Here is a 57364-nt window from a genome sequence, read left to right as displayed (position 1 = left end):
CCGAAGTGGCGCTTGCAGCCACTGTGCTACCTAACAAAATGGTCGTGAGCAAAAATCGATTCAGCATAGTCCCTTCCTCTGGGTCAATGAGTACGTTTTAGTTCACAGGTATTAACAACCTGTCCAGTTTGCACTTTGGCAATAATGGTGGGCTCAGCGACATGACCGGCGGGCAGATGTCGCAAAACCAGAAAGCCGATAAAAAATCCCAGCCCGGCACCGAGCAAGGTCGCCAATTCATCGTGCTGGTAGCAGTAGCTGGCCATGCTCGCCCCCAATAACAGCAGCAACATCGGCAGGCCATAAGCCCACAGCGCTGTTTTAAGCAAAGCGTCTTCGGCGATAGCAACCATGACCAGGTCATTGTTTTGTGCCGCAATCGGGTTACTGACACGGTAGCTGTCCTGCGCCTGCCCGAACATGCGGGTGATCGCAACCGATTTGCAACCGGTTTCAGGATCGCAATTGCCGCACGGGCTATGCGGACGGATCCGGATCCAAGCATGTGCGCCTTCGGTACGTATCACTTGGGCTTGCGTTTCAATCATGAGAAATCATTTACGGTCATTAATCAGCGCGCATTATACGCATTGGCGAACGCTTCAACCGTTACGCCCGGCACCTCGCCCAGCGCCATGACCAGATGAGTGCCACTCTGGCGCACATACATATGCATCGCCCCTTGATGAGCCAGCCCCAGCGGCAGGCGCTGATGGAATGGCTCAATAAACACCGACACAGTAGCCGCCCCATCACTGTAGAGGTGATGGATCACCGAGCGGTGTTTGCCCGGCAGCGTTTTGCTGGTTTGTTTGAGTAGCTTGAAACCAGCTGGCAAGACTTTGATGTCCCAATTCGCCTCTTGCGGCATCTGGGTTAGGCCGTTACCCGCTTCAATCTCTACGGCCTGCAACTGACGTGTGGGTTTAAGTAATTTGCGATCTACATTACCCCCCAGCTGTATATTCGTGAAGGCAAATATTTGCGTTGCCTCCTTACGCATACCCATAACAACCCACTTCAGCAGCAGACTGGACGCTTCATCAACCCAGAAGCGGTGCGGGTAGCGGTATTGGTCAAGCGGCTGCAATTGGTACACCGTCGCATCGCGTCCGGCAACGCGCTCGTGGCCTAGTCTGACTACACCGTAGGCGCTGAGCAGTTTACTGGCCGGATCGGGCAATTGCCGGGGAAATAGCTTGGCGGTGTAACGGCGATCAAGGGCTTTTTGCTGCGGATCGGCTGGATAGATGCTGACCTGATTGCCATGCCGGTAGTATTCACGCGGCGGGCCATCCAGTGTTTCACGTCGTTCGGCGTCATTGCTGCCATCGAGCACATGAATCATGCGGTAGCTCGATATTTCCTCGCCATACTGGTAAACATAAGTACCCGCGTAAGTTGCTGTTTTTGCCACTGCCGCAGTGCGCTCCAGCAATCTGCCAGCATCATCCTTGTCGAGCATTTCAGCGGCATGGCTGGCGGGCAGTGCCAGCAATAGTGCCGCGCAGGCACTCATCCAATACGAGGCGGAACATCCCTTCAACATCTAGCGCTGCTCTCCCACTTCAAACGAAACCCGTGCCAGGTGATCTGCACCCATCGGATTGGCCACTCCATCACGATGCGCCGCCAGATAAGCCCTCACTTCCGCAGCATCCACCTGCTTATGCTGTGCAGCCGGGGTGATTACCGCAGCGAGCTGCTGAGGCTGCGTTGAGCTGGCTGGTACAAAATTAAATTGCCAGACAGCCAGCCCCACAAAAGCGACCGAAGCTGCCGCCGTCATCGGCACTAGCCAGCGTTTGGCGCCAAAAGCCTGCTTGCGCTGCGGCGCAATCACGACAGGCTCGGTCGCCAAGCGGGCTGAGAATTTGCGCATAAAATCGGCCGAGCAGCCAGTTTGCCCCTGCAAGGCGTCGCGGCTAACATGCCAGTCATTCCATTGCTGCTGCAGCAATGGCTCGCGCTTTAAGGCATCAAGCACTTCAGGCCACTGCTCGGCAGGCAGCTCATTGTCCATCAAAGCTGATAATTTTTCGTTCATTGTCTTTCCTCACTCGACACCGCGGCATTGGCTACCATCGTTTGTCCTTACCCACTTCGCTGAGTAAAGGCCGCAAGCGGTTGGCAATGGCCTCGCGCGCCCGGAAAATCCGGCTGCGTACCGTGCCAATCGGGCAGTCCATCGCCAGTGCGATGTCTTCATAACTGAGGCCTTCCATCTCCCGCAAGGTAATTGCCTCGCGTAAATCAGGTGGAAGCGCCTCAACGGCCTCATTTACCGTAGAGACAATTTGCCGATTTGATAGTTCAGTTTCAGGCGTGTGAAAATCCGGCACTTGGGCTACAGCGTCCAGCGTTTCACCATCTTCATCCTCGTATTCGGTCGCCATCATTGGGCGACGACCGAGCGATGACAGGTAGTTTTTGGCCGTATTGATGGCAATCCGGTAGAGCCATGTATAGAAAGCGCTTTCACCCCGGAACGAAGGCAAGGCCCGATAAGCTTTGATAAAAGCCTCCTGGCTCACATCTTCCAGCTCGGCCGGATCACGAATCATGCGCGAGAGCAGGCGTGCTATCCGGCGCTGGTATTTCACCACCAGCAACTCGAACGCACGCTGATCACCAGCTTGGGCTCGCCGCACTAACTCCTGGTCTAAATCACGCTCAGTGACCTGTGTCAAACCTGTCTTCCTATCAAGTCGTTGAATGGCATTTTACGAACATCAAATCGGGGCATTCGGTAAAAATACAAGTCCCTTCGTCCACCCTGCCAAATCCGCTACAGGCAACCAGCGAGCGCCAGCTCTGATAATATGGCATCTGGGCGAAACACGGCGGTAATTAAAGGACTAACTCGCATGCGCAAATTCGATGTGCTGATTTTAGGTAGTGGGCTCGGCGGCATGACCATCGCCTTGCAATTGGCAGAAAAATTAAAAGTTGGCCTGATCACCAAGCGCGAGCTGCGCGATGGCGGCAGCGGCTGGGCGCAAGGTGGCATTGCCGCCGTACTGGATGACTCGGACAGCATCGAGCTGCATATCAAAGACACGCACGTTGCAGGTGCCGGTTTATGCGACACTGAAGCCACCCGCTTTATCATCGAAAACTCCAAAGACGCCATCGACTGGCTGATCAAGATGGGCGTGCCCTTCACCAAAGACGAATCAGGCGACACCAGCTATCAGGGCTATCACCTCACCCGTGAGGGCGGGCACAGCCATCGGCGAATTATTCATGCGGCCGATGCGACCGGCGCGGCGGTGATTGATACTTTAGCGATCAAGGTTGCGGCGCACCCGAATATCACCTTATTGGAAGAACACATCGCCGTTGATCTGATCACCGAGCGCAGCGGCGAGAGCAGCCGTTGTGTTGGCGCTTATGTGTATGACAAAACCGCTGATCGCGTTGAAACCATTCTGGCTCCGTTTACCGTACTGGCTACTGGTGGCGCGGGCAAAGTGTATCTCTACACCACGAATCCCGACGTCGCGACCGGCGATGGGATTGCGATGGGCTGGCGCGCGGGTTGCCGTGTGTCGAATATGGAATTTATCCAGTTCCACCCGACTTGCCTGTATCACCCGCACGCCAAGTCTTTCCTGATTACCGAAGCGGTGCGCGGCGAAGGCGGCATTTTGCGCCTGCCTGACGGCACTCGCTTTATGCCCAGCCATGACGAACGAGCTGAACTGGCACCGCGCGATGTCGTTGCCCGCGCGATCGACTTTGAAATGAAACGTGGCGGTTACGATTGTGTCTACCTCGATATTTCGTACAAACCCGCCGCTTTTGTCAAAGAGCATTTCCCGAATATCTACCAACGCTGCTTGGAACTCGGCATCGACATCACCAAAGAGCCTATTCCGGTGGTGCCCGCAGCGCACTACACCTGCGGCGGCCTGGTCACCGATCTGGATGGACGCACTGAACTGGCCAATCTCTACGCGGTGGGCGAAGTAGCGTGTACCGGTTTGCATGGCGCAAATCGCCTCGCGTCCAACTCGCTGCTTGAATGCATGGTACTGGGCAAAGCCGCCGCGCACGATATTCTGCAGCAAACACCACAAACCCTACCTGATATTGCCGAATGGGACGAAAGCCGTGTGACTGATCCGGATGAGGAAGTGGTGATTTCGCACAACTGGGATGAGCTGCGCCGCTTTATGTGGGATTACGTCGGGATTGTGCGCACCAATAAACGGCTGGAGCGTGCACTGCACCGCATTGAATTGCTCAAAAGCGAAATCCATGAGTTTTACCGTAATTTCCGGGTTTCCAACGATTTGCTGGAGCTGCGCAATCTGGTGATTACCGCCGAACTCATCGTGCGCTGCGCGATGGCGCGCAAGGAAAGCCGCGGCCTGCATTACAGCCGCGATTACCCCGGCATTGATCTGGAATCCAAACCCACTTTGCTGAAGCCGGAAAGTAAAAAATAAAGGTATATGCCTGCAGGCCAATTTAAACAAGCCCTGCGGGCGCATACCCTTATGCTTATTTGCGCTGCAAATTTGGCCAGATCCAGCGCAGATACACGCGCCATTGCCGCAACACCTCGGCTGGCGCGCTGTCTGGCCAAATCACCAGCTGAAATTTCTGCCCATCGCCGCGCAAATGCAGCACCAGCACATGCGCGGTCAGCACGCTGGAAGCCAGTAGCTGCATGCTGTAGCGCTGCCCTGCTCCAGTGTGAACATCCAGCAGCCCATCCGGCAAACACTGGATCTGGCTAACCACTTGAGCTTTACGCCAATAAACACGCAAAGACAGCAAGAGCAGCGCGCTCAGCACCAAGGCCCATGGCCAGGCCAGCCACCAGGCATTGAGTAGCGCCAGAGCGTGCGTCAGACACAAAAAACCCCGCTGCCATGTCGACGCGGGGTTGATCTGCAAAACTGCAGGCAGCATTAATTGCCGACCTGAATGCTGCCATTCACATTGACCACCAGGCGGCTCTCTCCAGCATCGACCGGAGCAGGCGCAGCCTCGGCAGCCATCATGGCGGCCTTATACATGCGTGGCTGCGGATAATTGGCTTGTGTCTGCACATTCATCTGCATGGTTTTCCACGCGGCGCCACCCATGCTGCGCTGGATAATATTGGCCCGCGCACGGAAAGCCTTGATACCCTCTTCAATCAACACATCTTCAGCAGCCTTGCGGCTTTGCTCGGACACTTCATAGCGAATATCGGCCAATTGCAGCGCAATGCCATTGCTTTGTGGCTTTTGCAGCTGGGCAATCAATTGGGACAAAGCGGCAAAATCTTTTGAATTAACCCGCAACTCGCCACGACTGCGCCAGGCTTGCAACTGATTGTTTTTATTACTGTAAACCGGATAGCTACTATAGCCCGTGCCAGCCGATTGCACAGTTGGAAACTGCTTTAATGTTTTTTGAGCCGCAGCAATGGTCTGGTTGATTTTTTCGGCCAGCTTGCTCGAATCACTATCGCTTAGCTCTACAAACAACGTCGCCTGCGCCATATCATTGTCAATTTGCCGACTCACGCTGGCATCCAGATTCACCACATTGTATTGCGGTACAGTATCGGCCAGTGCCAGACACGGCATCGCCAGCAGCGCAGCCAAGATTGCTTTTCTTTTCATCAAATGATTCCTTGAGTTACGCCCGACATCAGGCTGAATGAGGCTCATTTAAGCACAGCAACACGACAGATGCAGCGTAAAAAAGTCGCCATCAAAAATGGCGACTATTCAGCTTGTATTCAGCGTGGATGACTCGTGATCAGTGATAGTTGTGATCGGTCGGCGTATTGTGAATGTCATCCGAAACCGCATCCATCACGCCCAGATGCACTTCGACATCAAACCATTCCCAGAACAGTTTTAACGATCGTTTCGCCGGCCACAAAGCATCATCGGCCACCCAGGAAGCCAATTCCTGATCAAACAATTTATCGGCAATATCGTCAATAAAAGCGATCGAATCTTCCGGCTCAGCCGCCTCTGGCACCAGAATCACCGTGCAATCCGAGCGGATTTCCGCCAGCGTGAGCGTGACATCATTACCGGGCAAGGCATTGAGCCAATCCAGAAAAGGCTGCTTGGGGCGAATAATGGCAGCAGAACGATCAACAATAAACATCCGGTTTCCTTCAGGTTTCATTTTTTCAATTAATTGCAAACAGAACAGATTTGAAATGGGGGCGATCACACAAAGCGCAACCGCCCTCACCTTGCTTAGCGACGGCGACGACGGCGTGTTCCCGTTGCCGATGCACCCTCGTCATTTTGCGCAGCTTGTGCACGGCGGCGTTGCGTGGCTGTGCCGGGCTTTTTGCGCACGAGCTTGGGCTCGTCGCTTAATACCCCAGCAGGCTTGGCACTAGTGGTACGAGTGCTGGCACCTGCTGCTTTGGCTGTCGTCCCTGCCGCTGGTCTGGCCTCACTGGCCCGACTTGTGCGGCCGGAACGGGCTGCCGGGGCGGTTTTAGTCTCGTTTTTGTCCGCGGCGGTGCTTTTCACGCCAAGTAGCCGACCAAAATCATCGATCAGCGCAAAGTCGATTTTGCTGGTTTCCAGATCAACCCGAACGACTCGCACCTTCACGCGATCGGTAATCCGGTACACCTGACCACTGCGCTCGCCCTTGAGCTCTTTGCGCTTTTCGTCGTAATGGAAATAGTCTGTGCCCAGCTCGGAGACATGCACCAAGCCTTCCACATACAGATCGTCTAGTAGTACAAACATGCCAAAGCCGGTGACAGCTGACACCGAGCCCATAAACTCTTCGCCGATTTTATCCTGCATGTAGTAACACTTGAGCCAGTTCTGCACATCGCGACTGGCTTCATCGGCGCGGCGCTCAGTCATCGAGCATTGCACGCCGAGCTGCTCCCACTTGGTCGCCGGTTTATACGTTTTACCGGCCAGAATCGCTTTGATCGAACGATGAACCAGCAAATCGGGGTAACGGCGAATCGGCGAAGTAAAGTGCGCGTACGCTTCGTAACTCAAGCCAAAATGGCCCTCGTTATCGGGCGAATACACCGCTTGCGACAAGCTACGCAACAACATCGTTTGCAGCAAGGGGGCGTCGGGGCGATCTTTGATGCTGGCGAGCAATTGCGCGTAGTCTTTTGCCGACGGATCTTCTGCGCCACCCAAAGTCAGCGCCATCGTGCGCAAGTAATCGCGCAGATTTTTCAGCTTTTCTGGCGTCGGGCCTTCGTGCACGCGATACAGGCCGACGTGTTCGTTTTTGATCAAATAGTCGGCGGCGCACACATTAGCCGCCAGCATGCATTCCTCGATCAATTTATGGGCGTCATTGCGTACCACCGGAACAATCGCTTTGATTTTGCCAAAATCGTCAAAACGCATTTCGGTTTCCTGCGTTTCAAAATCAATCGCGCCGCGCTCATGGCGCGCAGTCACAAAGGTCTGGAATAACTCATACAAAGTATTCAAATGCGGCAACAGGTGGGTATTGGCCTGTGCGTCAGACCCCTTGGGGTTTTGCAGCATATCCCACACCCGGGTATATGTCAGACGCGCTTTGGATAACATCACCGCAGGGTAAAATTTGTATTTCTTAATTTCGCCGCTTTGCGTCACGCGCATATCGCAAACCATGCATAGACGCTCAACGTCGGGATTCAGCGAGCAAACGCCGTTTGACAGAGCCTCAGGCAGCATCGGAATCACGCGACGCGGGAAATACACCGAATTACCGCGTTCAATCGCCGTTAAATCCAGCGCATCATTCGGCGTCACATAATGGCTCACATCGGCAATCGCAACGACCAGGCGCCAGCCCTTCCCTTTGCGCTCGGCAAAAACCGCATCGTCAAAATCGCGCGCAGTTTCGCCGTCAATGGTCACCAGCGGCAAATCGCGCAAATCAACGCGTTCAACGCCTTGCACTGGTTTCCAGTCTTTCTTTTTCACTTTTTGCGGTGTGGCATCAGCTTGCGCTTGCGCCTCGGGCGAGAACACATGCGGCAGATTATGTTTACGCAGCGCAATCTCGATTTCCATGCCCGGATCATCGTAATTACCGAGCAATTCGATCACATGGCCAACGGGCTGCGAATAGCGTGAAGGCTGAACGAGCAGCTCAACCATCACCACCTGCCCCGCTTTGGCACCACCGGTATTTTTCGCTTCAAGCAAAATATCGCGGCTAATGCGCTTATCTTCCGCAGTCACAAAGAATACGCCGCGCTCATTATGCAGACGCCCCACCAGGCGCTGATTCACATGCTCGAGCACCTCGGCAATCGCGCCTTCAGGGCGGCCACGACGATCAACGCCGATCAGCCTCGCCAGCACACGGTCACCGTGCAGAACCTTGTCCATTTCCTTGGGGCCAAGGAATAAATCATCGCCACCATCATCGCGCAGCAAAAAGCCAAAACCATCCGGATGGCCTTGCACCTTACCGGGAATCAGATCGAGCTTTTCCGGCAAACACAATGCACCTTTGCGATTGAGCAACAATTGCCCCTCGCGACCCATCGCCTGCATGCGGCGCTCGAACGCCACCATTTCATCTTCACGGATATCAAGTAATTGAGCCAATTCCTCAGCCATCATCGGCGCACCGCGCTCGGCAAGGATTTGCAGCATGAATTCACGCGAGGGCAAAGGGAACTCATAGCGCCCTTTCTCACGCTCTAAATTAGGGTCCTGGGCACGCAAGCCGGTGATTTTGCGAGTCGGTTTTTTCTTTGGTACGGGATCTTTTTCCAGTTTTTTTTCCATTGGGCCAGTTTTTTTCATTTTAAGGATTGACGGTGTTCGTCTGATTGCATATTATAGCGCCTCTCTGATGCGACGGCGCTGCGAAATAGTAGCAAGGTTGCAAAAGTGGTGATTGAAAGAGCCCAGGTGGCGGAATTGGTAGACGCACTAGGTTCAGGTCCTAGCGCCCGCAAGGGTGTGGAAGTTCGAGTCTTCTCTTGGGCACCAACTCTTCAATCAGCATCATAGCATCAGACGTGCCCAGGTGGCGGAATTGGTAGACGCACTAGGTTCAGGTCCTAGCGCCCGCAAGGGTGTGGAAGTTCGAGTCTTCTCTTGGGCACCATTTTGTTATACAAAGCAGTACAAAGAAGTCCAATTAACCCCGTAAAACAAAGGTTTTCGGGGTTTTTTGTGTCCAACGCCATCCAAACCAATCCAAGCAGATCCTATATCCATTGTTGGTATCATTGTTGGTATATTTTCGCCAAAAACGCAAAAAATCACCACCACCCACTTCACCCAACTAAAACCAAACTGACAAACGGCGGATTCCCATCCACCGTATAATTCGAGTTTTTATTGTTGGTATGATTGTTGGTATCAGCCCTATTTCCAATACCAACAATCTCCTCCAAAACCAATACAACACCTAGAAATCATCGTTTTTTCACAAAACAACTTCGAGTCCGCGGAGCGGACACTTAAAGTGTAAGTTACACGGTAATCCCCTGTTTTTTATTGAGTATGAAATTTAATTTTTGGCTAATGGAAACAGGTTTGTACCTTGCTGCTGCTCTAACACCATTAAATACATGCTGTTTAGGGTGCTGGTGCCTGATCCTTTAATAGCAAGGTTTGGCTGTAAATCAAAAAATCTTCCAGATGCTGGGTGATCACTGCGATGGTGATCGGCAATTGCAAAGTTTGATAATCATGCACCGCGATATTGCGAAACCCCACCATCTTTTGCAGGCTCGTTGCTAGGTCGGTTTCAATCCATTGCGCGGTCGCGAGTAGGGCAAATACATCGCGCGCACTTTGCGGAACACCTAGTTTTTCACGGCGGATCAAATGCTGCCCCATATCCAGCGCAGCTTCACAGGCACGCTGAATATTCAGAATGGCCGCATCCTGGCGTGTGAAATCAGTATTAAAAGTTGCTACCTCTTTGTGGTATTCCTCGCGGGCGCGCAGCACGCAACGTTCAATCGTTGCGGCTTTATTGATCAACACATCATCGGCCATATACGCGTCCCCGTTGCTCAATATCTTTGAGAATACCGGCACGTGCGGTATCCAGATTCGTTTTTTCAGTCAAAATAAAGCTTTCGAAAATGGCGGCTTGTGAATCACAAGCCCATAGCCTTTGTCCTTGAGTGATGATTTGATACTGCATCACAGTTGAGGCTAGTCGCAAGTCGATTAGATCGACATCCCGATTAATCATTGCCGCAATATCCTGCCCAATTTGCCACAAAGTAATTGGCTCGCCGCGACCTGCCAATAGTACAGCTAAATCAACATCGCTTTGTGCATCGTTTTCGCGCTTGGCAAAGCTGCCAAATAAATACACCGCAAGCAAATTGGGAAAGGCGTTTTGCAGCTGCGCCAATATAGCTGCAAGCGGCAGCGATGTGTTTTGCCCTATCATACTCTGCACTTTAATTTTTCCCCATCGCCAACAAATCAAACACCACCCGCGCAAACTTATTCGCTTTGCTTGGATCCGATACTGCGGCGGGGCTCAGATCGGTAAGGCGCACTTTCTGCACGATTTTGTACAGCAGATTGGCGTCGTTCAACAGGCCAATAAATTCGGCAAATTTAAAGTGATCAAAAATCTCGCGCGCATCGCGGCTAAACGACTGGATGTATTTTTCCAGATTGGCCTTGATGTTGGATTCACCAAGCTTGGATAAATCCATCGGCGAGGTGTTGTAAAAGCTCAGGCCACCCGTGGCGCGCAGCAGCAGTTTTTCTTGGCCCTCTTCCGGCAGATTCATCAGCTCGACGATTTCGACTTGCTTAAGGACCGCGTCTTTGGTGTCAGCCAGTACACATTCCAAGCGCCGCAGCAGCGTAAACGGCAAAATAATCCGCCCATACTGGCTCTGCTTAAAATCCCCGCGCAGCAGGTCAGCGAGTGACCAGATGTAGGCGGCAAGATTGTTGGTGGACTGAGACATACGCTTTCAACCAAATTAAGAATACTGATGAGCGGTATTGTAACGGGTTTGGGTGGGGTGGGGGCTGCGGCAGAGGGGGATTTGGCGAGAAAAACGAAAGTAAAAAAGCCAGGCGAACCCGGCTTGTGCTCATAGCCATTGACAGTCAGTGGGCTACACTCTTAACCCCGATCCGCATACACATCCCGGCTGGTGTTGTTGCGATCAAGTACCGCGTCAAAATGCTGGCTGTCATGCACCGAGGCGGTGTCGGTTTTGATCTTGCGGATCAATGCGTTGCAGGCGGGTCACCCAGAGTGTCAATCTTTTCGCGATGGCGGTCAGCGGCAAACAGGTCAGTTTTGATGGCAGTACGGCGTTTCATAGTAGATTCTTACGAACTTGGTACGGATGTTAGTTTACAGGATTCGGATTGGCGGGTTTTTCGAGGTGTCCTTCCGATTGTGGCTTTTGTTATTTTCCATCTGAAAAGTCCAATCCTGTTGAATTTAAATTCTTATTGAACCAGCTGCAACTGCAGGCGGTTCAGCTCGCGATAGGCGCTGCTTTGTTCGTGATCAAGCTGGTTAAGCTGGCGTAGTAGTTTTCGGCGCTCTTCTGTTGATTCGGCCTTGGCAATGTGCTCTTCGAGTTTTTTGCGTTCACGCTTGGCCGCTGCAATTTTATTTTCCTGAGTCTGAATATCGCGCTCCAGGCTATAGCGTTGATAGCCACGTTCGTACTCGCGCAAAAATGCTCTTTGCAACTCGGGTGCACAGACATTGCCATAGCTGGCACCGCGACGACCCAGCCGGTAGGCGTTTTCCGGCTGGCAATAACTACGCAAACCTTGCTGACGACCAGCCTGATAGTCGGCCAGTATCGGCGCAATGCCCAGCTTGCCGCAGGCATCGGCGTATTCGGCAATCCGGCTTTGCTCGCCCTGCTGACCATCACGCAAACCGGCACCATACCAATCGCCCACGCGGCATTCAGATTCATTCATTGCCGCACAACCGGCTAAGACTGCACTGGCAATCAGCATGAGTAAACTTCGGATGATTTTCATAATATGGCTCGCCGCAATGAATAGGGATTGATGCTGATTATAGTGCGGCCATCCTGACTTGCAGCTGAACAGCGTCATATCATCGTTCCAGCATCAATTTGGCTATATTTGTCCTTCATATTGTCTTAACCCAGTCTTAAATCAATACTTAATAAGGCAGATACTGGCTATACATTTTCACAGGATACAGCCAAAAATGTCCTCAGCACTATTAGTCATTGATGTACAGCAATCATTTGAACATGCCCCGTATTGGGATACGCGTGATCTACCGCAGTTTCAGCGCCAGCTCAATCGCCTGATTGCCATTTGTGAGGCCAGCGCGATGCCGGTGGTGAATATTCTTCACGTCGATCAGGATGATGCATTTCGCAAAGACAGCGGCTGGGTCAGGCCGATGGATTTTTTGCAGCACACACCCAGCGCGACGTTTGAAAAACACGTCCACAATGCGCTCACCGAATCGGGCTTGCTACACTGGCTGCGTGAACGGCAGATTAGCCGGCTTATCATCAGCGGCATCCGCACCGAGCAATGTTGCGAGACCACGGCGCGCGTGGCGTCCGATCTGGGTTTCGAGGTTGATTTTGTGCCGGAGGCAACGCTTACCTTTGCGATAACCCACACCAATGGCCAAGTGTACAGCGCCACCGAAATCAAAGCGCGTACCGAGCTGGTGCTCGCCGGGCGCTTTGCCCGTATCGTGACGGTTGCCGAGCTGGAGGGCGAATTGTCGGCCCAATTTGCACAAAAGGAGCGCCAACATGCTTGAAATGAAAACCCGCTGTGAACGCTGCGGCACCGCGCTGGCAGCTGGTGCGCAGGCCTATATCTGCTCGTTTGAGTGCACCTTCTGCCCCGCTTGCAGCACGCAAGTTTTTCGCCATGTCTGCCCCAATTGCCAGGGTGAACTGGTTCTGCGTCCGCGCCGCCGTCCGCAGGAGCCCAACCATGCCGTGGCGTGATTTACTGCTTGCGCTGGTGGTGGTGAGCACCTGGGGTTTTAATTTTGTGGTGATCCAGTGGGGGCTGCAGGGCTTGCCGCCACTGCTGCTGGGGGCGCTGCGCTTTTTATTGGTGGCGCTGCCGGCGATTTTCTTTATTCCACGCCCGGCGATTCCTGCGAAATACTGGCTAGGCTATGGCGTGGTCTGGGGCGTTGGGCAATTTGGCTGTCTGTTCACCGCGATGAAACTGGGCATGCCCGCCGGCCTCGCGTCGGTGGTATTGCAATCGCAGGCGTTTTTCACGCTGATTTTCGCGCTGCTATTGCTCAATGAGCGCTGGCGCTGGTATCAGCTAGCCGGTTTGATCGTGGCGGCTGGCGGCTTGACGATGATTGGCTTGTCACATGAGCAAGGCCTGAATGGCCAGACGATGACGCTGCTGGGGTTTAGCCTGACGCTGTGCGGCGCAGCGGGCTGGGCACTGGGTAATATTCTGATCCGCCATACTGCCAAGCAGGGTATAGCCGTCAAACCCAGCAGCCTCATAGTCTGGGCGGCACTACCCCCACTGGCTATCTTTAGTTTACTCACGCTAATCATCGATGGCCCAGCCGTGGTGGGCGCAGCCCTGCGCCATTTATCATTGCAATCGGTGCTGGCGGTGTTGTATCTGGCTTTGATTGCAACGATTTTGGCCACTTCGATCTGGAATGATTTATTGCAGCGCCATTCGGCCAATCTGGTTGCACCATTTAGCCTGCTGGTGCCGTGGTTCGGGCTGGCCTCAGCGGCCGTGTTTTTGCATGAAAAGCTAAGCGCGCAGCAATGGCTAGGCGCGCTAATTTTAATGCTGGGATTATTACTGAATATTTTTGGCGCCCGCTTGCGCTGGCCATAGCAGGTGAAGCATGCGTGAAATACATCAAGTGCGTGAAGTCTATTTCATCCTCAGTCCGCAGTTTATGCTGCTTGATCTGGCAGGCCCAGCTGAAGTGCTGCAAATCGCCACCGAGCACGGCGCGCCGCTCAAGCTGCATATGGTCGCCGCAGTGAGCGAGCTGGTGTCGTCGGTCGGCCTGCGCCAGCACCAGCTCGCGCCCTTGCCTGCGCCGATTCCCGATGGTGCACTGATCATGTTGATTGGGGTACAAGATTCGAAACACAATCTGCAGCGCCCCGAAGCACAAGCCATTGTGGACTGGTTGCAGCGTGAATTTGATCCCGCGCATCATCAGCTGGCCTGCATTTGCTCGGGAACAATGATTGCCGCGCAAGCGGGTTTGCTTGATGGCAAGCGCTGCACCACGCATCACGAGCTGATAGCACGCCTTCGGCAGACCGCACCCGAAGCGCTAATCGAAGAAAACCGTTTGTTTGTCGAAGATGGCCCGATTGCGACCAGCGCCGGGATCACCGCCGGTATTGATCTGGCCTTGCATCTGGTCGCGCGTGAATTTGGCCCCAATCTGGCGCAAACCATTGCGCGCGAAATGGTTGTATGGCTGCGCCGCAGCGGGCAAGACCCGCAATTATCGGCATGGCTGGCACACCGCAACCACATTCATCCTGTGGTGCATAAGGCCCAGGACTTGCTTTCCCAGCCATCGCAGCAGCGGCAGAAAATGAAACCGCGCTGGACTTTAGACGAGCTGGCCAAGGCGGTACACAGCACACCACGCACTTTGACCCGGCTATTTCAGCAGCATGCCGGACTGACGCCGCATGAGTATCAACAAAAAATCCGGCTGGCTTTAGCGCAGCAATTACTCGCCAATCCGGCGCTAACGATAGAAGAAGTTGCCCTGGAAGCCGGCTTTGGCTCGGCACGCGATTTTCGCCGCGTATGGCAGCAGGCTCACGGCAAGCTGCCCAGCGACTCTCGACTGGGTATATGATGACAGGCTATTACAATCATAGCCTTTCGTCATATACCTATTAAAAACAGGGAATATTCAGATTATGTGTTGATGGTTTTAAGTGCCTGCGGCACGATGGTTTTACAGTCGCAATCCGCGACGGGGACTCACTTTCTTTGCTTCGCCAAAGAAAGTAAGCAAAGAAAGGCGCCCCCCGCCTGCGGCCCTCCGGGCTACCCTCGGTCGGTCGCGAGCCAAACGGTAAAGCTTGTTTGTCTCGCTCCACTCCCTCGGCGATGGGCGACAGGGGATTTTAAGCTCCATCTCAATCATCGCGGCACAACATCAACACAAAATCCAAACATTTCCTAATAGCAATCCCGCGTTAGCAGAAAGCGGTCCAGATCGTGCGCTTGATTAATATTCAAGGCGCTAATCCCTGCGCCTACACCGCCACGGCGGCTCGGGATGGGAGACATCAGATTGCGCGTGTAGCGCTCGGCCATCACGTCCAACCCCAGCGGTTTGATTTTGGTCGCCTGCCCTGCGCTGCCGAAAGCCTCGTAGCGGGCTAGACAAATATCGCGCATGGCTTCAAGCGAGACCTGCAGATATTTGCGCGGGTCGAACTCGGCCGGGTTTTGCGCCATAAAGCGGCGGATTGCGCCGGTGGCGGCGAGGCGCAAATCGGTGTCGATATTGATTTTGCGCACGCCATAGCGGATACCGCGCACGATTTCTTCAACCGGCACGCCCCAGGTCGGCGCGATGTCGCCGCCGTACTCGTTGATCATTTCCAGCCATTCCTGCGGTACCGACGAGCTGCCGTGCATCACCAGATGCACATTCGGCAGCCGCTCATGTATTTCGCGGATGCGGTCAATCGCCAGTGTTTCGCCACTGGGCGGGCGCGAGAATTTATATGCGCCATGGCTGGTGCCAATCGCAATCGCCAGCGCATCAACGCCTGTTGCCATCACAAAGGCATAGGCTTCTTCGACATCGGTCAGCAGCTGGGTGTGATTGAGCGTGCCTTCAGCGCCCACGCCGTCTTCTTCACCGGCCTTGCCCGTCTCCAAGCTGCCAAGGCAACCAATCTCACCTTCAACCGACACCCCGCGCGCGTGCGCCAGCTCGACCACCTGCCGCGTCACGCCGACGTTATAAGCATAATCGGCAGGGGTTTTGCCATCTTCGAGTAGCGAGCCATCCATCATCACCGATGAAAAACCCAGCCGGATCGCCTCTTCGCAGATTTTCGGGCTGGTGCCGTGATCCTGATGCATCGCGACCGGGATATGTGGAAATTCCTCAATCGCTGCCAATATCAAATGGCGCAAAAACTGCGAACCGGCGTATTTTCTCGCCCCGGCCGAGGCCTGCATAATCACTGGGCTATTGGTGCGATCGGCGGCGAGCATAATTGCGCGCACCTGCTCCAGATTATTCACATTAAACGCAGGCAGCCCGTATTGATATTCGGCGGCGTGATCGAGAAGTTGGCGCATTGAAACAAGTGACATGGCATTGCTCCGGTTGGGTGGCAGGGCGGCTTGGGTAATTTAATTAAACAAGGTTTCGAACAAGGTTTGCTGGCGACTCTGCGGTCTTGATTGCTGGGTATTGCTCTGCAGAGCATGACTATCAATATCTTCAAGGCAATACCCTGCAATCAATTCGACCTCGGATTGAGCACCGAGTATCACCGGCACGCGCTGATGCAGGCGTTCGGGCCGCACATCCAGCAGCCGCTCGCGTCCGGTGGACGCGGCACCACCGGCCGCTTCGACCAGCATGGCCATCGGGCTGGCTTCATAGAGCAGGCGCAATTTGCCGTTTTTAGCGCTTGTGCGAGCATCCTGCGGGTATAAAAACACGCCACCGCGCAGCAAAATGCGATGCACTTCGGCCACCATCGACGCAACCCAGCGCATATTGAAATCACGTCCGCGCACGCCATCATGACCAGCCTGGCATTCGGCGATGTAGCGCTGAATAGCCTGCGGCCAGTGACGCTGATTCGAGGTATTGATCGCGAATTCCTTGGCTTCTTTGGCAATACACAGTTTTGGATGCGTCAGCATGAATAGCCCGCTGTGTTCGTCAAAAGTAAAGCCGTTGACTTCATGCCCGGTAGTGATCACCAGCATCGTCGCCGGGCCGTATAGCGCATAACCGGCGCACAGCTGTGACCGGCCATTTTGCAGAAATGAATCGGCAGAAATATCGCCTGCAAGGTTTTTTGGCGTGGCCAGAATCGAGAAAATACTACCGACCGAGATATTCACATCCAGATTGCTCGAGCCATCGAGCGGATCAAAAACCAGTAGCAAATCGGCATCCGGGTTGCATGGCACGATATCGTCCATTTCTTCGGACGCCAGCGCACACACCAGCTCGCGCGTTTCGGCCATCATCAACTCATTACTGATGACATCGAGTTTTTGCTGCGCTTCGCCCTGAATATTGCTGCTGCCCGCCGCGCCAGTCGCGTTGTTTAGTGCGGCATCGCGCACGGCTTGCGCAATTAGGCGGCAACTTTGCGCCAGCGCCAGCAAAAGCGGGGCAACGCGCTGCAAGCGCTCATCGCTACGCTGCTGCCAGATGAATTCGTTTAACGATAGCTTCATGATCAGGCCACCATTCTTGCCAAACGGGCAGACTGTTGAATCGGCAGCGCATTCTGACTCGCCTCGACGGCGCAGGCGTAAATGCCCAGAAAAGAGGCGGCATCGAGCGAAGCGCCACCCACCAGCAGGCCGTCAACATCGGGCATAGCCATAAACCCGGCGGCATTATCAGCCTTCACACTGCCACCGTAGAGCAGCGGGATTTTTGTCGCCGCCACGGCGTCGGTTTGCGCCAGATAGGTGCGGATCAGCGCGTGCGTTTGCTGCGCCAGCTCAGGCGTCGCCGGATGATTATTGCCAATCGCCCAGCGCGGCTCGTACGCCACAATTGCCTGCCGCCACATCGGCGTCGTCATCAGCCAGTCAAGCTGGTTACACAGCACCTGCGCAGTTTCGCCGCGTTCACGCTCGGCCTGGCTCTCGCCAATGCAAACAATCGGAATCAGACCCGACTGCTGGCAAGATCTGGCTTTGGCAGCGATCAACGCGTCGTCTTCATAGTGGTGCTGGCGGCGCTCGGAATGGCCAACCAGCGAATAACGGCAGCCCAGCTCGGCCAGCATGCCCGCCGACCATTCGCCTGTGCGCGCACCGCTTTGCTGCTCGGCCACATCCTGCCCGCTGTATTGCACTGCGGTGCCGTGCGCGAGGCGAGCCACTTCGCCCAGAAAGGGCGCTGGCGGGCACAGCACCAGCTGTACCTCCGATCCCACCGAACGCGCCAGCCGCGGAATCGCTTCACGGCACAGCGTCAGACTGCCATGCATTTTCCAGTTGCCGACCACCAGCTTCTGCCGCTCTGCAGCATCGTTAGGCTGAGCATAGGGATAAGCATTTAACAATTGCCTTGGTATTGCTGCATTCATTTTCGCACCCCAAAAACGAACAAAACGCGCAAAATAGCGTTCACATACGAACATTATGCGCGCATATTTTCGAAATTGAAACATAGTTCGAACATAATGTTCGTTTTTGAAAACGAAAGACGAAAAAAAAGAGCACCGAAGTGCTCTTTTCTGAATGCTCACCATACTCAGCACATCACTCGCTGGCGATATACAGCTCGGTACCTGCCTCCTGTAGCACTGGCAGCAAGGCTTCCGGCACGGCGCTATCGGTAAATAGCGCGGTGACCTGACGCAAATGCCCCATCTGCACCAAAGATGGGCGGCCGAATTTGGAGTGGTCGGCCACCAGAAACACATTGCGCGCCTGTGCAATGATGGCCTCGGATGTACGCGTTTCGCGCATTTCAAAATCGCGCAACGTGCCGTCCATCTCAATGCACGCCACGCCGAGCACGGCGTAATCGACGCGGAACTGCCGGATAAACTCAATCGTCGCCTCGCCGCAAATACCGTAATCCTTGGGCCGCATCACACCGCCCGCGAGCACCACTTCGCTATCGCGGTAATGGCACATCGTCATCGCAATATGCGGATTATTGGTAATCACGCGCAGGCCGATGTGATTGTGCAGGGCGCGCGCAACGGCCTCGCTGGTGGTGCCCAGATTCATGAACACCGAAGCATGGTTGGGAATATGCTCGGCAACGAGCTTGGCGATACGTTCTTTTTCATCGCTACGCATATCTTTGCGTGTTGAATATTCGACGTTCTCCACGCTGGAATGCGCGCTGGCGCCGCCGTGGACGCGGTGCAATTTGCGCTCGTCGGCCAGCTGGTTGATGTCGCGGCGGATGGTTTGCGGCGCAACGCCAAAATGCTGCGCCATGTCATCGACGCTCACATGCCCGGCGCGTTGCACCCATTCAAGCAATTCTTGCTGACGCTGGTTCAGTATCATTGTCTTGGTCTTCTGTGTGATGGTTTGGCGGTCAATCTAGCCGATTGTATTGCTAATGTTTGGAGTATGCGGTGATGGATTTTAAGTGCCTGCAGCACGATGTTTACAGTCGCAATCCGCGACGGGGACTCACTTTCTTTGCTTCGCCAAAGAAAGTAAGCAAAGAAAGGCGACCCCCGCCTGCGGCCCTCCGGGCTACCCTCAGTCGGTCGCGAGCCAAACGGTAAAACTGTTTGTCTCGCTCCACTTCCTCGGCGATGGGCGACAAGGGGTTTTAAGTCTCATCTCAATCATCGCGGCGCAGCATCACCATAAAAATCAAAAACCCGCCATTTAAATCAAGGTATATCAATACAGCCTATATTTAGCATAGCCTACATACATATACCCTTAGAACTTCTCTGTAGTGCTTTTGAGCAGTTCATCCAGACCACTCAATTGCCCCTGCCGCTCGAACGGCATGCCGGCGGGCAATAAGGGCGCGTAGACCTTGCCATAAATCCGGTATGGCACTGCACCGCCCTTGAGCGACGAAAATTGCTTGAAAGCCTGTGTCAGACTAGTGCTGACTTTCAATTTGACGATTTTTTCGCCCAGCCGTGGCAAGGTGACTTTTTCATTGCTCACGCCCTGAGCAAAAGCCTGTTTGTTCAGCTCGACATTCACCGTGAGGCCATTGAGTCCAATATCAAAATCGTTCGGATTGGTGACCCGCAAACTCAGCACAAACTGCTGCTCGAGCAAGCCCAGCTTGGCCACTGAGATTCCCGCCAGCGTGATGTTCGGTTTTTCCACTTTGCCCGGGATGCTGGCACAGCCGCCCAGCAAGAGCAGTAAACCCAGCAATGACAGCAGCACCGCCCGCAGCGGATGCCGGATTGAATACATGAACGAGTTCATCATCAAGCTCCTGTCTGTGCGGCCAGTGGCAAGCGCATCAGTGCAAAACGCTCGGCCAGCTCGCCAACAATCAGCTGCGCGCCGGGCTGCTCAGGATGAATAGCGGCGAAGGTGACGTCCGCTTGCGCAACCAGCTTGCCATTATCCTGACGCACTACTTCCTGCGTGATTTGACCTTCGCGCTCGCGCAGCTGGCTTAAAGTGCTGCGGATCACCAGCACATCGCCCATGGTCGCGGCGCGTTTGTAGCGAATATCGATGCGGCTGACCACCAGCGCTAGACGACGCTCGCTAAACCATTCAACGCCGCCGCAGTCTTCAATCATCGCCCAGCGGGCTTCCTCCAGAAACTCCAGATAACGGGCATTATTAACATGCCCGTACAAATCCAGATGGTAGCCGCGTACTTTTATTACTGTTTCATGTGTCATCGCTGTTTTCGCACTTTTGCAATTAACGGCCTTGGCCGGAATATCACGCCATTTTACTGCCTGCGCGCTGGTAAAAGCTGACAAATTTCATCCGCGGCTTTTGTTTCACCGCGTTCTTGTGGATAATCGACCGATTCGCAAGGTACAGACTGTTATTTATGGATTGGCGACATTCCCGTCCGGTACGGATCTTCATTTTACTTCTCTTTACGCTGATCACTTTGCTGGGTGTTTTGCCGTATTTTCTATCGTTCGACACCCTGCGCGAGCAGATCATCAGCCAGGTACAGGCCGATACCCAACGCACCATGAATATCCGTAGCACCGCCCATCTGGTGCTGCTGCCCAAACCGGCAATACTGATCAACGACGCCACCCTGACCGAACCACAAAGCTCCACCGTCTTTGCCCACGCCGACCGGGTGAAAATCGTATTTCGCCTCTGGCCCTTGCTCACGGGTGGCCGCGTGGTGGTTCACGCAATTGAAATCAAACAGCCTGAGCTCAGCGTCGTTCGTAATCAGGACGGTACTTACAATTTTGAAGACCTGCTGCGCCCGCACAATGAAAAAACCCAGTTTGCACTCGACAGACTGAGTTTCTCGCAAGCCAATCTCAGCTGGAAAGACGAATTTCTGGGTGAAACGCTGCATTTATCGGCGATGGATTTAACGCTGGATCAGCTCACCAATCCCAAAAACGGCAAACTGACCATCGATGCGCAGGCCTCAATCGGGCAAAAAAACTTCCCAGCACAGTGGCAAGGCCAGCTTAGCGGCTCAGCTGCGATGCGTTATCTGGAAAAAGAGCGCACTTTGCGCGTGGCCGATATAGCCATCAATCTGCAGCAAGTGGGTGCCAGCTCGCCGCAGCTGCAAGTGAGCGATGCCACTTTAAGCGCCACCGGCAATCTGAATTACCACTGGCAACCGCTGCGCCTGAGTGGCGGCGACATGAAAATCACCACGCAGGCCAACCGGGCCGGCCAGATCTGGACCAGCACGCTGGACGTACCGGAAATCAGCTTTACCGAAACAGCGCTGAGCCTGAACCGGCTTAAATTCAATATTGGGATGAAAGACAAAAGCAGCACCTTCTCGGCCAAAGCCAGCATGGCCAGTCTGGGTGGCGCTCATGGCAGCTTTTTGCGCGCCGATCAGGCGCAGATCGACGTTAAATACAATAGCCCCGAGCAAAATCTGTCGGTGCAGCTACAAAGCCCGCTGGAGCTGTATCGCGGGCATCTGGCGCGCATTGCCAATTACAAGCTAACCGGCAGCTACACCAATCGCCAGCTGCCGCGCGGCGCAATCAGCCTGGCGCTCACCGGCCATGGTGATCTGGATTTGCGCAATGAAATCCTCAGCCTGGAAAGCAAGGGGCAGCTTGATGGCGAGGCACTGACGGCGCAATTTAATCTGGATAATTTTCTGGCGCCGCAATTTCGGATCAACTTTGATCTGGCCAAACTTGATTTGACGCCCTATCTGCCGGTGGTCAGCGCGGGTGCAAAATCGGTCAATCACACCGCGCCGCTGGATTTCTGGTGGCTGGAAAACCTGAATGCCATTGGTTCAATCAAGATTGGCGAACTGGTTCTGCAAAACATGCATATTGACGATCTGGCGATGAAGCTGATCGCACGCAATCAGCGTCTGGTGCTCGATCCGCTCTCGGCTACGCTGTACGAAGGGCGGCTCAATGGCCGCGCCGAAATCGACGCGCGTAAAAAGCCGGTGTATTTCCGTCTGGAGCAGACGCTAAGCAATATGAATATCAATACCCTGCTCACCGACGTGCTCGATACCAGCCGTTTTGAAGGCCGCAGTGATATCAATATCGACGTGGCGGCAGTGGGCAACAAGCTATCCGATCTGCGCCACACCGCTGGCGGCAATATCCGGGTCAGCCTGAAAAAAGGCGCAATTCGCGGCATTGATATTCCGGCCTTGCTGCGCACCGCCAGCCAGCAAATCAAATTAATGAACGGCCAGACCGGGCAGGAAAGCAGTCAGGAAGCACGCACGCAGTTTTCCGCGCTGCGTGCCACCTGGCTGCTCAAACACGGGATTGCCAGCAATCAGGATCTGGACGTGAGCGCTGGCGTCTTGCGCCTCACCGGTGCCGGCAAAATCGATCTGGGTCAGGGGCGGCTTGATTACAATATGAAAGCCAGCGCCAACCCGAATGTGCCCGAGCTATCCGGGCTTAAAGGGCTTACGCTACCTATCTCGTTTAGCGGCCCACTGAACGCACCTGAATACAAGGCCGACTACACCAGCCTGAAAGAGCAAATCCTGGCCAAACAGCAGGCCGAGCAGGAAGCCAAAGCGCGCGAGGCCGAGCGCCAGGCGGCGGCGAAAAAAGCCGCCGAGCAAAAAGCAGCGGCCGAGCGCCGTGCGGCCAAAGCCGCCAAAACGAGCCCCAAGCCTAGCGTGAAATCCGGTACAAAATCCGCGACCAAAGCGAGCGTGAAACCCACCGCCAAACCCGTCAAAGCAGCCAGATAATGAGTACGTTCTCCGCAAGACTGATCGCCTGGCAGCAGGAGCACGGCCGCCACGGCCTGCCGTGGCAAATTGCCGATGGCTATAAAGTATGGCTATCCGAAATCATGCTGCAGCAAACGCAGGTCACGACGGTTCTCGACTATTACCCGCGTTTTCTGGCCAAGTTTCCGACGATATTTGATCTGGCCGCCGCGCCGCTCGACGACGTTCTCTCGTTGTGGAGCGGGCTTGGCTACTACACTCGCGCGCGTAATCTGCATAAATGCGCGCAAGCCGTTGTCACGCAATACGACGGCCGCTTTCCAAGCGATCCTGCGCTCGTTGCCGAACTGCCCGGCATTGGTCGCAGCACCGCCGCGGCAATCACTGCTTTTTCGTACGGCACGCGCGCGGCGATTTTGGACGGCAATGTCAAACGCGTGCTGACGCGCTGGGCGGGCATTGAAGGCTACCCGGGCGTCAAAGCCGTTGAAAACAAGCTGTGGGATTTGGCCAATGCGCTGCTCCCCAAGACTGATACCACAGGAAACATCGAAGCCTACACGCAAGGACTAATGGATCTGGGCGCGACGGTTTGCACGCCGAAAAAGCCGACTTGCTTAACCTGCCCAATGAATACCGATTGCCAGGCACGGCTGAGTCATCGCCAGAGCGAGCTACCAACGCCCAAGCCCAAACGCGCCGTACCGGAAAAATCCACCGTCATGCTGATTATCCGCAATGAGGCCGGGCAAATTCTGCTCGAAAAGCGCCCGCCGAGCGGCATCTGGGGCGGGCTATGGAGCTTGCCCGAGGTCGAGAGCACACTGGCCGCTACCGATCTTGCCGCGAAAAAACTCGGCCTCACCATCGAGCTAGACCCCGCCCTGCCCGACTTTTTGCATGTGTTTACGCATTACAAACTCACGATCACGCCACAACCGGCCTATGCCACCGCCGGACTCGCCACACAGGAATCAGGGACACAGTGGTTTAGCGTGAAAGACGCGCTGGCAGCCGGAATCCCGACGCCGTTGCGAAAAATACTCACCAAGACAATTGGAAGGGTATAAGGCCACAGGCCAATCTCAACAAAACTCCCACCAACATACCCATTAGGGTATACACGTAGGAGCGGGCTTACCCGCGAACAGCCCAATCGTTATCAGAGCATTCGCGGGCGAGCCCGCTCCTACATATCCAACACCTTCACTTCGCCCGTGGATCCAGCGCCGCTCTCAGCCCTTCGCCAATCAGCACCAGCATCAGCATCAAGCCCAGCAGTACGCCGAAAGTCGAAATCGAAATCCACCACGCATCCAGATTGGCCTTGCCCTGCGCAAGCAGCTCGCCGAGTGAGGCCGTTTGCATACCCACACCGAGCCCCAGAAAATCCAGACTGGTCAGCGCCAGAATCGCCGCGCCCATCCTGAATGGCAGAAAGGCCAGCACGGGCGTCAGACTGTTTGGCAACACATGGCGGCGAATAATTTGCCAGTTACTCAGCCCCATCGACCTGGCGGCCAGTACATATTCCATGCTCCTATTGCGCAAAAACTCTGCCCGCGTGTAATCGGCCAAACCCATCCAGCCAAACAAGGTCATCAAGACCAGCAGCAAGGTGAGACTGGGCTCGAAAATCGCCGTGAAAATAATCAGCAGATACAGCTCAGGTAAAGACGCCCAGATCTCGGAGATACGCTGCCCGAATAGATCAACCCGCCCGCCAAAATAGCCCTGCACGCCGCCGATCAGCATGCCCAGCAACGAGCCGGTAATCGTTAGCGCCAGCGCAAACAGCGCGCTGGTGCGAAAGCCGTACAGCAGCCGTGCCAGCAGATCGCGGCCTTTATCATCCGTCCCCAGCCAATTCTCGCTGGAGGGCGGCGCGGGATTGGGCTGGCTGGCAAAGTAATTGAGCGTATTCACCCCGTAGCGATTAGGCGGAAAAATCACCCAGTTGCCCGCTTGCGCCAATTGCTGCTGGATAAAGGGGTCGAGATAATCGGTCGGCGTTGGAAAATCACCACCAAATGTGGTCTCGGGATAATCCTTGATCAGCGGGAAGTAGGTCTGCCCCTGATAGTGCACCACATAGGGCTTATCGTTCGACAGCAACTCGGCGCCCAGACTAAGCACAAAGCAAATAGTAAATAGCCACAAGCAAACATACGCCCTGCGCTGCGCTTTGAAGCGAGCCCAAGCCCGCGACCAGTAGCCTTGCGACTGAATTCCCTCCTTCGACGAAGGGGGGCTAGGGAGGATTTCTGTAACGTCGGGGCTTTTTGCACCGTCGGGACACTCTGCCCTATTGGGGACTTTAAGATCAGCGTTCATGCCTTCTCCCCCACCGCACCAAACTGCACACGCGGATCAAGCAGTACATAACCGATGTCGGACAGCAAGCGTCCGATCAGCCCCAGCAGCGTAAAGAAATACAAAGTGCCCAGCACCACCGGATAATCACGACGCAAAACCGACTCGTAGGCCAGTAGCCCCAGCCCATCGAGCGAAAACAGCGTTTCGATCAACAGGCTGCCGGTAAAAAACGCCCCGATCATCGCGCCCGGCAAGCCCACCATCAGCGGTAATGACGCATTGCGCAAAATATGCCGCCAGAAAATCCGCCGCTCGGATGCCCCCTTGGCGCGCGCTGTCGTCACGTACTGCTTATGGATTTCCTCCAGAAAGGCGTTTTTGGTCAGAATGGTCAGGCTGGCAAAGCCCCCCACCACCATCGCCGTGACCGGCAAAGCCAGATGCCACAACAAATCCATCATCTTGCCCAGCATGGACAGCGCCTCCCAATCGTCACTCATCAGCCCACGCAAGGGAAACAGTTGCCAGAATGAGCCGCCGCCAAACAGCACCAGTAGCAAAACGCCGAGCACAAAGGACGGAATCGCGTAGCCAATCATCAACAGCAAGGTCGTCGCCGCATCAAAGCGCGAACCATGCCGCACCGCCTTGGCCACGCCCAGCGGCACAGCGATCAGATAAGTGAGCAGCAGGCTGGAAATACCTAGGCTCATCGACACCGGCAATTTTTCCCAAATCAATTGCGTCACGCTGGCATGGCGAAACCAGCTTGCGCCCAGATCAAAGGTCGCGTAGCTTTTGAGCATCAGCCAGAAACGCTCAGGCGCGGGTTTGTCAAAACCATATTGTGTTTTGATCTGCGCCAACTGTTCCTCACTCAAACCCCGCGCCGCTTGGTAAGCGCCACCTGAAGTACCTGCCGATGTATTGCCCGCCGACTCAGCCGCACCGCGACCTTTGAGCAGATACACCATCTGCTCCACCGGCCCACCAGGGACAAATTGAATGACGATAAAGCTGACTAGCAGAACGCCAAACAGTGTCGGGATCATCAGTAGTAGGCGTTTGAGGATGTATTGCAGCATGGGGATGTTTATCTCTAGTCTTCTAGCTTGAATTAAAAACCAGCGGATTAAAATCAATGAAAGCGCATTACATACCAAATCGTCGGTAGTAAATAAATAGCATGAGCGATGCCTAAACTCAGCCAGCCCGGTCGTACTAAATAGCTTTTTTCAGGATGCGTCGGCGAGTAATAAACTTTTATCTGATCATTGTGCTGCGTTATCAAATTCAGCTGTTTATTCAGTAAACTGCGTAAATTATGCGATGCCGTCAGCTGCCATGGTGCAATTCGTTTTCCGTGGTATGTAATGCTAGCAATCTGATAGCTATACAAGGCATCGGCAATATAGTTTTGCTCACTTAATACAAATTCCGCACCACCTAATGGCTTAACCGAATGCTGCAATAACTCACCCCACACCGTTGGCCAATTGCGAACTCGCCAATATATCAATACCGTCGCCCAACCTATCAGCCAACAATAAGCCATACCCCAAAAAGCCACACCTTGTACTTCACCCACTCGAGCTAAGTCGAACATTTCAGAAAGGTAAGTAAATACCTGATCGAGCATCATCACTCCTTCAGCTTGGCTGCATCGAATTGCTTTACTAACTAAATTGGACTTAAACGCCCATCAGCGTCAAAAGCATAAATCTCTTCATGCTTAAAACCCCAGCGCTCATCCGCCGCGATATGCGGCTCGAAGGTAAAACACAGCATGTCGCCCAAGCGTTTTTGCTGGCCTTGCTCGATAAAAAAGCGATTTTCCCGTCGCGTGGCAATGCTGTGGCCAACGTTGCCGAGAAAATCTAGATTGCGAAAACCTAGCTCTTGAATCCGCGCATTGGCCCACGCAAACAGCTCGCCGCCGCGCATATCAGGCCGCGCAATCTCAATTAATTCGCTATGCAATTGCAGCTCGGCTTGCAGGCCTTGCTGAAAAATTGGCAGGGTGGCTTGCGCGGTTACGCGACCATTTTCAACGCAGAAACTGCGCGCACAATCACCCCACACCTCGCCCAGCGCCGGGCTCACATCGACCGTAATCAAATTAATCTCGCCCACTTTTTCATCACTAGGGCGATAGTCTCGCCCCGAAATCGAAACTTGGCTGCGGCTGCCGAGCAAAACAAACGCGGGGCATTCGTAATACCAAGTATGACGTATACCATGCGAAGCCATAATAGCTGTTGCCTTGGCTGCAATACTGGCCTCAGTATCTTGAGCATCGATCTGCAGCGCCAATTCGGCAAGCACTTGGCGGGCAATGCCTTGAATAGCGCGATGGGCTTGTAATAAATCCAACTCTCACCTCATAGATACTGATTGTTTAGCCTGCTGCGCAGGCGGTAAATCGGCGGTTTCGCCCGCCGGACGACGTGACGGAGCTTGGCGGCTTTACCGCCGTAGCGAAGGCCGTGGCCTATGGCCAGCAAGGGACGGGTCTTGCTCCTTCCCTTGCAACCCTCGCGTGCCCGATCGACTCGAAACCCCGTTTGAAAAAGCCACGGCGAGGCGCCGCTACAACTCGCGTCGCGCTAACGTCGTGACGCTCAAACACTACGCGGCTTAAAACCCCGCCGAGTCATTTTCAAACGGCGCGTCTCCACGGGCAATCCGTGCTAATTAGAGCGGGGTATATCCACCAAATTCAATCCAGAATTAATCTTCAGAGCAACACTACAGCATGTATATACCTTGATGGTCGGTCTGGGGCTTAAATTCCCGTGTAGCGAAAACCGCGGCAAGGAGAGAGACAAACGGCTTTATCGTTTGGCTCACGACGAAGCAAGGGCAGCGCGGAGCGCTTTTCGCCCGGGTCGCCTTCTCTTGCTTACTTCTCTTGGCGAAGCAAGAGAAGTAAGTGCCGCGGCGCACAGCCGCCAATCCCGTTCAAATCACCCCTTACTGCAAATTTCCAAAATCAGCGCCCGATGATCGCTCATCTTCAAGCTTTCATCCACCGATGACAACATTAACTTCGACGCAGGCAGCATCCTCTCTGGAACAAAAAAATAATCAATGTGATAAGCCTTGCTTTCTTTTCTGTGCAGATAAAACGTCGGGTCAGTTTCTTGCCCTGCTACTTCATCTTTTAAACAATGATAAGCACTTTGCAAACCCAGCGACTTCAATTCAGCCACGACATCGCTGTGATTCCAAAAACGATCCACTTCGTCCCAAATCGGATTGCTATTTAAATCGCCACACAGAATCAGCGAATCAGCTCGCGCAGCAATTTTGTCGCGCTGCATTTGCAAATAAAGCCACAATTGGCCGATATAGTGAAAATTGGGTGAGTTAGCCTGTTTGGTCCACGCTCCGATTAAAGTGAGTTCACCATTAATCAGGCAAGGCAAAAAGGATTCAAGCTGATGGGCTTGCCACTTGAGTGTCTTTTGCACTGGCGAAGGCGATCGGATTTCATATTCGGCAGCCGACCAATCCAAAGCCTCAATATAGTGGCCTTTGCGGGCAAAAATGCCGATCCCTTTATTCTTATTATCCCCATGCCATAAGTATTGCCCAGCCCAATCGCGAAACACATGCGTTGAGTGCGCTGGATTTTCACATTCCTGAACGACCAAAATATCGGCATCAAACTGATCAAGAAAATCGGTTTTATTACGCAGGCCACCATTGCAATTCCAGCTGATCATTTTCATCGGAATCACTTCACCCACCACGTCGCCAACATCCAATCCCCCGCCTGATAATACAGCGGCATCGTTTTTGGCATTGCAAACCGATCCCGCCACGCCACACGATGCGTCGCGCTATACCAGTGCGGGATGATGTAGTGGCCCGCCAGCAAGGCGCGATCGAGGGCGTGGACGGCTGTGATTTGGGCGGTGCGATTGGGCGCGGCCAGTACATGATTGATTAGCGCATCAATCGCCGGGTTTTTAATGCCGATCACATTGCTGCTGCCCTTCACATCGGCCGCTTTGCTGCCGTAGTAATCGAGCAGCTCTTGCCCCGGGCTTTGTACGTCAGGAAAACGCAGTACCGTCACGTCAAAATCAAAGCCATCCAGCCGGCGCTGATACAGGGCAAAGTCGATATTGCGCAGCGTGGCGGTGATACCAAGTTTGGCTAAATTGCGCGCCAGCGGCGGGAACACGCGGCCCATCGCGCCGCCATCGTCGAGAATTTCAAACGTAAACGCTTCGCCCTTGGCATTACGCAGCGCACCATCGCGGTATTCCCAGCCCGCCTGCTTGAGTAGCTCGCGTGCTTGGCGCAGATTGTTGCGCAAGGAGTTGGGTGCGCCGTTGGGTAAACGATCCGTATTCGGTGGCGCGGGCAGTTCGCCGAATACGGCGGGTGGCAAATCCTTGGCCAAGGGTTTTAATAAGACCAACTCCGCCTCGCTCGGCTTGCCACTGGCAGCGAGTTCGCCATTGGCGTAAAAGCTATTGAGGCGCACGTATTGGCTGTAAAACAATTGGCGATTGAGCCATTCAAAATCCAACGCCAGCCCCAAGGCTTGGCGCACGCGGATGTCGGCAAATTGCGGCTTGCGGATATTGAGCACATAGCCCTGCATGCCGCTGCTGTTGTGGTGGCGCAGCTCGCGCTTGAGGATTTCGCCGCTGCGAAATTTCGGCCCCTGATACTGCCGTGCCCAATTACGCGCGCTGTATTCGGTGATGAAATCAAATTCACCGGCTTTGAAGGCCTCTAGCCGCGCCACTTCATCCTGATAATAGCGATACGTTATGCGATCAAAGTTATATTGCCCCAGCCGCGTCGGCTGCTGCGCGCCCCAGTAATCGCTGCGCCGCTGATAGCTGATACTGCGGCCGAGTTTGTAATCGGCAATCCGGTAGGGGCCACTGGTGATCGGCGCGTCGAGCGCGATTTTGTCCAGCGCCTTTGTCACGCCATTTTTCTCTTGACCCCACTTGCGCGAAAACACCGGCAGGCTGCCCACAATTTGCGGCAGCTCCCGATTAGCCGTGATGAAGCGGTAGCGCACGGTGCGCGCATCAAGCACGTCAATGCCGCTCACATCGCTCAATTGCGAAGCAAACTGCGGTGCGGCCAGCTTGCTTCGCAGCGTGTCAAAACTGTGTTTGACGTCAGATGCCGTCACCGCATCGCCATTATTAAATTTGGCCTTGGGGTTGAGCGTAAACGTTACCGATTTACCATCGGCAGCCACGGCAATATCACTGGCAAGCAGCCCGTACATGGTGGCGGTCTCGTCCATGCTCATCACCCCCAGCGATTCAAACATCAGCGCGCCCAAGCCCGCCGCAGGCAGGCCTTTGATGATGAAGGGGTTGAATGAATCAAAACTGCTACGCCGATCCGGGTTGGGCAAGGTCAACTCGCCGCCTTTCACCGCCTGCGGGTCAGCGTAGGCAAACGAGGTAAAACCGGCAGGGTATTTGGCTGCATCGCCCAGTGTGATTGCATGTGCAGCCCATACTGGGCTCTGGTATAGCAGGCAGCAGAGTAGGAGTATTTTTTGCATGCCCCATCATAAATCAAGCCGCACAAATCCTCATGGCGCAGACGGCATTCGTGCCATCCGGCCAACAGAGTGTGCAGCCAGGCCGCAGCAGGCCGGAAAAAACCACTACACTGCAAGGGCACGCCAGCTGCCGCAACACGGCGGCCATTTCATCAAGGGGTCAAGCCATGCGCGCTATTGTCACACTGATTGTTCTGGGTTTGTGCGCCCTGCCGCTGCAGGCTGCCGATCTTGACGCCTATACCGAAGAATTTGCGCCGTACAATTACACCGAAAAGCGCCAATTCAAAGGCATGGCCAACCAGATTCTGGATCGGATCATGGCGCTGAGCCAGCTGAACATCCGGCGCGAAAGCGTGCCGTGGCTGCGTGCCGTGCAGCAAAACCAGAATAATCCGGCCAGCCTGATTTACACCATCGTGCGCACGCCACAGCGCGAAAACCAGTATCTGTGGGTTGGCCCCTACGATGATTGCGATGTGGTCTTTATGAAGCTCAAATCGCGCAGCGACATTCAGCTTGGCAGCATCAAGGAAGCCGAAAAATACTATTCCGGCGCGGCACGCGGCGCGGCGGCGGCACAAATTCTGCAAGGCATGGGCTACGATATGAGCCGGGTTGACACCAGCTCACCCGAGGAAATCCGCACAGTCAAAATGCTGTACGCCAAGCGCTTTGATTTATCCGCCGGCATGCTGCTGCCGCATATCTACAGCGCGCGCAAGCTAAAGCTGGACGCCAGCCAGCTCACAGCGGTACAAACCATTGCCAAGGGCGGCGGCTGCTATTTCGGCTTTAACCCCAAGGTCAATCCCGACACCTTCAACCGCTTTAAAGACACATTCCAGCAACTGAAAAACAGCGGCGAGCTGGAGAAAATCCGTAGCCAATATTTAGCCACCTCTGGCCGCTAAGCCACGCCAGCCGGGCGTGTTAGAATAGCGTTTTGCGTTCGGATTGCCGTCCACATGCCTTATTTAGCCATCGATACTTCCAGCGAACAGCTGTCACTGGCCCTGAGCACGGGTCATCGCGCCGACTCCATCGTGGCTCGCGAATGGCCGGTGGGGCAAAAACACGCCGAGCTAACGCTCCCCTATCTGCGTGCACTGCTAAGCGATCATCAGCTCGCCATGAGCGATATTGCCGGCATTGCCTATCCCAGCGGCCCGGGCTCGTTTACCGGCTTGCGTATTGGCTGCGGTATTACGCAAGGTCTGGCGTATGCACAGAATATCCCTGTAGTGGGTATATCTACACTAGAGGCGCTGGCTGAGGCTTCTGGGGTAATACGTGCCTATGTATGTATAGATGCCCGGATGAATCAGGTGTATTGCGCCGCGTTCGAGCGCGAGCCTGGATCAGCATGGAAAACCATCCATGAAGCGCGAGTGTGCAATCCCGAAGATGTGCCGCTCCCCGCAGGCAATGACTGGTTTGGCATTGGCACCGGCTTTAAAACCTACGCCGATGCGCTGCAAACACGGCTGGGCGCGCAGCTTGGCCAGATCGACGCCGAGCGCCAGCCGCATGCGCGCGACATGCTGCAGCTGGCCTTGCCACGATTTGCTGCTGGCCAAGGCTTGCCCGCCGAAGAAGCCAATCTGGTGTATCTGCGCGATAAAGTAGCGCTGAAAACCCACGAAAGAGCCGCCAAATGAGCCAGCCCAAGAGCGCCACCCAGCCCCGTTTTGCACGACTGGAAACTCGGCACGTGGCCGAGCTGGCCGATCTGGACGAGAGCACCAACCCGCACCCGTGGAATGGCAAGCAGTGGCTGGATTCGCTGGAGCAACACACTTGTCTGGGCGTCTGGCTAGACGACACGCTAGCTGGTTTTAGCGTGAGCATGGCCACGCTGGACGAAGCCGAGCTGCTGCTGATCGCCATTGCCCCGCAATGGCAGGGGCAAGGCTGGGGTGCGCAATTGCTGCACTACACCGAATCCACATTGGCCAGCGAAGGCATCGCTCAGCTATTTCTGGAAGTACGCGAGAGCAATCAGGGCGCACGCGCTTTTTATCAGCGGCACGGCTGGCACGAAAACGGCCGCCGCAAGAACTATTACCCCTGCGCCCCACGTGACATCAAGCAGGAGAACAGCGCGCAGCTCAGCCGCGAAGACGCCATCCTGTGTGCCAAAAACCTGTGCGCCACCACCCTGAACGGAGCGAGCACATGAACCGCCGGGCACTGATCTTGAACGAGCTGGGGCTCAATCCGGTATGGGTGCGCCACGAAGTGCTGGCACAGTATGAGCAGCTGGCCGAGCCATCGCTGCCCGCGCAGCCAAGCGTTCAGGCAACAGCGCCAGTCGGCGCAACCGCCAATGCCATCCCATCATCTGGCAGCGAGGCCCACGCGAACGCGCACTTTAGCCCCATCGCGCAAGCAGCACACCAGCGCATGGAAGCCACCATCAGCGCCTCGGCCACACCGGAAGCGGGCAAAGCGGCCAAAGGCCCATCGCAGGAAGCCGCCGCCATTCATCAGGTACTCAAAGCGCGAAATAGCCCGGCTGCACGGCAAAGTGCCGCCCAGCCAGCCGCTGCGCTGAGCACCACGCCAGCGGAGCAGGACGCTCGCAGCCAGCAGATTATGCAAATGGACTGGGAACAGCTGCAGCAGGCAGTCAGCAACTGCACCGCGTGCAAGCTGTGCGAAACGCGCAAGCAGGCCGTATTTGGCGTAGGCAATCCGGCGGCGCAACTCTTAGTGGTCGGCGAAGCACCTGGCGCCGACGAGGATGCGCAAGGCGAGCCCTTTGTCGGCAAGGCCGGCAAGCTGCTCGACAATATGCTCGCCAGCATCGGCCACAAGCGCGGCGAGCAGGTCTTTATCGCCAATGTGCTCAAATGCCGCCCGCCCGGCAACCGCAACCCGCAGCCCGATGAAGTGGCACAATGCGCGCCTTTCCTGCAACGCCAGATCGAGCTGATCGCGCCCAAAGTGCTATTTGCCAGCGGCCGCTTTGCCATTAGCAGCCTGCTGAACGACGACGCGCCCATCTCGGCGCTGCGCGGCAAAATCCACCAATACCGCCAGCTCCCGGTCGTGGTGAGCTACCACCCCGCCTACCTGCTGCGCAATATGCCCGACAAGGCCAAAGCCTGGCAGGATTTATTACTACTCAAATCACTGCTTGATCAACAATGAATTCGCTCAAATACATCGCCCACTATCCTGCTCCACTGATCGAGCAGGTGCAGGCCCTGATCGCCGCCAACCGGCTTGCGCCGCATCTGGCGAAAAAATACCCGGCGCGCCATCAAGTGCAAACCGACAAGGCGCTATACGACTACGTTAGCGAATTAAAGTCCGAGTTTTTCCGCAATGCGCCAGCGCTGGCCAAGGTGGGGTTTGACAGCAAAATCAGCGTGATCAATCACGCGCTGGGGCTACATACGCAAATTTCGCGCGTGCAAGGCGGCAAGTTAAAAAGCAAAAATGAAATCCGCATCGCCACGCTATTTAAAAACACGCCGCCCGAATTTCTGAAAATGATTGTCGTCCACGAGCTCGCGCATCTGAAAGAAAAAGACCATAACAAAGCCTTTTACCAATTGTGCCAGCATATGGAACCCAACTATATGCAATATGAATTTGATCTGCGCCTGCACCTGACGGTGCAGGATCTGGGCTTGAGTGCTTGAACCAGCCAAGGAAACGTATGGCAATGGCCACATCATCGTTTCGATCTGCCCTTTTGAAGACGAAGAGCCAATACTGGCCTAGCTCAGGTGATAAAGTAAGCTTGCAAAAACTTACAAATCATCTCAATTCACTTTCTGCTGTTGCCATTTTGCGACACGGAACCCGATGACTGCGCTGGATCACCCTCCGCTTCCAATCCTGTCATTTTCATCAATAGCCCGACAAATTCTGCATGCGGACGCGACATCAGCCCTGTCCGTCCGTCTGCTAGCACAGGCAATGCCAGTTGCACCAGTACCCCACTTTCCCCTAGTATTTGTGCCAACTGACTCGTTGAGACACAAGATATAGTGTTTCTTCACAAACTATTCACAAATTTATACACAAAGTTTTGAGGGACCGTGCATGTACGCCACGCTAGATAGTACCCAGACTAGCCGCTCTGATAGCGCTGAAATCCACACGCCATCACACGATATTGCGCATTACGCCAATTACAAAACAATTCGCCGTGATGGATCGGTGGTGCCGTTTGAGCCATCCAAAATTTCAGTGGCGGTGACCAAGGCGTTTATTGCGGTTCAAGGCAGCCATGCGGCTTCCAGCACTGCGGTGCGCGAGCAGGTGGTCAATCTAACCGAATCGGTGGTGAACGCGCTGATGCGTCGCAAGCCCGATGGCGGTGCTATTCACATTGAAGACATCCAGGATCAGGTTGAGCTGGCGCTGATGCGTTCTGGCGAACACGATGTGGCTCGCGCCTATGTGCTGTATCGCAGCGAGCGCCAGCGTGAGCGCGCCGCGGCACGCCATGACGCTGCACCTGCCGAGCCACACCCGATTAATGTACTGTTTGAAGACGGCAGCAGCCGCCCGCTCGATCTGGCCAAACTCAAAGCACTGATTGCCTCAGCGTGTACCGGTCTGGAGCAAAATACCGACCAGAATCTGATTCTGGCCGAAACGCTGAAAAACGTTTACGACGGCGTGCCTGCCGAAGAGCTGCGCAAATCGGCCGTACTGGCCGCGCGTACCTATCTGGAAACCGATCCGGCCTACGGTCTGGTGACCGCACGTCTGGTGCTGCATAGCCTGCGTCGCGAAGTGCTGGGCGAAGAAACCAGCCACGAAGAGATGGCCGACATTTACGCCAGCTACTTCCCGCGTTATGTGAAAAAAGGTATCGAAGCCGAGCTGCTGGACGAAAAACTGGGCCAGTTCGATCTGAGCAAGCTGGCCGCCGCGCTGGATCACAACCGTGATTACCAGTTTGGCTACCTGGGACTGCAAACGCTGTACGATCGCTATTTCCTGCATATCAACGAGCGCCGCATCGAGCTGCCACAGGTGTTTTTCATGCGCGTGGCCATGGGACTAGCGCTGAACGAAACCAATCGTGAAGAGCGGGCGATCGAGTTTTACAATGTGCTGTCGAGCTTTGACTTTATGAGCTCAACGCCCACGCTATTTAACTCCGGCACCCGTCACAGCCAGATGTCGAGCTGCTACCTGACCACCGTACCGGATGATCTGGATGGCATTTTTGAAGCGCTGAAAGAAAACGCGCTACTGTCCAAATTTGCCGGTGGTCTGGGCAATGACTGGACACCTGTGCGCGCCATGGGCAGCCATATCAAGGGCACCAATGGCAAATCACAAGGTGTCGTGCCTTTCCTGAAGGTGGTGAACGACACGGCCGTGGCCGTGAATCAAGGTGGCAAACGCAAAGGCGCGGTGTGCGCGTATCTGGAAACCTGGCACGCCGACATCGAAGAATTCCTTGAATTGCGTAAAAACACCGGTGACGACCGTCGCCGCACGCATGATATGAATTCGGCCAACTGGATTCCTGACCTGTTTATGAAACGGGTGATGGAAGGCGGCGAGTGGACCTTGTTCAGCCCATCTGAAGTGCCAGATTTGCACGACAAAGTGGGTAAAGCGTTCGAAATCGCCTACACCAACTACGAAGCCAAAGCGGCGCGTGGCGAAATGCGCGTGGCCAAAACCATCCCGGCCCTGAGCCTATGGCGCAAAATGCTGACGATGTTGTTTGAAACCGGCCACCCATGGATCACGTTTAAAGACCCGTGCAATATTCGCAGCCCGCAGCAACACGTTGGCGTGGTTCACTCGTCTAACTTGTGCACCGAGATTACGCTCAATACCAACGATGAAGAAATCGCCGTGTGTAATCTGGGCTCGATCAATCTGTACAACCACCTGAAAAACGGCGAGTTGGATGCCGAGAAATTGTCGCGCACGGTGAAAGTAGCGATGCGTATGCTCGACAACGTGATCGACATTAACTTCTACCCAGTACGCAAAGCGCGCACATCCAACTTGAAGCACCGCCCGGTGGGTTTGGGCATTATGGGCTTCCAGGATTGCCTGCACGCACTGCGTATTCCATACGCATCGGACGCTGCGGTTGAGTTTGCCGATGTGTCGATGGAAACCGTGGCCTACCACGCGTACTGGGCGTCGACCGAATTGGCGCAAGAGCGAGGCATTTACGCCAGCTACAAAGGTAGCTTGTGGGATCGTGGCATCTTGCCGCAAGACTCATTGCGCTTACTGGAAGAAGAGCGTGGCGGTTACCTCGACGTGGATCGCAGCTCTCGTTTGGATTGGACCATGCTGCGCGATCGCATCGCCGCCTACGGCATGCGCAACTCGAACTGCCTGGCCATTGCGCCAACCGCCACCATCTCCAACATCATTGGCGTGGATGCGTGTATCGAGCCGACCTACCAGAATCTGTTTGTGAAATCGAATCTGTCCGGCGAATTTACTGTGATCAACGAGCACCTGGTGCGCGACTTGAAAGCGCGTGGCCTGTGGGACGAAGTGATGATTTCCGATCTGAAATACTTCGATGGCTCGGTACAGCGCATCGACCGTATCCCGGCCGATCTGAAAGCCCTGTACGCCACGGCGTTCGAGATGGATCCGAAATGGCTGGTTGAAGCGGCAAGCCGTCGCCAGAAATGGATCGACCAAGCGCAATCGTTGAACATTTACATGGCCGGCGCATCGGGTAAGAAACTGGACGAGCTGTACAAGCACGCCTGGTTGCGCGGCCTGAAAACCACCTACTACCTGCGTACCTTGGCAGCCACAGCCGCCGAGAAATCAACGGGCCGTGGTGGCGAATTGAACGCGGTGCCAGTCGATGGTGGCTACGCCGCAGCGCAGGCGCAAGCCGCAATTGTCGCCGCCGCCGCTGACAACACGCCAGCGACCGATGCGAAGTTCTGCTCGATTGATAATCCGGATTGCGAGGCGTGCCAGTAATCAATCAAGCCGCTTGCTTGCAAGCGGTTTTGGCGGTTTTAGTGCCTGCGGCACCTGTGTTTAGGTGCCGCTACCCGCGGCGGGGATTACTTTCTTTGCTTCGCCAAAGAAAGTAATCAAAGAAAGGCGACCCCACATCGGCGTCGGCTACGCCGATTCCCTCGCTGCGGACAGTCGAGGCGGCGCTTGCGCTTAACAAAACAGGCGCAAGCGAATTCCCGCCCCGCCTGTTCCTCACTCGGCTTGATGTAGGGGAATCGCCCAGCCCGATCAGCGCGGTGCTGCCGTAGGGCGGGTTAGGCCGAAGGCCGTAACCCACCATTATTCAGTAATAAAATACTGGGCTGGGTATTGGGCTGTAGGGCTTGCTGTAATTTTGTTAGATTGATATACCCTCGGTGCCGCTGTGCGGTGCCGATATTTAAGACGGTTCTGCGAGTCGTTTTAAATATCGGTGATCCCGATTTTAAATTTATGCAAAAGTCGCCTAGCAAGGCACTTTGTCGCAGGCAGTACAAGTCGTACGGCCAGACGAAGTAACGCGGCTAGGTGGCTTTTTGCTTTAACAGATAGGAATGATTGTGACCCAACACCCGCTCGATGTACTGATTACCCGCCTGCCCAAGGCGGAGCTGCATTTGCATATTGAAGGCTCGCTGGAGCCGGAAATGATGTTTTCGCTCGCCAAGCGCAATGGCGTCGCGCTGCCGTACGCGGATGTGGAAGCGGTGCGGGCGGCGTATCAGTTTGACAGCTTGCAATCCTTTCTGGATCTCTACTACGCCGGTGCGTCGGTGCTGCTCACCGAGCAGGATTTTTACGATCTGACCTGGGCCTACCTCGAAAAAGCTCACGCCGACCATATCGTTCACACCGAGATTTTTTTCGATCCGCAAACGCACACCGCGCGCGGCATTGATTTTGCCGTGCCGCTCTCTGGTATCCGCCGCGCCTTGCTCGATGGCGAAGCCCAGCTCGGCATCAGTTTTAAATTGATCATGTGTTTCCTGCGCCATCTGTCTGAAGAAGACGGCTTTGCCACGCTGGCGCAGGCCGAGCCGTATCTGGCGCAAATCGACGGCGTGGGCTTGGATTCCAGCGAGCTGGGCCACCCGCCGAGCAAATTTGCCCGCCTGTTTGCGCGTTGCGCCGAGCTGGGCTTGCCCGCCGTGGCGCACGCGGGCGAAGAAGGACCGGCCAGCTATATCTGGGAAGCGCTTGATCTGCTCAAATCGCGCCGTATCGATCATGGCGTGCGCTGTACCGAAGACCCCGCACTGGTTGCGCGCCTCGCCGCCGAGCAAATTCCGCTCACCGTTTGCCCGCTGTCGAATCTGAAGCTGTGCGTCGTTAAAGACTTGGCCGAGCATAATCTGCGCGAGCTATTGGCCGCAGGTCTGTGCGCGATGGTCAATTCGGATGATCCGGCGTACTTTGGGGGTTATCTCAATACCAATCTGCTGGCCTGTCGCGCCGCGCTGGATTTATCGCAGGACGAAATTATCCAGCTGATCCGCAATAGTTTTACCGCCAGCTGGCTCAGTGCCGAGCAACAAGCGCATTGGCAAGCGCAAATCAGCCAGCTTGTGAGCGCCACGCAGGAGTAAATCATGCCACGCCGCCTTGCTACTTTGCTCGCCCCACTGTTCACGCTATTGCTGCTTGGCGCTTGCGCCAGCGTCAAGCCGCCGCTGGCCGAAGGCCGCCTGAGCCCACCTGCCGGGCAGGGCATTGCCATCGTCGCGCTCACCGGCAGCGCAGCGCCGCACATCAGAGACACCGTGCAGCTGCAGCTACATCTTCAGGGCGAAGGCAGAAAATACACCGGGTATAGCCATCTAGCCAGCGATACCATTCGCGCAGAGGGCGATACCCCCAATAGCGAAGGCCGTTTGCTGGTGTTGCAGCTGCCCGCAGGCCGCTATCAGGCCGAGCGCGTTAGCGGCTCCTGGCAGCGCCAGAGCAATAGCTGGTATGACGAGCGGGAATTTTTCAATCTGCCACTGCAGCGCAGCTTCACGCTCGGCGCAGGCGAAGTGGTCTATCTGGGGCAAGTGCAGGTCAATATCAATCTGCGCCCCGACCTGAGCCTGGGCCAGAACACGCCGCGCGATTTTTACGATCTGCACGTGCGTAGCGGTGTCACCGACACCCGCAATATACAAATTCGCCCGCTGGCCAGCCAGCCTGCGGGCCAGTAACAACAGTGTTAAATAAAGCCAATAAAGGACTACCCACCATGCTCAGTTTTGACGAAGACGTAATCAATCGCCCAGCGCCAGCAGCACCGCAAGCCGTGCCACAGCACAGCACCGCCGCAGCCAGCGCCGTACCTGCCCGCGTCACCGCCGACGACAAACGCGTGATCAACGGCACCACCGACGTGAACCAGCTAGTGCCGTTCAAGCACAAATGGGCATGGGAAAAATACCTGGCCCAGTGTGCTAACCACTGGATGCCGCAAGAAGTAAACATGCAGCGCGACATCGAGCAATGGAAAACCGGCCAGCTCACCGAAGACGAAATGCGCATCGTGAAGCGCAATCTGGGCTTCTTTGTCACCGCCGACTCGCTCGCCGCCAACAACATCGTGCTGGGTACCTATCGCCAGATCACCTCGCCCGAATGCCGCCAGTTCCTGCTGCGCCAAGCCTTCGACGAAGCCATCCACACCCATGCCTATCAATACATCGTTGAATCATTGGGTCTGGACGAAGGCGAAGTCTTTAACGCCTACAACGAAATCAAGTCGATCCGCGATAAAGATCAATTTTTGATGCCGTTCATCGACGTACTGACCGACCCGGCGTTCAAAACCGGCACGCTGGCGAACGATCAGGCCCTGCTGCGCTCGATCATCGTGTTCGCCTGCATTATGGAAGGCCTGTTCTTCTACGTCGGCTTCGTGCAAATCCTCGCGCTGGGCCGTCAAAACAAAATGACCGGCGCCGCCGAGCAATACCAATACATCCTGCGCGATGAATCCATGCACTGCAATTTTGGTATCGACTTGATCAACACGATCAAAATGGAAAATCCGCAATTGTGGACCGAACCATTCAAAGCCGAGATCACCGAATTGTTCCGCAAAGCGGTCGAGCTCGAATACGCCTACGCCGAAGACACCATGCCACGCGGCGTATTGGGTCTGAATGCGGCGCAGTTCAAAGAATACCTGCGCTTTATTGCTAATCGCCGGATGCAGCAGATTGGTTTGAATGAGTTGTTCCCAGGTGTGAGCAATCCATTCCCATGGATGAGCGAGATGATTGACTTGAAGAAAGAGAAAAATTTCTTTGAGACTCGGGTGACTGAGTATCAGACTGGTGGGGCGTTGAGCTGGGATTAATCTCCTTTATTTTATTCTTTACCGAAACTGGCTAGCAATGGATAATTTTCAATTAAGTGAAGTTTTTACGCCTGCAACACCTGCAAAACTAACGTTTGTTGATAGGTTAAAAGTAAATGACCGTATTGTCCGCGCACTTAAAATGCCAGGAAAACAGATTGTTGTTTATGGTTATTCAGGGTCGGGCAAGACCACACTGATTGAAAATAAATTATTTCAGGTGTACGAAAAACATATTAGAACAAATTGCATGAAAAACATGACATTTGATCAGGTTGTTTTAGATGCGTTTGATCAGCTTGGCGGTTTTTATTGCGATAAAATTGTTGATGGCGCCAAGAACAAGGTTGATGCTTCATTACAGGCTGCATATTTGGGGATTAAATCTTCAATAGCAGTATCGAGTGAAGCATCTTCCTCGCAAGAACAAAAAAGAATTTTACCTCCTCAGTTAACCCCCCAAAGTTTAGCAAGATTCATGGGGGCTGCAGGATATTGCTGGATTCTTGAAGATTTTCATAAGATGAGTGATGAGCACAAAGAAAGTCTTGCTCAGATGATGAAAGTCTTTATGGATATTTCACACGAGTTTAATGATCTAAAAATTGTTGCAATTGGCGCAGTAAATACCGCGCGTGAGATTGTCCGTGCCGACAAAGAAATGAAGCGCAGAATTTCAGAGATTCACGTTGATTTAATGAGTGACGATGAGATTTTGTCAATCATCAAGAAAGGTGAAACACTTCTAAACGTTCATTTTGATAATGAAATTAAGAAAGAAATCATTCATTATTCAAATGGATTGGCATCGATATGTCATAGCCTTTGCTATATTCTTTGTGATCTCGATGGCATATACCAAACAGTTCTAGGCGAACCTCATTTGATAAGTGACGTCATTCCTGCAATAGAGGAATACCTCAATGAAGAATCGGACACAATGAAGTGTGCATTGGATAAAGCACTGAAGATTAAACACGCGGAAGATGTAATTCGGGTCATTTCTAGTAACGGGCAAGATGGAATGACTTTTGATACAGTTTTAGAAAAATTAAATCGAATCGCTATCAAGCATAGAGACGCAAAATTACAGAGCATTCTCACGGAGTTGTGCGGAGAAGAAAGTGGCTCAATAATCAAATTTGATAATGATTCCGGACGGTATAGTTTCTCCGATCCATTTCTTCAGAGCTTTGCCAGAGCGTTCTTCGAAGAAAAAGATAACAGGGAAGGCGCTGGAGCTCTAACCGAGCGTGAGTTACATGCTCTTTTAAACAAGGCCTTTGCTGCAATAGTAGCTAACAATAAATCTCTTTCTGCTCAGTTCAGCGGTGACTTAATTGGCAATAAACATGATGAAAATAAATTAAAGACACATACTGAGATAGAAAGTCGATAGCTCCGCAGCATTGTAGATTGGGCTCAGCTTGCGCAGCCCTACGTTGACCGCTACAAAGAAACCGCTTGATTGATTCTGGCGGTTTTGTTTTATGCGCCGTTGGCGCGATGTTTCAATGCGCGTTCCGCCGCGCTAACGGGAAGGGGTATTTGCTTCTGCAAATACCCCTTCACCCCAAAGCAGCCCCCGGCATCCGCGTCGGCTACGCCGATGCCCTCGACTGCGGACGGATCGAGGCGGCGGTTGCGCTTACCAAAACAGGCGCAACCGAAACCCCGCCCCGCCCGTTCCTCGCTCGGCGCTGATGCAGGGGAAATTGGTGCAGACCAACGATTGTGATATATACATGCCGTGGTGTTGCTCTGTAGGTCAGGTTGGTTATTGCTTGCATTGATATACCCCGTTATTTAATAAGAACGGATTGCCCGTGGAGCCGCGCCGATTGAAAATGACTCGGCGAGGTTTTAAGCCGCGTCGTGTTTGAGCGTTGCGACGTTAGCGCAACGCGAGTTGTAGCCGTGTAGGGCGGGTTGGCTTTATCAACCCGCGCTGAACTGCAATTTGGATTCATCGCGATACTGGCGGGTTACGTCTGCGGCTTAACCACCCTACCGCACGCTGTCCTTGGCTATTTACCCGCTGTGGCTTGGAACATTAATGGATTTGGAATGCGTTTAGCCGATGCGCATGCTTCGCCTGGTGTGGTCGGGATGGGGCATGACCATAAATCATCGAGAAACGCCTTTGTTCTCTGCTGATATCGTTCTTCAGTTTCATCCTCATCTTTTTCACCCTCTGGGTTAATCGCACGTGCCTCAATGCTGCGAATTGGCTCCTTACGTTCAATCGTGGACTGGTATTGCACCACCAGTTTTTTCTCAGTCAGATTGATCGAAAATAGAACGGGTCGCATCGGCGTTGGGATCAGTGCGCCAGAGTGGTATCTGAGCAGCAAAAAAGGCTCCATCGGTTTTGGTAATGAAATATTCAGGCGTTGTCGCTTATTCACTACGAAATGCATGCTCCCGCCTGTGGGGAAGAACGAATCGAGCCGCAGGCCCGATTCAACGCGCACCTTCCCCACACAAGGCGCGTAGCTGTATTCGCTTTTTCTCGCTTCCGCCCCTTGCGTCATGACTTCACCGCGATCTAGTCGGGTCATTTTTCGCAATTTCATCGGCTTACTGGCACGGTCTTTCACTGCCAGTAGTTTTCCCCCGGTAACGAAAAACCCGGTGTAAGGATACCAAGCCGTATTTTGGTTGAACTCAGCCCCTTTGAATGTGCAGGCGTATCTGTCAGCGACCTCCTCTTCTGCACCAAATGTTTCTTCCTGCTGCTCTGCCCTTTTCAACTCCCCATTCGGCAAAATATCGAAGGTCAATTTGGCAACATAAGAGTAATAGTCTTTACCTGCAATTGTGGCCGTCAGCAGTACCCCCGGATGCTGGGTGTAATTAACAATTTTTGCACAGCATTTGTCGTCAGCTGTTTGCGCTGAATTTGGTGTTTTTGCACCCGTAACTGGTTCTGTTCTGGCACAGGCGGCAAGAATGCTTACAATACAAAATAGAAATAGAAGATTTTTAATCATGACTAAAGAAGGTTATTTGTAAGTTTTCAGATTATATTTAATCATGGCAAACCGCGCTACATCGCCAACGCCAGTCTAAGGCTACAACGACTGATCATCATTTCTCCTGTACCCATTGAGCCAAGCGCGGGCGGAAAAAACCGGTGATGCACTTGAAAATGCCTGTGCACTACACGACTTCACGACTGCAGTCCCGCCTTGGTGTAAAATCGCGCTATCCCATTTTATATTTACAGACCCATTCTCAATGCTTGATATTCAATTACTCCGTACCGATCTGGCTGCCGTTGCCAGCCGTCTGGCCAGCCGCAAATTCGTCCTCGACACTGCCGCATTCCAGGCCATGGAAGATGAGCGCAAAGTGTTGCAAACCCGCATGCAGGATCTGCAAGCCAAGCGCAATAGCACGTCCAAGCAGATCGGCGCGGCCAAAGCCAAAGGCGAAGACGTGAGCGCGATCATGGCGGAAGTGGCCAATCTGGGCGACGAGCTCAAAGCGGCGGAAAACGCGTTTGCCGAGCTGGCCGATAAGCTCAACGCCCTGCTGCAAACCATCCCCAATCTGCCTGCGGATGAAGTGCCTACCGGTACTGATGAAAGCGGCAATCTGGAAGTGGCGCGCTGGGGCACGCCGAAAACCTTTGATTTTGACATCAAGGATCACGTCGATCTGGGTGAGCCACTGGGTCTGGATTTTACCACTGGCACCAAGCTATCTGGCAGCCGCTTTACCGCCCTGCGCGGCCCGATTGCCCGCCTGCATCGTGCGCTGGCGCAATTCATGCTCAATACCCACACGCTGGAACACGGCTACGAAGAAGTGTATGTGCCGTATCTGGTGAATAGCGCGTCGATGATGGGCACAGGCCAGCTGCCCAAATTTGAAGAGGACCTGTTCAAAGTGCCGCGCGCGGATGCCGAGCCTTTGTATCTGATTCCAACCGCCGAAGTGCCGGTGACCAATTTTGTGCGCGACGAAATCGTTAAAGCCGACGCCTTGCCGCAAAAATATGTGGCTCATACGCCGTGCTTCCGTTCTGAAGCTGGCTCGTATGGCCGTGATGTGCGCGGCATGATCCGCCAGCATCAATTTGATAAAGTCGAGCTGGTACAGATTGTTCATCCGGAAAAATCCGCCGAGGCGCTGGAAGAATTGGTTGGTCACGCCGAGAAAATCCTGCAATTGCTTGAGCTGCCGTACCGCAAAATGCTGCTGTGCACGGGCGATATGGGCTTTGGCAGCAGCAAAACCTACGATCTGGAAGTGTGGCTACCCGCGCAAAATACCTACCGCGAGATTTCCAGCTGCTCCAGCATGGGCGCATTCCAGGCTCGCCGCATGCAGGCCCGCTTTAAAAATGAAGCTGGCAAAAACGAGCTGGTCCACACGCTCAATGGCTCTGGCTTGGCAGTAGGCCGCACCTTGGTTGCGGTGCTGGAAAACTATCAGAATGCCGATGGCAGCATTACGGTGCCTGCGGTACTGCGCCCATATCTTGGTGGCCAGGAGACTTTAAGCGTTTAAAGTTTTGTTGTGCTCTGCCTGCAAAGCGCACCAATCGGTGCGCTTTTTTTGCGCCCAAAGTAAGACTAGTTTAGGCTGTGCTTAACCCATTCGGAAAAACGCCGATGACCAATACGACTTTGTGGCTGATCGCAGGCGCAGCTTTAATCGCCCTTGAATTATTCACTACCACTTTCTATCTACTCGCGATTGCGGCCGGGTTTTTAGCCGCTGCCGCCGCTAGCGCCTTGTCGTTCTCCAGCGCAACACAACTGCTAATTGCCAGTGTCGTCAGCCTGCTTGCTAGTTATGCCATCAAACAATGGAAGAAAAACCGCACCTCCACCGAAATCATGCCCAGTGATGATATAGGCAAAGTCGTCCAGATAGAGGCTTGGCTGGATGAGCGCCATGCACGCATTCATTACCGTGGCAGCCATTGGGATGCCGTACTCGCACCAGACTGCAAGGCCAGCGATACAGAGACCTGGTATATCTCTGCAAGCCATGGCACACAATTTGAAATAAGCAATACCCCACCTCAAATCTAAAGGAAGGCATCATGGGCTTAGAGTTTTCAGTCATTTTTTTCGCTGTGGTTATTATTTTTATCGCCAAATCCTTCAAAATCGTACCGCAGCAAAGCGCGCTCATTATCGAGCGCCTAGGTCGCTTTCGTGCCGTATTAGCACCCGGACTGAATTGGGTGATTCCCTTTGTTGATCGCGTAGCCTACAAACACAGCCTCAAAGAAATACCGCTCGATGTCCCTAGCCAGGTGTGCATCACCCGTGACAATACCCAGCTGCAGGTCGATGGCATTCTGTATTTTCAGGTACTGGATCCCCGTCTGGCTTCGTATGGCACATCGGACTATGTACTGGCCATTAGCCAGCTGGCGCAAACCACTTTGCGCTCGGTAATCGGTAAGCTGGAGCTGGACAAAACATTCGAAGAGCGCGATGACATCAACCGCACCGTCGTCGCTGCGCTTGACGAAGCGGCAACCAGCTGGGGCGTAAAAGTATTGCGCTACGAAATCAAAGATTTAACGCCACCACAAGCAATCTTGCATTCGATGCAGCAACAGATCACCGCCGAGCGTGAAAAACGCGCCCGTATTGCCCAATCGGAAGGCGTTAAGCAAGAACAGATCAACTTGGCGACAGGTCAGCGCGAAGCCGCTATCCAGAAATCACAAGGGGATATGCAGGCAGCGATTAACCAATCCGAAGGTGAGCGCCAGGCGCAAATCAATCGCGCCACTGGTGAAGCCGAAGCGCTGCGACTGGTGGCACACGCGACTGCCGAAGCGATTGGTGCAGTTGCCAAAGCCATTGAGCAGCCTGGCGGCGTGCACGCGATTAACCTGAAAGTAGCCGAGCAGTATGTCAGCGCCTTTGGCAATATCGCCAAAGAAGGCAATACCATGCTGCTGCCAGGCAATGCGGCCGACGTCAGCAGCATGATCGCCACGGCCATGAACGTGGTTCAAGCAGCAAAAAAATAAAAAACGCCTAAGCTAAGAAAAGTTAATGCTGGAGAAGCCCCATGTCGGAAAAAAAATATCGCCTAGTTACCCGCAGCGACTTCGATGGACTGGTCTGCGCAGTCCTGCTTAATGAACTGGATATGATTGACGATATCCTGTTCGTTCACCCCAAAGATATGCAGGATGGCAAAATCGCAATCAATGCCAACGACATCACGACCAATCTGCCTTATGTACCGGGCGCGTATCTGGCGTTTGACCACCATCTCTCAGAAACCATCCGCAATACTGGCGAAATAAAAAACCACATCATCGACCCCAACGCACCTTCAGCAGCGCGAGTGGTTTATGACTATTACGGCGGCAAAGAGAGATTTGCCAATATCTCCGATGACATGATGCTGGCGGTAGACAAGGCTGATTCGGCCGAATTTACCCGCGAAGAGATTCTTAACCCCAGCGGCTGGGTGCTGCTGAACTACCTGATGGATGCCAGAACCGGGCTGGGCCGCTTTCGCAGCTTCACCATTTCCAATTACCAGCTGATGATGGATCTGATCAAATATTGCCACAATCACAATATTGACGAGATTCTGGCTCTACCCGATGTGGTTGAACGCATCGAGCTTTATCAGGAGCATGCGCCACTGGCTAAAGAGCAAATCAAGCGCTGCAGCCGTATTTACGACAATCTGGTCGTGCTCGATTTACGCGAAGAAGACACCATCTACGCAACCAATCGCTTTATGATTTACGCCATGTATCCGCAGTGCAATATCTCAATCCACGTTATGTGGGGGGTGCAACAGCGCAATACTGTATTTGCAACCGGCAAATCGATCATCAATCGCTCATCGCAAACCAATATCGGCGCACTGATGCTGGAGTATGGCGGCGGCGGCCACGAAAATGCCGGCACTTGCCAGGTCGCCAACGACGAAGTGGATACCGCATTGCGTGAACTAATGCTTAAAATCACCGCCGATGGTTAAGCGCTCAGCACTGGCACAAAAAAGCCGACTCGAGGTCGGCTTTTTTCATTCAAGCGGCGCAAAGGCAGCTCAAGGGTAAGCACCTGCCTGGACAGAGAGCAGCCCCACCCGCCCGGACACCTGAGCCTGCCCGACATGGTGATAAGGCACCGTCTGTAAATCAAGGCTGCTTTTTAAGCCCCCCAGCGAGACAAGCTGATAGCCCTGCGCAATCCAGCCATCAAGCAGTGCAGCCAGTTGCTCGCTATATTGCACATCATAATCAGCGGCAATATTGAAAACATGCAGATCGGTCGTGGCAGAAGCCGTTGTTTGCAGCAGTGCTTGCACAGCCGCGTCAGCAGATTGCACAGGCAGTAGCTCCTCCAGCATTGGCAAAGTTACCGGAATCTGCAAACAGCGAATGTACTCGCCTTCAATCACAGGCCAGAATGGCGAAAAACCACGGCAATCGCTGGCAAAGCTGAGCTGATTGAGCTGACTCAAACGAAACGCCGTCCGGTTCATTTGCCAGCCGTGTGCAGCGTGGGCAAGCGGCTTTTGCCCCGTCAAGCGTTCAAACGCCTGCAATGCTTGCTGATATTGCTCGCGCGTTTCTTCGGCTGATTGCTCGCTTATTCTGGCCTGCCAAAGATGGCGGCAAGCTGGTCGCACAGCATGCTCAAACTGCGCATCGCTTAATTGGGCTAAAGCAGTAGCTGCCTGTTTGGCCAGATTTTTTGCGGGCATGAAACTGCCCAGCAATAGAGGCGTAAAACCAAAACGATGTTTGAGCGGAAGATTGGACATGCCCGGCATACGCCGCAGGCCATATGCCGGCACCAACAAGCGGCCATTTTTTTCTAGCCCCAAAGACCAAAAAAAAGTCGCCCCTGCATGACGAGCGCGCAGCATATCCGCGATGACGGGCAAGCCAGTTTGCATGGCCTGCGTGTTGTCTATATCAATTTTGAGGGCAATCAGCTTCATGAATCCACTTAAACAGGTGTCAGCTTGACCGTACAAAGGCCAAAAGCCGACAGTTTAAAGGATTTATGTGTGCACCTGAACTATCTCAAGGCCAAGCTCATATAAAGACAGCACATCTAGGCGATGACTGCGCCTGACTTTAACCCGAGCAGAAAAAGGCTCACGCCGCATACCGGGCGTGCGCGCTGGCATGACATAAATATCAAATTCTTCATCAGGGCGAGGAACATAGCTGGTCTGTACCGTCATACCGGTTACGCTCAAGTCGGTGCATTCGCCATAAAATGGCAAACCAAGATCCATCGGGCGAATTTTCACCTTGCAATTAACCGCAACACGCAAGGCTCCGCGCTGATCACGCTCTTTTAGACCCACACTCATGCTCAACCCAGAAGAAGAAACAGATAAAATCAGAACAAAATCTTAACGTGCCACGCGGATAAGGCAAAGTACCGACTATCAGTCCAGATAGTTAGTGCAGAATACCCGATGTATATTGAACTCAAAGGCATCATTACAAGGAGAATACGATGTCCAGCATTTCATCCTCACTCAATTTCAGCACAAGCGTGTCACAAACCTTGTTTCAGGGCTCACAACAAGCAGCGCAGTCAATTAATCAAGGTGCTGAACGCCTTGACCGGAAAAAAGAATCCATAGCCCAACAAGCACTGGAAAATATCCAGGAGCGCCAAGCAACAGCACAAAGAATGGACGAAGCGCGCAATAAAATCGATACCTACGCCTAAAATTTATCATTTTATTTTTCAAAAGCTTAGATAAAAAGCGCCATTTCTGGCGCTTTTTTCATCGAAAAACCCACTCAAAACTGTTGACGGCCATCGAGGTGGCATGTTTTAATCCGGCCTCTCTCAAGCGAGGGGCGATAAAGCTTCTAGCAAAAGGGTCGTTAGCTCAGTTGGTAGAGCGTCTGCCTTACAAGCAGAATGTCGGCGGTTCGACCCCGTCACGACCCACCACTCACTTTAGAGAACATTTATACCACTGCGGAGTGGTAGTTCAGTTGGTTAGAATACCGGCCTGTCACGCCGGGGGTCGCGGGTTCGAGTCCCGTCCACTCCGCCAAAAGTATAAGTATTGGGTCGTTAGCTCAGTTGGTAGAGCGTCTGCCTTACAAGCAGAATGTCGGCGGTTCGACCCCGTCACGACCCACCACTTCACCACGGTGAAGTAAGTAGCAAAAATCAATACCACTGCGGAGTGGTAGTTCAGTTGGTTAGAATACCGGCCTGTCACGCCGGGGGTCGCGGGTTCGAGTCCCGTCCACTCCGCCACCAGTTTTGATTGTTTCAAAATTGGGTCGTTAGCTCAGTTGGTAGAGCGTCTGCCTTACAAGCAGAATGTCGGCGGTTCGACCCCGTCACGACCCACCACTTCACCACGGTGGAGTAAGCAATAAAAAAACAATACCACTGCGGAGTGGTAGTTCAGTTGGTTAGAATACCGGCCTGTCACGCCGGGGGTCGCGGGTTCGAGTCCCGTCCACTCCGCCAAATTCCAGATGCACCTCATATCGGGTCGTTAGCTCAGTTGGTAGAGCGTCTGCCTTACAAGCAGAATGTCGGCGGTTCGACCCCGTCACGACCCACCATCAACACCTCCAGCTTCAAACACAGACTTTGTTCATTTTCAAAATATTCTTTTGCTGATTCTGAAAGCCAAACCTGATTACGCCTTTCTTTTACTCACCCAACACAGCACAAAAGCAGAATAGGCAAACTGTTGTGATGAATCTATCAGCATGCAACTTTCATCGCCATCCACCGCCTTTAGCGCTAAACTCCTTGATCAAATAACACCAGTTGCTGCATAGCAAGGTAATTTATGGCGGCCAATTCTAGCGAGCAGACTCATACCATCCAGTGGCACGGCTATTGCCTGCACTACGGCCAGCTGATTACCTTAACGCTCAGTGTCTTGATTTGCATTGCCTTATTGACCATCGATTTAAGCCAGCACCCCACCTGGCAACCGTGGTTGATTGTTTTGGCGCTCGCCAGCGCGCTGTCGCTACTCTGGAGCGCAGTGGTATCAAAGCCCAAAGAGAAAAAAACCTACACCGAAAACCACACAACGATAGTCCCGCCAGCCAATCCGCGCGATGTATTGGCCGGGGTATCCGATTTACTCTGGACCATAGACTACGCCAGTCGGCGCGTTACCGCGCACAATAACAGCCAGATCCCTCACCACCCCGCTGGCGATCAGGCCAGCAAGCTGGCGAGCATATTTCCTGCCCGCGTCTCGCGGCAATTTCTGGAAAGCCTGATTGAAATCCAGAGCACGCAGCAAGCCACCCGCTTTGAATACACACTGGGTAACGAAAACATCCAGCATACCTTCGAAGCACGCCTTACCCCGCTAAGCCACCGCGATTGCGTCGTCATCATCCGCGACATTTCGCACATCAAGTCCACCGAGGCGGCACTATTCAAGCAGCAAATGTTCACCCAGCAGATTATCGACTCCAGCCCGAACCTGATTTTTATCCGTGATCGGCACGGGCGTTTCCTGCTTGTCAATCAAGCCACACAAACCCTACTGGGGCATGATCTCATAGTTCACTCCCACATGGGGCTAGACGACGATACCCCCATATTAAGCGCTGGCGACCATGATGTACTCGCCACTGGTGAGACGCTTCGCATCGAAGACCATTGCACCCTGAATAATGGCCGCACCCACTGGTTTGACATCACCAAGCTGGCCGTTGAGCGCGAAGGCAAAACCTATATCCTGAGCATTGCCATCGACATCACTGCCCAGAAAGAAAACGACACAGCCAAAAATGACAGCGCCGTACTCGTCAGAGCCATGGCCAACGCCTTGCCGCACGCCTTTATGCTGGTGCAGCACGGGCAAATCCTGTTCGCAAACCACGCGGCCTGTCAGCGGCTCAATATCAACCCCGAGCAACTGATCGGCGCAGCACTCAGCACGTTCAACGCCCAAGTGCACAGCCTTGATAGCTGCGAAACACTTTCGCTGGCTGCGCATAATGGCGAGCAGATCGAATGCAAAGTTTGCTCGGTCAGCGACACCCAAACCGCCAGCCATCTGGTTACATTGCACTAAGGCGTTTTTTCAGGCCTATCCAGCCGTAGCCGCACAAGCCAGACACTTGCCCTACCCTGCCGCATGCTAAAATCGCCGCCTTGATTTCATCAGCACACTGCAGCGGCAATGACTCTTTCTCTTCGCGATCTACAGCCTTTACGCGCCCAGCTGGGCGACTGTCAAACCAGTGACCGCCATCCCCTATCGCGGCTGATTAGCCAGATGGGCGACCGCATCAAGCGCAATCAGCCAACCGATCAATTGCAGGCCCAATTTGCCGCCGGCGTTGAAAAATCACTCGCTAAAACTGTCCTGCGCCGCGAAAAACTGCCGACGCCGGAATACGATGATTTCCTGCCGGTCAATCAGCGCCGCGACGAACTGAAAGCCGCAATCGCCAAGCATCAAGTCGTCATCGTCTGCGGTGAAACCGGTTCGGGCAAAACCACACAGTTGCCAAAAATCTGCCTCGAACTCGGTCGTGGCGTGCATGGCTTAATCGGCCACACGCAGCCGCGCCGCCTCGCCGCACGCTCCGTCGCCAGCCGTATTGCACAAGAATTGAAATCCGAAATCGGCCATTACGTTGGCTATAAAGTGCGCTTTACCGATAAAAGCTCGCCCGCCAGCTACATCAAGCTGATGACCGACGGTATTTTGCTCGCCGAGTCACTCAGTGATCGTTTTCTAAATAACTACGATACCATCATCATCGACGAGGCGCACGAGCGCAGCCTGAATATTGATTTCTTGCTCGGCTATTTAAAGCAAATTCTGCCGAAGCGCCCCGATCTGAAAGTCATCGTCACCTCCGCGACGATTGATGCGGATCGCTTTAGCAAGCATTTCGACGGCGCGCCGGTGCTCGAAGTGTCAGGCCGCACTTATCCGGTTGAAGTGCGCTACAAGCCGCTCGCCAGCACCGACGAAGACGATCAAGAAATTGAAATGGAAGAAGCCATCGCTAACGCCGTCGACGAGCTATGGCGGCGCGATGGCAGCGGCGACGTGCTGGTGTTTTTGCCCGGCGAGCGCGAAATTCGCGAAACGATGGACGAGCTGCGCAAAGCCAAATTACGCGACGCCGAAGTGCTACCGCTATTTGCCCGACTATCCAATGAAGACCAGCAACGCATCTTCCGCCCTAGCAGTACTGGCCGACGTATTGTCTTAGCAACGAACGTCGCTGAGACTTCGCTGACAGTACCCGGCATCCGTTATGTCATCGACAGCGGCCAAGCGCGCATTAACCGCTACAGCCCGCGCGCCAAAGTCGAGCAACTCTTAATCGAAAAAATCTCGCAAGCCTCCGCGCGCCAGCGCTCAGGTCGTTGCGGCCGCGTTGCCAGCGGTATTTGCGTGCGCCTGTACTCGGAAGAAGACTTCAACCTGCGCCCGCCGTTTACCGACCCCGAAATTGTCCGTTCCAGCCTCGCTGGCGTTATCTTGCGCATGGCCGCGTTGCGCCTTGGTCGCGTCGATGAATTTCCATTTCTGGAAGCGCCATCAGGCAAGCTGATCGCCGATGGCTACCAACAATTACGCGAGCTCGGCGCGGTGGACGAGCAAGACCGCCTCACGCAAATCGGCCAGCAACTCGCGCGCTTGCCGATCGACCCGCGCGTTGGCCGCATGCTGCTCGCTGGGCAAGACGAAGGCTGTTTGAAAGAAATGCTGATTATTGCGTCGGGCCTGTCGCTGCAAGACCCGCGCGAGCGCCCGTTCGATGCGCGCCAAGCCGCCGATCAAGCGCACGCCAAGTTTACCGAGGAAAAATCCGACTTCCTGTCCTATCTGCGCTTGTGGGATTTCTTTGAAAAACTACTCGCCGATAAAACCTCGAACCGCCAATTGGTGCAGGAATGCCACCGCAACTTCTTGTCCTATTTGCGTTTGCGCGAATGGCGCGAGCTGCACAAACAATTGTCGGAAATGGCGAGCGAATTGCGACTCAACGAAAAGCCCGGCACCTTCGAGCAAATCCACAAAGCACTGATCACCGGCCTACTCGGCAATCTGGGCTTTAAGCAGCCGGAAAACGACGAATACTTGGGCGCGCGCGGGATTAAATTTAATGTGTTCCCTGGCTCTGGCCTGAAAAAGGCGCGGCCGAAATGGATTGTGGCCGCCGAGCTGGTTGAAACCAGCAAACTCTACGCGCGCTGCGTGGCGGCGATTGAGCCGGAATGGGTAGAAAAGCTCGCGCCGCATTTGACCAAAAAGCAGTATTTCGACCCGCACTGGAGCAAAGAGCAAGCGCAAGTCAGCGCATCGGAACGTATCACGCTGTATGGCTTGCCAATTGTGGCGCGCAGACGGGTACACTACGGTAGTATCAACGTCGCCGAATCGCGCGAGATTTTTATCCGCGAAGCCTTGGTGCGTTTTAATTACAACTCGAAAGCCAAATTCTTCGAGCATAACTTCGCGCTGCTGCTCGACGTCGAAGAGCTGGAACACAAAACGCGCCGCCAAGACGTGCTGGTGGATGAGCACGCGTTATTTGCTTTTTTCGACGCCAAGCTGCCTGCCGACATCGTCAACGGCGCGAGCTTTGAAGCGTGGCGCAAACAGGCCGAGAAAGCCAATCCGCAGCTCTTGTACCTAAGCCGCGACGATTTGATGCAGCACAGCGCCGAAGGCGTGACCGAGGAGCAATATCCAGAATTCTTCCGCCTGCAAGACGCCAAGCTGCCACTGGGGTATCGCTTCGAGCCCGGCCATGTGCTTGATGGGGTGACGATTACCCTCCCCCTGCATTTACTCAATCGCGTCAATCACGCAACCTTCGATTGGCTGGTGCCGGGCTTAATCCGCGAAAAAATCACGCTGCTGATTAAGTCGTTACCGAAACCGATCCGCCGCCTATGTGTGCCGGTGCCTGACTTTGCCACCAAGATGATGGTGGCGCTCGAAAACGCCGACCGCGAAGCGCCGCTGCTGCCGCAATTGGCGCAAGCCACGACGCGCGGCTGCGGCCAACCAGTGAGTGCCGATGATTTTAACGGCGACGATTTACCGATCCATTTGCGGATGAACTTCCGCATCGTCGACGACGCAGGCCAAGAGCTGGCGCAAGGCCGCGATTTGATCGCGATTCGCGCACAATTGGGCGAAGCGGCGCAACTTACCTTCCGCGATACGGCGGACGAGAGCACAGGCATCGAAAAATCGGGCATTACCAAATGGGACTTTGGCGATCTACCGGCCAAAATCAATTTCAAACGCCACGGCAAAGCCATGACCGGCTACCCCGGCCTCGTTCCGGATGAAGACGAAGCAGGCAAAGAATGCGTGGCGATTCGCCTGTTTGACACCGAACATGCCGCGAACGAGGCGCACCGCGCCGGCGTCGTGCGGCTGCTGCAATTCGAGTTGAAAGAACACGTTAAGCAATTGCCCAAAGCCCTGCCCAACTTTAACCAGCTGGCGATTCATTACCGCAGCTTGGGCAATAGCGACGAGTTGATGGCCGATGTGATCAACTGCATCTGCAATCGCGCCTTCTTGGGCGAAGACGAAGCGCCGCGCAAAAAGAAAGATTTCGACGATCAAAAAAGCCGCGCCAAAGTGCGCCTACCGTCAGTCCGCGACGCGGTGCTGCGCACGCTGAACGACATCGCGCCTGACTTTATCGCGCTCGGCACGCTGCTATCCAAAGGCGGCAATATCCAGAACGAGCTGAAAACGCAGCTCGGCGAGCTGATCTACAAGGGCTTTCTGACCGCCACGCCATGGGAGCAATTGCCACGCCTGCCGGTCTACATCAAAGCGATGAAAGTGCGCCTCGAAAAACGCGCCCAAAACCCGAACCGCGACGGCCAGCGCGGCGCGGAAGTGGCCGAGTTGATGCAGAGGTATATCGCTGAAGTCGACAAGTGGCAACGCGAAGGGAGAGATACTGCCACCCTATTGCCGTTCCGCTGGATGATCGAAGAATTACGCGTGGGGCTGTTTGCGCAGGAATTACGCACGCCGTATCCGGTGTCGGTGAAGCGGTTGGATAAGATTTGGGCGGAGATTACGAAGCGGTGATGGTTGAGATGTATTGATGTGTAGGGTGGGTTAGCCGAAGGCGTAACCCACCAAAATTTGTAGCAAAACACCATTTAAGCCTAGGTGATGATGCTCCTACGCGACTAAACATAGGAATCAAGTATGAAGCTAGACCTTAGAAATGTATTTTTCTATGCAATTTTGCCAGCACTTATTGCTGGTATCTTTTCTGTTGCTCCAAAGCTCTATGAAATAGCTACAGAGCCTAAAGCGAGCTTGCGCTTTCTATCCACCGCTGGGCCAGTAGTCCGCCTGTCTTCTGGTGCGAAGCAAATTGTTTCTACATCCGTTTGGAATGATGGGCGTCGACCACTCACAAAAGTAAAGTTCATTCTCAGCCCAGAGCCGGGTACTAAGCTGGAAGCGACTGGATTCGAGCAAACTACTGGCTTAACTTATAAAATTTTGGAGAGTTCAAGCAATACGACTTATGAAGTGGATGGGCTACTACCTGGAGAAAGATTTTCAGTTGCAGTGATGCTAACAGCAGAAGGACAAATGAGACTTCCCCAAATCTCTGTTAGAACTGAGGAAACTCTTGGTAGCGCAGCTGAAACAATCCCAACTCAAAAGTCCTCCAATATCGAATTGGCCGGGGCATTATTAACTTCGTTATCAGTGTTTGCAATGTCGATAGTTATGGGAAAGAAACTCCGTAGCGGTGCTTTTTCTACAACTGGAAGCAAACAAGATGTGCTGTTTTTTATTCCCGCCCGGCTACAGCTGCCCGATATTTCAAATGAAATGCGTCTAGCCAATATGAGCCTGACTTACTTGAGAATGGCCGATATTTTATTAGCACATGGCCTTGAATCAAAAGGAGATACTAGACAACGCACAGTCATAAGTAATCACGCATAACTAATTTTAAATTTCGAACCGAAGCCGGATAAAAGGGTGTGGACTTCTTCGACCAATTTATCCTTGCTCCACGACTTGAAGCTACGCCAAAAATGCTTGGCGTGTTTCCACACGATCTCGATCAAATTGAGCTCAGGGCTATACGCTGGCAAGTACATCACCACAAAACGATGATCCACCAACCAACGATTGACCACCTCTTCATCAAAATGGTGATGCACTGTCGCGTT

At 54.0% G+C, this 57364-nt stretch carries 53 protein-coding genes, 9 tRNA genes and 2 pseudogenes (1 of these 64 cut by a window edge); 34 read left to right on the top strand and 30 right to left on the bottom strand.

Going from position 1 to position 57364, the window contains the following annotated elements; genetic code table 11:
• The 5 genes in view from FLS37_RS13035 to rpoE are tightly spaced (at most 31 nt apart) and all read right to left on the bottom strand, a layout consistent with a single transcriptional unit that may run on beyond the window.
• On the bottom strand, positions 1-67 hold the beginning of the coding sequence (locus FLS37_RS13035) for a DegQ family serine endoprotease (RefSeq protein ID WP_157670403.1). The gene continues 1337 nt to the left of window position 1, outside the view; only the first 67 of its 1404 coding nucleotides appear in the window; it begins with the start codon at positions 65-67; its stop codon lies beyond the left edge, outside the window.
• A 16-nt stretch (positions 68-83) separates the two neighbouring features.
• Positions 84-548 (bottom strand): SoxR reducing system RseC family protein, encoded by a 465-nt coding sequence (locus FLS37_RS13030; RefSeq protein ID WP_157670402.1) that lies wholly within the window; start codon positions 546-548, stop codon positions 84-86.
• Between the two features lie 23 nt (positions 549-571).
• Positions 572-1519, bottom strand: coding sequence for a MucB/RseB C-terminal domain-containing protein (locus FLS37_RS13025; protein ID WP_198314624.1), 948 nt, complete (start codon positions 1517-1519; stop codon positions 572-574).
• A 30-nt stretch (positions 1520-1549) separates the two neighbouring features.
• Positions 1550-2047 carry a sigma-E factor negative regulatory protein gene (locus FLS37_RS13020; RefSeq protein WP_157670400.1) on the bottom strand — a complete coding sequence of 166 codons (498 nt, stop codon included), beginning with the start codon at positions 2045-2047 and terminating at the stop codon, positions 1550-1552.
• Between the two features lie 31 nt (positions 2048-2078).
• Positions 2079-2690, bottom strand: a complete 612-nt coding sequence (rpoE, locus tag FLS37_RS13015; RefSeq protein WP_157670399.1) for an RNA polymerase sigma factor RpoE — start codon at positions 2688-2690, stop codon at positions 2079-2081.
• A 159-nt stretch (positions 2691-2849) separates the two neighbouring features.
• On the opposite strand from rpoE, the gene nadB reads away from it, so the two are divergent.
• Positions 2850-4454, top strand: coding sequence for an L-aspartate oxidase (nadB, locus tag FLS37_RS13010; protein ID WP_374756838.1), 1605 nt, complete (start codon positions 2850-2852; stop codon positions 4452-4454).
• Between the two features lie 55 nt (positions 4455-4509).
• Here the strand turns inward: nadB and FLS37_RS13005 are convergent, their stop codons facing one another.
• The 4 genes from FLS37_RS13005 to rnr all read right to left on the bottom strand — a co-directional run bounded on the left by FLS37_RS13005 (position 4510) and on the right by rnr (position 8744).
• Positions 4510-4923 (bottom strand): protein YgfX, encoded by a 414-nt coding sequence (locus tag FLS37_RS13005; protein WP_157670397.1) that lies wholly within the window; start codon positions 4921-4923, stop codon positions 4510-4512.
• Positions 4923-5624: an SIMPL domain-containing protein gene (locus tag FLS37_RS13000; protein ID WP_157670396.1), complete on the bottom strand. Its 702-nt coding sequence runs from the start codon at positions 5622-5624 to the stop codon at positions 4923-4925. The genes FLS37_RS13005 and FLS37_RS13000 overlap by 1 nt, the downstream gene beginning before the upstream one ends.
• A 139-nt stretch (positions 5625-5763) precedes the next feature.
• Positions 5764-6144 carry a hypothetical protein gene (locus tag FLS37_RS12995; RefSeq protein ID WP_232522601.1) on the bottom strand — a complete coding sequence of 127 codons (381 nt, stop codon included), beginning with the start codon at positions 6142-6144 and terminating at the stop codon, positions 5764-5766.
• A 74-nt stretch (positions 6145-6218) separates the two neighbouring features.
• Positions 6219-8744 (bottom strand): ribonuclease R, encoded by a 2526-nt coding sequence (gene rnr, locus FLS37_RS12990; RefSeq protein ID WP_157670418.1) that lies wholly within the window; start codon positions 8742-8744, stop codon positions 6219-6221.
• Positions 8745-8864: 120 nt separating this feature from the next.
• On the opposite strand from rnr, the gene FLS37_RS12985 reads away from it, so the two are divergent.
• Both FLS37_RS12985 and FLS37_RS12980 read left to right on the top strand, forming a co-directional pair.
• Positions 8865-8951: transfer RNA gene (locus FLS37_RS12985), tRNA-Leu, on the top strand.
• Positions 8952-8982: 31 nt separating this feature from the next.
• Positions 8983-9069 (top strand) — tRNA-Leu (locus FLS37_RS12980).
• 476 nt (positions 9070-9545) lie between these two features.
• Here the strand turns inward: FLS37_RS12980 and FLS37_RS12975 are convergent.
• From FLS37_RS12975 to FLS37_RS12955, 5 genes and pseudogenes are all read right to left on the bottom strand, one after another.
• Positions 9546-9971, bottom strand: coding sequence for a DUF86 domain-containing protein (locus FLS37_RS12975; protein WP_157670394.1), 426 nt, complete (start codon positions 9969-9971; stop codon positions 9546-9548).
• A complete protein-coding gene (locus FLS37_RS12970; protein ID WP_198314623.1) occupies positions 9961-10431 on the bottom strand; it encodes a nucleotidyltransferase domain-containing protein in 471 nt (156 codons plus the stop codon). The genes FLS37_RS12975 and FLS37_RS12970 overlap by 11 nt, the downstream gene beginning before the upstream one ends.
• Positions 10388-10912 (bottom strand): type I restriction-modification system subunit M N-terminal domain-containing protein, encoded by a 525-nt coding sequence (locus FLS37_RS12965; RefSeq protein WP_157670393.1) that lies wholly within the window; start codon positions 10910-10912, stop codon positions 10388-10390. Before FLS37_RS12965 ends, FLS37_RS12970 begins: the two co-directional genes overlap by 44 nt.
• Before the next feature lie 164 nt (positions 10913-11076).
• Positions 11077-11181: pseudogene (locus FLS37_RS12960) on the bottom strand (IS5/IS1182 family transposase); the annotation flags it as partial.
• A gap of 227 nt (positions 11182-11408) precedes the next feature.
• Positions 11409-11960: a DUF2799 domain-containing protein gene (locus FLS37_RS12955; protein ID WP_157670392.1), complete on the bottom strand. Its 552-nt coding sequence runs from the start codon at positions 11958-11960 to the stop codon at positions 11409-11411.
• A gap of 196 nt (positions 11961-12156) precedes the next feature.
• Between FLS37_RS12955 and FLS37_RS12950 the strand changes: the two genes are divergently transcribed.
• From FLS37_RS12950 to FLS37_RS12935, 4 genes are read left to right on the top strand one after another with little or no spacing between them, the layout of a single operon-like run.
• Positions 12157-12732: a cysteine hydrolase family protein gene (locus FLS37_RS12950; protein ID WP_157670391.1), complete on the top strand. Its 576-nt coding sequence runs from the start codon at positions 12157-12159 to the stop codon at positions 12730-12732.
• Positions 12725-12925 carry a DUF1272 domain-containing protein gene (locus tag FLS37_RS12945; protein ID WP_157670390.1) on the top strand — a complete coding sequence of 67 codons (201 nt, stop codon included), beginning with the start codon at positions 12725-12727 and terminating at the stop codon, positions 12923-12925. The genes FLS37_RS12950 and FLS37_RS12945 overlap by 8 nt, the downstream gene beginning before the upstream one ends.
• Positions 12912-13805 carry an EamA family transporter gene (locus tag FLS37_RS12940; RefSeq protein ID WP_157670389.1) on the top strand — a complete coding sequence of 298 codons (894 nt, stop codon included), beginning with the start codon at positions 12912-12914 and terminating at the stop codon, positions 13803-13805. The genes FLS37_RS12945 and FLS37_RS12940 overlap by 14 nt, the downstream gene beginning before the upstream one ends.
• A 10-nt stretch (positions 13806-13815) precedes the next feature.
• Entirely contained in the window at positions 13816-14802 is a 987-nt protein-coding gene (locus FLS37_RS12935) for a GlxA family transcriptional regulator (protein ID WP_232522600.1), read from the top strand.
• 446 nt (positions 14803-15248) lie between these two features.
• Here the strand turns inward: FLS37_RS12935 and fba are convergent.
• The 6 genes and pseudogenes from fba to FLS37_RS12905 form a co-directional block, all read right to left on the bottom strand.
• Positions 15249-16286, bottom strand: a pseudogene (gene fba, locus FLS37_RS12930) (class II fructose-bisphosphate aldolase); the annotation flags it as partial.
• A 39-nt stretch (positions 16287-16325) separates the two neighbouring features.
• Positions 16326-17393, bottom strand: a complete 1068-nt coding sequence (locus FLS37_RS12925) for a class 1 fructose-bisphosphatase (RefSeq protein WP_157670387.1) — start codon at positions 17391-17393, stop codon at positions 16326-16328.
• Positions 17394-17395: 2 nt separating this feature from the next.
• Positions 17396-18259 carry a triose-phosphate isomerase gene (gene tpiA, locus FLS37_RS12920; RefSeq protein ID WP_157670386.1) on the bottom strand — a complete coding sequence of 288 codons (864 nt, stop codon included), beginning with the start codon at positions 18257-18259 and terminating at the stop codon, positions 17396-17398.
• Between the two features lie 175 nt (positions 18260-18434).
• Positions 18435-19199, bottom strand: coding sequence for a DeoR/GlpR family DNA-binding transcription regulator (locus tag FLS37_RS12915; RefSeq protein WP_157670385.1), 765 nt, complete (start codon positions 19197-19199; stop codon positions 18435-18437).
• A 390-nt stretch (positions 19200-19589) separates the two neighbouring features.
• A complete protein-coding gene (locus FLS37_RS12910; RefSeq protein WP_157670384.1) occupies positions 19590-20102 on the bottom strand; it encodes an LEA type 2 family protein in 513 nt (170 codons plus the stop codon).
• Complete coding sequence (locus FLS37_RS12905; protein WP_232522599.1) at positions 20102-20614, bottom strand: thioesterase family protein; 513 nt, start codon at positions 20612-20614, stop codon at positions 20102-20104. The genes FLS37_RS12910 and FLS37_RS12905 overlap by 1 nt, the downstream gene beginning before the upstream one ends.
• Before the next feature lie 74 nt (positions 20615-20688).
• On the opposite strand from FLS37_RS12905, the gene FLS37_RS12900 reads away from it, so the two are divergent.
• Both FLS37_RS12900 and mutY read left to right on the top strand, forming a co-directional pair.
• Positions 20689-23040, top strand: a complete 2352-nt coding sequence (locus FLS37_RS12900) for an AsmA family protein (RefSeq protein WP_157670383.1) — start codon at positions 20689-20691, stop codon at positions 23038-23040.
• Positions 23040-24092 (top strand): A/G-specific adenine glycosylase, encoded by a 1053-nt coding sequence (gene mutY / locus FLS37_RS12895; RefSeq protein WP_198314622.1) that lies wholly within the window; start codon positions 23040-23042, stop codon positions 24090-24092. Before FLS37_RS12900 ends, mutY begins: the two co-directional genes overlap by 1 nt.
• A gap of 136 nt (positions 24093-24228) precedes the next feature.
• On the opposite strand, the gene FLS37_RS12890 is transcribed toward mutY, so the two are convergent.
• The 6 genes from FLS37_RS12890 to FLS37_RS12865 form a co-directional block, all read right to left on the bottom strand.
• The gene (locus FLS37_RS12890) at positions 24229-25251 is read right to left on the bottom strand and encodes an ABC transporter permease (RefSeq protein WP_255446445.1); all 1023 of its coding nucleotides are present in this window, start codon (positions 25249-25251) and stop codon (positions 24229-24231) included.
• A gap of 101 nt (positions 25252-25352) precedes the next feature.
• Entirely contained in the window at positions 25353-26423 is a 1071-nt protein-coding gene (locus FLS37_RS12885) for an ABC transporter permease subunit (protein ID WP_157670381.1), read from the bottom strand.
• Between the two features lie 53 nt (positions 26424-26476).
• Positions 26477-26980: a hypothetical protein gene (locus FLS37_RS12880; RefSeq protein ID WP_157670380.1), complete on the bottom strand. Its 504-nt coding sequence runs from the start codon at positions 26978-26980 to the stop codon at positions 26477-26479.
• A gap of 38 nt (positions 26981-27018) precedes the next feature.
• Positions 27019-27711, bottom strand: coding sequence for a M24 family metallopeptidase (locus FLS37_RS12875; RefSeq protein WP_198314621.1), 693 nt, complete (start codon positions 27709-27711; stop codon positions 27019-27021).
• 593 nt (positions 27712-28304) lie between these two features.
• Entirely contained in the window at positions 28305-29108 is an 804-nt protein-coding gene (locus FLS37_RS12870) for an endonuclease/exonuclease/phosphatase family protein (RefSeq protein WP_157670379.1), read from the bottom strand.
• Positions 29078-30889, bottom strand: coding sequence for an extracellular solute-binding protein (locus FLS37_RS12865; protein ID WP_157670378.1), 1812 nt, complete (start codon positions 30887-30889; stop codon positions 29078-29080). The genes FLS37_RS12870 and FLS37_RS12865 overlap by 31 nt, the downstream gene beginning before the upstream one ends.
• A 167-nt stretch (positions 30890-31056) precedes the next feature.
• Here FLS37_RS12865 and FLS37_RS12860 point away from each other — a divergent pair, with 167 nt between their 5' ends.
• The 10 genes from FLS37_RS12860 to FLS37_RS12815 all read left to right on the top strand — a co-directional run bounded on the left by FLS37_RS12860 (position 31057) and on the right by FLS37_RS12815 (position 42588).
• Complete coding sequence (locus tag FLS37_RS12860; RefSeq protein WP_157670377.1) at positions 31057-31803, top strand: ABC transporter substrate-binding protein; 747 nt, start codon at positions 31057-31059, stop codon at positions 31801-31803.
• Positions 31804-31857: 54 nt separating this feature from the next.
• On the top strand, positions 31858-32550 hold the full coding sequence (gene tsaB / locus FLS37_RS12855; RefSeq protein ID WP_157670376.1) for a tRNA (adenosine(37)-N6)-threonylcarbamoyltransferase complex dimerization subunit type 1 TsaB: 693 nt from the start codon (positions 31858-31860) through the stop codon (positions 32548-32550).
• Positions 32547-33071, top strand: a complete 525-nt coding sequence (rimI, locus tag FLS37_RS12850) for a ribosomal protein S18-alanine N-acetyltransferase (RefSeq protein ID WP_157670375.1) — start codon at positions 32547-32549, stop codon at positions 33069-33071. Before tsaB ends, rimI begins: the two co-directional genes overlap by 4 nt.
• Positions 33068-34045, top strand: coding sequence for a uracil-DNA glycosylase (locus tag FLS37_RS12845; protein WP_157670374.1), 978 nt, complete (start codon positions 33068-33070; stop codon positions 34043-34045). The genes rimI and FLS37_RS12845 overlap by 4 nt, the downstream gene beginning before the upstream one ends.
• Positions 34042-34542, top strand: coding sequence for a YgjP-like metallopeptidase domain-containing protein (locus FLS37_RS12840; RefSeq protein WP_157670373.1), 501 nt, complete (start codon positions 34042-34044; stop codon positions 34540-34542). Before FLS37_RS12845 ends, FLS37_RS12840 begins: the two co-directional genes overlap by 4 nt.
• 406 nt (positions 34543-34948) lie before the next feature.
• Positions 34949-37840 (top strand): ribonucleoside-diphosphate reductase subunit alpha, encoded by a 2892-nt coding sequence (locus tag FLS37_RS12835; RefSeq protein ID WP_157670372.1) that lies wholly within the window; start codon positions 34949-34951, stop codon positions 37838-37840.
• A gap of 581 nt (positions 37841-38421) precedes the next feature.
• Positions 38422-39447 carry an adenosine deaminase gene (locus FLS37_RS12830; protein ID WP_232522597.1) on the top strand — a complete coding sequence of 342 codons (1026 nt, stop codon included), beginning with the start codon at positions 38422-38424 and terminating at the stop codon, positions 39445-39447.
• A gap of 3 nt (positions 39448-39450) precedes the next feature.
• Positions 39451-40041, top strand: coding sequence for a hypothetical protein (locus FLS37_RS12825; protein ID WP_157670370.1), 591 nt, complete (start codon positions 39451-39453; stop codon positions 40039-40041).
• Between the two features lie 38 nt (positions 40042-40079).
• Complete coding sequence (locus tag FLS37_RS12820; protein WP_157670369.1) at positions 40080-41189, top strand: ribonucleotide-diphosphate reductase subunit beta; 1110 nt, start codon at positions 40080-40082, stop codon at positions 41187-41189.
• A 37-nt stretch (positions 41190-41226) separates the two neighbouring features.
• A complete protein-coding gene (locus tag FLS37_RS12815; RefSeq protein ID WP_157670368.1) occupies positions 41227-42588 on the top strand; it encodes a hypothetical protein in 1362 nt (453 codons plus the stop codon).
• Between the two features lie 628 nt (positions 42589-43216).
• Here FLS37_RS12815 and FLS37_RS12810 read toward each other — a convergent pair.
• A complete protein-coding gene (locus FLS37_RS12810; RefSeq protein WP_157670367.1) occupies positions 43217-44182 on the bottom strand; it encodes a hypothetical protein in 966 nt (321 codons plus the stop codon).
• A 247-nt stretch (positions 44183-44429) separates the two neighbouring features.
• Here FLS37_RS12810 and serS point away from each other — a divergent pair, with 247 nt between their 5' ends.
• From serS to FLS37_RS12790, 4 genes are all read left to right on the top strand, one after another.
• A complete protein-coding gene (gene serS / locus FLS37_RS12805) occupies positions 44430-45707 on the top strand; it encodes a serine--tRNA ligase (protein ID WP_157670366.1) in 1278 nt (425 codons plus the stop codon).
• A 104-nt stretch (positions 45708-45811) separates the two neighbouring features.
• On the top strand, positions 45812-46237 hold the full coding sequence (locus FLS37_RS12800; RefSeq protein ID WP_157670365.1) for an NfeD family protein: 426 nt from the start codon (positions 45812-45814) through the stop codon (positions 46235-46237).
• Positions 46238-46248: 11 nt separating this feature from the next.
• Complete coding sequence (locus tag FLS37_RS12795) at positions 46249-47196, top strand: SPFH domain-containing protein (RefSeq protein WP_157670364.1); 948 nt, start codon at positions 46249-46251, stop codon at positions 47194-47196.
• 41 nt (positions 47197-47237) lie between these two features.
• Positions 47238-48170, top strand: coding sequence for an exopolyphosphatase (locus FLS37_RS12790; RefSeq protein WP_157670363.1), 933 nt, complete (start codon positions 47238-47240; stop codon positions 48168-48170).
• 69 nt (positions 48171-48239) lie between these two features.
• Here the strand turns inward: FLS37_RS12790 and FLS37_RS12785 are convergent, their stop codons facing one another.
• Both FLS37_RS12785 and FLS37_RS12780 read right to left on the bottom strand, forming a co-directional pair.
• Positions 48240-49139 (bottom strand): hypothetical protein, encoded by a 900-nt coding sequence (locus tag FLS37_RS12785; RefSeq protein WP_157670362.1) that lies wholly within the window; start codon positions 49137-49139, stop codon positions 48240-48242.
• A gap of 63 nt (positions 49140-49202) precedes the next feature.
• A complete protein-coding gene (locus FLS37_RS12780) occupies positions 49203-49520 on the bottom strand; it encodes a PilZ domain-containing protein (protein ID WP_157670361.1) in 318 nt (105 codons plus the stop codon).
• Between the two features lie 149 nt (positions 49521-49669).
• On the opposite strand from FLS37_RS12780, the gene FLS37_RS12775 reads away from it, so the two are divergent.
• The 11 genes from FLS37_RS12775 to FLS37_RS12725 all read left to right on the top strand — a co-directional run bounded on the left by FLS37_RS12775 (position 49670) and on the right by FLS37_RS12725 (position 57134).
• Positions 49670-49888 (top strand): hypothetical protein, encoded by a 219-nt coding sequence (locus FLS37_RS12775; RefSeq protein ID WP_157670360.1) that lies wholly within the window; start codon positions 49670-49672, stop codon positions 49886-49888.
• Positions 49889-50043: 155 nt separating this feature from the next.
• Positions 50044-50119 (top strand) — tRNA-Val (locus FLS37_RS12770).
• 29 nt (positions 50120-50148) lie between these two features.
• A tRNA-Asp gene (locus tag FLS37_RS12765) sits at positions 50149-50225 on the top strand.
• 14 nt (positions 50226-50239) lie between these two features.
• Positions 50240-50315, top strand: a tRNA-Val gene (locus FLS37_RS12760).
• A gap of 42 nt (positions 50316-50357) precedes the next feature.
• Positions 50358-50434, top strand: a tRNA-Asp gene (locus tag FLS37_RS12755).
• 23 nt (positions 50435-50457) lie between these two features.
• Positions 50458-50533 (top strand) — tRNA-Val (locus FLS37_RS12750).
• Positions 50534-50576: 43 nt separating this feature from the next.
• Positions 50577-50653: transfer RNA gene (locus FLS37_RS12745), tRNA-Asp, on the top strand.
• A 22-nt stretch (positions 50654-50675) separates the two neighbouring features.
• Positions 50676-50751: transfer RNA gene (locus FLS37_RS12740), tRNA-Val, on the top strand.
• 233 nt (positions 50752-50984) lie between these two features.
• Positions 50985-52235, top strand: coding sequence for a PAS domain-containing protein (locus FLS37_RS12735; protein WP_157670359.1), 1251 nt, complete (start codon positions 50985-50987; stop codon positions 52233-52235).
• A 108-nt stretch (positions 52236-52343) separates the two neighbouring features.
• Positions 52344-56252: an ATP-dependent RNA helicase HrpA gene (gene hrpA / locus FLS37_RS12730; protein WP_157670358.1), complete on the top strand. Its 3909-nt coding sequence runs from the start codon at positions 52344-52346 to the stop codon at positions 56250-56252.
• A 123-nt stretch (positions 56253-56375) separates the two neighbouring features.
• Positions 56376-57134 carry a hypothetical protein gene (locus FLS37_RS12725; RefSeq protein ID WP_157670357.1) on the top strand — a complete coding sequence of 253 codons (759 nt, stop codon included), beginning with the start codon at positions 56376-56378 and terminating at the stop codon, positions 57132-57134.
• Here FLS37_RS12725 and FLS37_RS12720 read toward each other — a convergent pair.
• The coding region (locus tag FLS37_RS12720; RefSeq protein ID WP_198314448.1) for a transposase at positions 57125-57364 on the bottom strand (240 nt) is incomplete at its 5' end. The two genes, FLS37_RS12725 and FLS37_RS12720, sit on opposite strands and share 10 nt — an antisense overlap.

It is taken from the genome of Chitinibacter sp. GC72 (assembly GCF_009760905.1).
Lineage (GTDB): Bacteria > Pseudomonadota > Gammaproteobacteria > Burkholderiales > Chitinibacteraceae > Chitinibacter.
The sequence above is the reverse complement of the archived record's forward strand: the minus strand, read 5'-3'. Positions and strand labels throughout refer to the sequence as shown.

What these genes read in the sequence shown, in the direction of transcription:
- FLS37_RS12935 (WP_232522600.1), top strand. Translation starts at nt 13,816, where the DNA reads ATGCGTGAAATACATCAAGTGCGTGAAGTCTATTTCATCCTCAGTCCG.
- FLS37_RS13030 (WP_157670402.1), bottom strand. Translation starts at nt 548, where the DNA reads ATGATTGAAACGCAAGCCCAAGTGATACGTACCGAAGGCGCACATGCT.
- FLS37_RS12975 (WP_157670394.1), bottom strand. Translation starts at nt 9,971, where the DNA reads ATGGCCGATGATGTGTTGATCAATAAAGCCGCAACGATTGAACGTTGC.
- FLS37_RS12800 (WP_157670365.1), top strand. Translation starts at nt 45,812, where the DNA reads ATGACCAATACGACTTTGTGGCTGATCGCAGGCGCAGCTTTAATCGCC.
- FLS37_RS12910 (WP_157670384.1), bottom strand. Translation starts at nt 20,102, where the DNA reads ATGATGAACTCGTTCATGTATTCAATCCGGCATCCGCTGCGGGCGGTG.
- FLS37_RS12780 (WP_157670361.1), bottom strand. Translation starts at nt 49,520, where the DNA reads ATGAGTGTGGGTCTAAAAGAGCGTGATCAGCGCGGAGCCTTGCGTGTT.
- FLS37_RS12825 (WP_157670370.1), top strand. Translation starts at nt 39,451, where the DNA reads ATGCCACGCCGCCTTGCTACTTTGCTCGCCCCACTGTTCACGCTATTG.
- FLS37_RS12925 (WP_157670387.1), bottom strand. Translation starts at nt 17,393, where the DNA reads ATGAAGCTATCGTTAAACGAATTCATCTGGCAGCAGCGTAGCGATGAG.
- FLS37_RS13025 (WP_198314624.1), bottom strand. Translation starts at nt 1,519, where the DNA reads ATGAGTGCCTGCGCGGCACTATTGCTGGCACTGCCCGCCAGCCATGCC.
- rnr (WP_157670418.1), bottom strand. Translation starts at nt 8,744, where the DNA reads ATGGAAAAAAAACTGGAAAAAGATCCCGTACCAAAGAAAAAACCGACT.
- FLS37_RS12840 (WP_157670373.1), top strand. Translation starts at nt 34,042, where the DNA reads ATGAATTCGCTCAAATACATCGCCCACTATCCTGCTCCACTGATCGAG.
- FLS37_RS12995 (WP_232522601.1), bottom strand. Translation starts at nt 6,144, where the DNA reads ATGAAACCTGAAGGAAACCGGATGTTTATTGTTGATCGTTCTGCTGCC.
- FLS37_RS12860 (WP_157670377.1), top strand. Translation starts at nt 31,057, where the DNA reads ATGCGCGCTATTGTCACACTGATTGTTCTGGGTTTGTGCGCCCTGCCG.
- tpiA (WP_157670386.1), bottom strand. Translation starts at nt 18,259, where the DNA reads ATGAATGCAGCAATACCAAGGCAATTGTTAAATGCTTATCCCTATGCT.
- FLS37_RS13005 (WP_157670397.1), bottom strand. Translation starts at nt 4,923, where the DNA reads ATGCTGCCTGCAGTTTTGCAGATCAACCCCGCGTCGACATGGCAGCGG.
- FLS37_RS12885 (WP_157670381.1), bottom strand. Translation starts at nt 26,423, where the DNA reads ATGCTGCAATACATCCTCAAACGCCTACTACTGATGATCCCGACACTG.
- FLS37_RS12900 (WP_157670383.1), top strand. Translation starts at nt 20,689, where the DNA reads ATGGATTGGCGACATTCCCGTCCGGTACGGATCTTCATTTTACTTCTC.
- FLS37_RS12965 (WP_157670393.1), bottom strand. Translation starts at nt 10,912, where the DNA reads ATGTCTCAGTCCACCAACAATCTTGCCGCCTACATCTGGTCACTCGCT.
- FLS37_RS12940 (WP_157670389.1), top strand. Translation starts at nt 12,912, where the DNA reads ATGCCGTGGCGTGATTTACTGCTTGCGCTGGTGGTGGTGAGCACCTGG.
- FLS37_RS12795 (WP_157670364.1), top strand. Translation starts at nt 46,249, where the DNA reads ATGGGCTTAGAGTTTTCAGTCATTTTTTTCGCTGTGGTTATTATTTTT.
- FLS37_RS12785 (WP_157670362.1), bottom strand. Translation starts at nt 49,139, where the DNA reads ATGAAGCTGATTGCCCTCAAAATTGATATAGACAACACGCAGGCCATG.
- FLS37_RS13000 (WP_157670396.1), bottom strand. Translation starts at nt 5,624, where the DNA reads ATGAAAAGAAAAGCAATCTTGGCTGCGCTGCTGGCGATGCCGTGTCTG.
- FLS37_RS12835 (WP_157670372.1), top strand. Translation starts at nt 34,949, where the DNA reads ATGTACGCCACGCTAGATAGTACCCAGACTAGCCGCTCTGATAGCGCT.
- FLS37_RS12950 (WP_157670391.1), top strand. Translation starts at nt 12,157, where the DNA reads ATGTCCTCAGCACTATTAGTCATTGATGTACAGCAATCATTTGAACAT.
- hrpA (WP_157670358.1), top strand. Translation starts at nt 52,344, where the DNA reads ATGACTCTTTCTCTTCGCGATCTACAGCCTTTACGCGCCCAGCTGGGC.
- FLS37_RS12815 (WP_157670368.1), top strand. Translation starts at nt 41,227, where the DNA reads ATGGATAATTTTCAATTAAGTGAAGTTTTTACGCCTGCAACACCTGCA.
- FLS37_RS12865 (WP_157670378.1), bottom strand. Translation starts at nt 30,889, where the DNA reads ATGCAAAAAATACTCCTACTCTGCTGCCTGCTATACCAGAGCCCAGTA.
- tsaB (WP_157670376.1), top strand. Translation starts at nt 31,858, where the DNA reads ATGCCTTATTTAGCCATCGATACTTCCAGCGAACAGCTGTCACTGGCC.
- FLS37_RS12775 (WP_157670360.1), top strand. Translation starts at nt 49,670, where the DNA reads ATGTCCAGCATTTCATCCTCACTCAATTTCAGCACAAGCGTGTCACAA.
- FLS37_RS12810 (WP_157670367.1), bottom strand. Translation starts at nt 44,182, where the DNA reads ATGATTAAAAATCTTCTATTTCTATTTTGTATTGTAAGCATTCTTGCC.
- FLS37_RS12880 (WP_157670380.1), bottom strand. Translation starts at nt 26,980, where the DNA reads ATGATGCTCGATCAGGTATTTACTTACCTTTCTGAAATGTTCGACTTA.
- FLS37_RS12915 (WP_157670385.1), bottom strand. Translation starts at nt 19,199, where the DNA reads ATGATACTGAACCAGCGTCAGCAAGAATTGCTTGAATGGGTGCAACGC.
- FLS37_RS12725 (WP_157670357.1), top strand. Translation starts at nt 56,376, where the DNA reads ATGAAGCTAGACCTTAGAAATGTATTTTTCTATGCAATTTTGCCAGCA.
- FLS37_RS12790 (WP_157670363.1), top strand. Translation starts at nt 47,238, where the DNA reads ATGTCGGAAAAAAAATATCGCCTAGTTACCCGCAGCGACTTCGATGGA.
- serS (WP_157670366.1), top strand. Translation starts at nt 44,430, where the DNA reads ATGCTTGATATTCAATTACTCCGTACCGATCTGGCTGCCGTTGCCAGC.
- FLS37_RS12735 (WP_157670359.1), top strand. Translation starts at nt 50,985, where the DNA reads ATGGCGGCCAATTCTAGCGAGCAGACTCATACCATCCAGTGGCACGGC.
- FLS37_RS13020 (WP_157670400.1), bottom strand. Translation starts at nt 2,047, where the DNA reads ATGAACGAAAAATTATCAGCTTTGATGGACAATGAGCTGCCTGCCGAG.
- FLS37_RS12945 (WP_157670390.1), top strand. Translation starts at nt 12,725, where the DNA reads ATGCTTGAAATGAAAACCCGCTGTGAACGCTGCGGCACCGCGCTGGCA.
- FLS37_RS12820 (WP_157670369.1), top strand. Translation starts at nt 40,080, where the DNA reads ATGCTCAGTTTTGACGAAGACGTAATCAATCGCCCAGCGCCAGCAGCA.
- rimI (WP_157670375.1), top strand. Translation starts at nt 32,547, where the DNA reads ATGAGCCAGCCCAAGAGCGCCACCCAGCCCCGTTTTGCACGACTGGAA.
- mutY (WP_198314622.1), top strand. Translation starts at nt 23,040, where the DNA reads ATGAGTACGTTCTCCGCAAGACTGATCGCCTGGCAGCAGGAGCACGGC.
- FLS37_RS12845 (WP_157670374.1), top strand. Translation starts at nt 33,068, where the DNA reads ATGAACCGCCGGGCACTGATCTTGAACGAGCTGGGGCTCAATCCGGTA.
- FLS37_RS12955 (WP_157670392.1), bottom strand. Translation starts at nt 11,960, where the DNA reads ATGAAAATCATCCGAAGTTTACTCATGCTGATTGCCAGTGCAGTCTTA.